This window comes from Vibrio sp. TRT 17S01, from assembly GCF_050113695.1.
Taxonomy (GTDB): Bacteria; Pseudomonadota; Gammaproteobacteria; order Enterobacterales; family Vibrionaceae; genus Vibrio.
The window spans coordinates 1-57,671 of record NZ_JBNJOG010000007.1 but is presented as its reverse complement, the minus strand read 5'-3'; the positions used below and the strand labels follow the sequence as shown (position 1 = coordinate 57,671).

Sequence of the window (57,671 nt, the reverse complement as noted above, 5' to 3'; positions counted from 1 at the left end):
TGGCTTGCAGGAAAACTCAAAGGAAAAGCCAAAGAAGCCGAACTGGATCGCATTGCTTCTGGTGAAGCACAAATGGTGGTCGGTACGCACGCGCTTTTCCAAGAACATGTGGAGTTCCACCATCTGGCCTTAGTGATCATCGATGAGCAGCACCGCTTTGGGGTACACCAGCGCTTAGAATTGCGTGAAAAAGGAGCAAAGCAAGGCGCTTACCCTCATCAATTGATCATGACAGCAACCCCAATTCCTCGAACCTTGGCCATGACCGCTTACGCCGACTTGGAAACCTCTGTCATTGATGAACTTCCACCGGGAAGAACACCAATTCAAACCGTGGCTATCCCCGATACCAAACGGGATGATATCGTTGAACGTATACGTCACGCATGTCTCAACGAAGGCAAACAAGCATATTGGGTCTGTACACTGATCGATGAATCTGAAGTATTAGAAGCTCAGGCGGCAGCCGATACCGCCGAAGAGCTCCAAAGAAAGCTTCCAGATGTCAAAATTGGTTTGGTGCACGGCCGGATGAAACCCACAGAAAAGCAAGCGGTGATGCAAGCATTCAAAGACAATGAGCTACATCTCTTAGTAGCGACAACCGTGATTGAAGTGGGGGTTGATGTCCCTAATTCCAGCCTGATGATCATCGAAAATCCTGAGCGTCTTGGCCTCGCACAGTTGCATCAACTGCGTGGGCGTGTTGGGCGTGGCAGCGTCGCTAGCCACTGTGTCTTGCTTTATCATGCTCCGCTATCGAAAACCGCTCAAAAACGCCTGAGCGTGCTACGAGAGAGCAATGATGGCTTTGTAATTGCGCAAAAAGATTTAGAGATCCGAGGCCCCGGAGAATTATTGGGTACCAAGCAAACGGGGATGGCTGATTTTAAAATCGCAGATTTGGTTCGAGATCAGCGCTTGATTCCCGAAGTTCAGCGCATTGCGCGCCATATTCATGATCATTACCCAACCAACGCAACGATGATCATTGACCGTTGGTTAGGCAACCGAGATGTGTATTCGAAAGCTTAAGAGCCTCATTCGCTCCTATTAATCTTTCACTTGTAAGATCGTATCCCAAGGTAAACGCTCATCCCCTAAGACAATAAAGTTGGGGTTTTCCAGCGTTTCTCGCTCATTGTACGACAGCGGTGCTAACTGAGTACTCAAAATACGTCCACCCGCTTCTTCCACAATACATTGTGTCGCGGCAGTATCCCATTCCCCTGTAGGACCAAGCCGCACATAACAATCCACCGCGCCTTCTGCCACCAAACAAGCTTTTAATGCCGCCGAACCCAATGGCACTAAATCATAGTTCCACGCACTGCTCATACGACTGGTGACACTATTGATGTCTTGGCGACGACTGATCGCAATTGTAATCGGGTTCCCTTCCCCACCATGTTTATGCGTCTCAATGGCAAGGCTTTCACTCATATCTGGAATTTTCCACGCCCCTTTACCGTGATAAGCGTAATACGTGACACCAGATACCGGAGCATACACCACGCCCATCACAGGACGGTTATGTTCAATTAGCGCAATGATGGTGGCAAAATCGCCACTGCGAGCGATAAATTCCTGAGTGCCATCCAATGGGTCCACTAACCAGTAACGCTCCCATTCGCCTCGTTGCGCTAAGCTGATCTCAGCGGCTTCTTCGGATAATACCGGGATATCTGGTGTCAGCTCTGTCAGTCGATCAACAATTAATTTGTGTGCTGCAATATCCGCACTTGTCACAGGAGTTTCATCACTCTTGGTATAAGCTTCGTATTGCTTGTTCTCATAAATATCGAGAATTAATTGTCCCGCAGAACGAGCAACTTCAATCACTGCGGGTAATAGAGGCGATAAATCTTGGGTCGTTGACATGGTTACATCCTTAGCCCGGAATTATTATTTTAAAGTACGCAGAGCCAATAATAACGCAGTGATACTGCGTGCTTCGCAAAAATCGAGGTGGGTGAGTAATTCTTCTGCTTGAGCCAGAGGCCAGCGGATCACTTCGAGTGGTTCGGGCTCATCACCCTCTAACTGTTCTGAGTATAGTTCTTCAGCAATGAACAAGGTCATTTTACTGGAAAAATAAGACGGCGCTAAAATCACTTGTTTGAGTGGGGTAAGCTTACGACTGCCAAAGCCAATCTCTTCTTTCAACTCTCGATCGGCAGCTTGTTCTGCACTTTCCCCTTCATCAATTAAGCCTTTAGGAAAACCCAGCTCATAGCGCTCCGTTCCAGCGGCATATTCACGAACCAGTAATAAATCACCTTGTGCTGTGACTGGCACCATCATGACAGCATTGCGACCACTGGGTTTCATTCGTTCGTAAGTTCGCTCAACACCATTACTAAATTGCAAATCCAGCGCTTCAATAGCAAACAGTTTTGATTGAGCGACAGTTTGTTTCGCCAGAATTGCTGGTAACGCTTTTTTGCTCACGCGCTCACTCCTAAGCTTGAGGGGGAAGATTCCTAATATATGAGAAAGATGAGGACGTTGAAAAGAAAAGAATGCAGTCTGGAAGCGGAATTTTTTCCATTGTGGTTATCGAGAAAACAAAAAGGTTGGCGCTTGGCCAACCTTTTCATCACAATTAGTAGTAAGAGTGCTCACCGCGATCATGCTCAGTTGCATCACGTACTGCGGTCAATTCACCTTCAAACTGTTGCAGTAACTCTTTCTCAATCCCTTCTTTTAGCGTCACATCCACCATCGAGCAGCCATTACAGCCACCACCAAATGCCACAATCGCAACACCGTCTTCGGTAATTTCCATCAGATTAACGTGACCACCATGACCTGCAAGCTGTGGGTTAACTTGAGTCTGAATCGCATACTCAACACGCTCGACTAATGGGGCATCATCCGCCACTTTACGCATCTTCGCATTTGGGGCTTTCAATGTAAGCTGAGAACCCATTTTATCTGTCACGTAGTCAATTTCTGCATCTTCTAAAAATGGAAGACTAAGCTCATCAACGTAAGCAGAAAAACCACTAAATGCCAGCTCTGTATCCGTGGCTTCAACGGCTTCTGGTGGACAATAAGAAACGCCACATTCTGCGTTTTGAGTTCCCGGATTCACAACGAATACACGGATGTTAGTCCCTTCTGGCTGTTGTGACAGCAGGTTAGCAAAGTGCTCTTGGGCAGATTCTGAAATAGTAATTATATTTGACACGACCAATACCTGAGTGAATTTGTAGGCTATTTGTTCATCATTCTACTCTTGTGAAATCTGAGATCTAGCCTTTTTGACATTAAACGAGATCCGATGGAGCAAGAGTGCGGCAGATACAGTAAATATCAACTCTTTCAACGCCCGCTTCAAGCAGTAATCGAGATAATTGATACACCGTACTGCCTGTGGTGACCACATCATCAACAATCGCAATATGTTTGGCTAACGGAGGACCATTTAACACAAAGGCATGACGCAGATTTCGCACGCGATCGGCTTTGTCCATCCCTTGCTGTGGCTTGGTTGCCTCAATGCGACGAAACAGCACTCGGTAGTTCAATGTTAACTCTGTCGCCAGAGATTTTGCTAACAAATCGCTCTGGTTGTAACCACGCCACCACTGTCGCTTCCAATGCAGTGGTACGCTGGTAATTAATGGCGCAGGTTGCTCAATTCGGCCAGCTAACCACTGTGCGAGTGGCTTTGCTTGGTGAAAATGCTTTTGATACTTCAGTCGATGAATGTAGCCAGAAAGCGGTGGACGATAATCAGATACGCAATAAAGCCTCTGCCAAGGGGGAGGCTCCGCCAGACATGTCCCGCATGCCTCAACCGATTCTGGCATCGGTAAGCCACATCGGTCGCAACGCGGAATTGGCGCAATATATTGCGAGCAATGTAAGCAAAAGGCTTGCTGACTGTCTTCCGCGGGGAGGTGGCATAAATCACAGCTTCTCACCCAGTGTGAAACGATGTTTTTCCGTAACCAATCCGTTAACATGGGGCTCTTCATAAATGGGCGATGTTTTATTGTGATGCCCCCAAGATGAGCAAAGGATGATTAAAGTGACAGAAAGCGTGAAGAGTGCCGCATCGTTATTTTGGGATGTAATGGGTGATGGTCCCGATTTGGTGTTGATCCACGGTTGGGGGATGAATGGCGCCGTCTGGCATCAAACCGCTGAAGCATTAAGTGCTCATTTCCGTGTTCATGTGGTTGACTTGCCCGGTTATGGTCACAGCAATCACACTCATGCTGACAATTTGCATGAGATGGCAGAGCAGGTGCTAGCAGAGGCTCCGAAGCACGCGATTTGGCTTGGCTGGTCTTTAGGGGGCTTACTTGCCACCCATATTGCCTTGCACCATCCAGAGCGAATTAACAAACTGATCACCGTCGCCAGTTCACCTAAATTTGCCGCAGATAGGCCATGGCGAGGTATTCAACCCAATGTCTTGAGTGCCTTTACCGAACAGTTGGTGGATGATTTCCAACTGACTATCGAGCGATTTATGGCGCTACAGGCCATGGGCAGTCCATCAGCCAGAAAAGACGTCAAACAGCTAAAACAAGCGGTGTTATCTCGCCCATCTCCCAACCCTGATTCACTGTTAGCCGGGCTACACATTCTGGCTAATGTCGATTTACGCCACCAGCTTCAACAGATCCGCATTCCCGTGTTGCGTATGTACGGTCGCCTAGACGGCCTCGTTCCACTTAAGGTCGCATCTGATCTGACCGATTATTTGCCTCAAAGTGAACAATACGTATTTAGTGAATCTTCTCATGCTCCCTTCATGACTGAAGCCGAACATTTCTGTCAGCAAATTGTCGCTTTTGCATTAAAAAATTAATGATAAAAACCAGATTTTATTCATACAGTTAAAACTAGACGACGTACGCAAAATAAACTTTATTAATAATAATCGCTAAATTTTTGACCAGTACAGTCGATAGAGATGGTAACCAGTCAGAAGTGTGTAACAGCTTTCAACTGGCATGGGCGATACTGAGGAGGTCTCGACGATGATCGTGTCACCGACGAATGTTAGTGTGCCACTTATCGCCCCATCGGTTAATGTGCAAACGGAGCAGGCCGCACGCGACAATCGCGTTCGCGAACCTGTCACCCCGACAGTCGCATTGGCAAAAACAAACGCTGAACGAAAGGTAAAATCAGACGATAAGCGGCGCAAACAGTCTTCATGGGATCCGTCGGAGCACCCCGGCTACGAGACGGAACATGACCCAGGAGTCCGTCACGCTTATCATGAAGACCCAACCGATGCACTGGAACGGCTCTTCAGTCTGCTGGCACTGGACAGTTACAGTAAACATCAGGGGAAAGGCTACGCGATGCGCTTTCGGTTACCCAGGCGCATAATCGATGCAGCGATAACTGAGGGAAAAATGGCGCGCAGGCGAACGGTGATCAAATATCATTATGGCCATGCGGTTGCCCCAAACGTTCCATCAGAGGTAATTGCGGTATTGTAGTCTCCGCAGTTTGCGGAGTATGCCGAAAATAAAAATACCCACTTAACTAAGTGGGTATTTTTTTACTCTTGCAAGAGGTCCATTAACGTTTTGCTTTGGCAAATGCCGCTGCAAATGCACCACCCATGGCGCTGCTCTGTTGCGGCTCTTCGCGACGACGCTGACCACCACTATGGTTACGTGACGGACTACGCGGTGCAGAGCTGCGTTGTGCTCGGTTATCTTGGCCCGGCTCATCGGTTAAACGCATCGACAAACCAATCCGTTTGCGCTGCACATCCACTTCCATCACTTTCACTTTCACCACATCACCAGCTTTCACGACCTCACGTGGATCGGAAACAAAGCGATCTGACAGTGCAGAAATGTGCACCAAGCCATCTTGGTGAACGCCAATATCAACAAACGCACCAAAGTTAGCAACGTTAGACACAACGCCTTCGAGTACCATACCGGGCTCAAGATCAGAGACCTCATTCACACCATCAGCAAAGGTAGCGGTCTTAAATTCAGGGCGAGGGTCACGTCCCGGCTTATCCAGCTCTTTGATGATGTCAGTGACCGTTGGAACACCAAACGTCTCATCGGTGTAATCAACCGCATGTAAGCGACGTAGGAAATCACTGTCACCAATTAGCGATTTAATGTCCTTGCTGTTCTTTTCAGAAATCGCTTTGACGACTGGGTACGCTTCTGGGTGTACAGACGAAGCATCCAGAGGATTTTTGCCATCCATGATACGTAAGAAGCCCGCACACTGCTCAAACGCTTTCGGACCAAGGCGAGCGACTTTTTTCAATGTCGTACGCGCTTCAAATCGGCCGTGTTCATCACGGTAGTCGACAATGTTTTGAGCAAGGGTACTCGACAGCCCTGCAACACGTGTCAGCAACGCAGGCGAAGCGGTATTCACATCCACACCCACGGCGTTTACACAGTCTTCCACAACCGCATCAAGACGTTTAGCCAACATTGATTGGCTAACATCATGCTGATATTGGCCTACACCGATGGATTTCGGATCGATTTTCACTAGCTCAGCCAGTGGATCTTGCAAACGGCGAGCAATAGACACCGCGCCACGCAGTGACACGTCCATATTCGGGAACTCTTTCGCTGCAAGCTCAGAGGCAGAATACACTGATGCCCCCGCTTCACTGACCATAATTTTTTGCACCTTCAGGTTTCCGCGTTTGATCAGATCAGCAACAAAACTGTCGGTTTCGCGTGAAGCCGTACCATTACCAATCGCGATCAGATCCACATTGAACTTACGCACCAGTTGGTCCACCACTTGCGCGGCTTTGTCATATTGGTTTTGTGGTGGGTGTGGGTAGATGGTTTCGGTCACTAACACTTTACCGGTAGAGTCCACTACCGCTATTTTTGAGCCTGTACGTAAACCAGGATCAAGACCTAATGTAGCACGAGGGCCTGCGGGCGCGGCCATCAATAAGTCTTTCAGGTTGGTGGCAAAAACTTCTATCGCCTCAATTTCAGCGCGCTCTTTCACCGCCCCCATGAGTTCGGTTTCCATGTGCATCGAAACTTTGATGCGCCATGCCCAACTGATCACCTGCTTACGCCAAGCATCCGCAGGGGCACTGCTAAGCGTCACACCATAATGATCCGCAATAATGGTTTCGCAGTACGACTGACGAACACTCTCTTCTTGCGCAGGATCAGCATTCATCGCCAACGTCAGAAAACCTTCGTTACGACCACGTAGCATTGCAAGTGCGCGGTGCGACGGGACTTTGCTTAACGCTTCATTATGTTCAAAGTAATCTTTAAATTTTTCGCCTTCACGCTCTTTGCCATCCACGACACGCGAAACCAATTCAGCATTACGATTCAAATGATGACGAATTTTCTCAAGCAAGTTAGCGTCTTCAGCAATACGCTCCATGATAATGGCACGAGCCCCATCCAGTGCTGCCTTGCTATCTGCGATACCTTTATCACCATCAACGTATTTTTCCGCTTCGCTTTCTGGCTCAGTTTGTGGTTCATTCCACAATTTGTCAGCCAAAGGCTCCAAACCCGCTTCAATCGCTATTTGGCCTTTGGTACGTCGCTTTGGTTTGTAAGGTAGGTATAAATCTTCTAAGCGGGTTTTGCTGTCAGCAGAGTGAATCTCTGCCTCAAGTTCTGGGCTCAGTTTGCCCTGATCTTGGATGGATTTAAGAATCGTTTGACGACGTTCATCCAACTCACGTAGATAGGACAAGCGACTATCGAGGTTACGCAGTTGGGTATCATCCAGACCACCCGTGACTTCTTTACGGTAACGGGCAATAAATGGCACCGTATTACCATCATCAATCAGGGTCACAGCAGCGTTAACTTGCTCAGGGCGTACATTCAGCTCTTGCGCAATCAAATTACAGATAGCTTGGCTCATCCGTGGGATCTCTTTGTTGTTTGATTTTTTACATGTCTATATACCCAAAGTGACCTCGAAATGAGCTCCCGCTGGGCGAGGTTATTTGGGTATATGGGGACAAATCGGTAGGATTTCTAGTCAGCGTGATAGCGAATGCTATTTACAAACCACTCTTTTTCACCTTCTGGGGTGCGGACGACAAATTCTTCATCGACTTCTTTTTTCAGCAATGCTCGGGCCATTGGCGAATCAATTGAGATATATCCTTTCGCATCGCCATAAATTTCATCGGGGCCCACAATACGAAACTGTTTAGTTTCACCGGCTTCATTCTCAATTTCCACCCATGCACCAAAAAAGACTTTGCCTTCTTGCTGCGATGAATAATCGACTACTTTAACTTGCTCCAAACGCTTACGCAGATAACGAACCCGACGGTCAATTTCACGCAGACGTTTTTTGTTATATTGGTATTAGTTCTACTATAATACCCGTACTATTTCTAAATACGTCCCCTTTAATCTCTGAGATTGAGCGCTCTCAACTTCACACTAGCTAAGATAAGAACTATCAACTATATACTAATAGTATGTTAAGGATCTCTTAGTCTTTATTGGTGGATAAATGGGTTTTGTGATTAAAAGGAAGGTTTGTTTTAAAACTGGTCAGGTAGGCTCTTCTTTTTACTTCCCTGCAATCTTCACTGAGAATGGTTTGTTACTTTCTCATTTAAGGTACTTATATAGCAATCGAAGTAAGTCTCAATCTTGGCTGGAGCGTAATACCTTTTCCATAGAGCTTCTTTTAAAGTTCATAGAGCGCCAAGTATCAAACTTTTCATCGGCTACAGATTTACTCAGAGCTTTTACTGAAGCATTACAGTTCGGAACAATTCAAGATGGGCAAGACAGCTCTGACTTGTTCTGGTCTCCCCGCAGAAATGAAGATGTAAATGTTCTTCTTCGACACATTACAGATTATTGCGATTACCTCGACACTATTCATGGCACTGACTTGCCCAAGCTAAACCCTTTGAGGAAAGCCACTCATGCAGAAGAACGCTTGCAATGGTGTGCCTACTATAGGAGGCAAAGTCGCAGCTTTCTGAATCATTTAGCTAAACCATCTCGACAGCAACTCTCAGTTATCAGAAAGATTCGAGGGCCTGAGAGGCACCTAGTCGATATCGAAGCGGTATATCGCTTTCCAGAAGACCGAATTGAAGACTTGCTGCTACATGGGTTTGTTTTTCCTTCAGGAGAGCCAGATTATGCTAGCCAGTTAATCGTAATGTTGATGCATTTTAGTGGGTTACGATTATCAGAGTGCTTCCATATATATACCGATGATATATCGATAGATCCACAATTAGGTTCAGCTCTTATATCGGTTTTCCACCCTAGTGATGGAAAGTCTCCAGATGCACGTTTCAGTAATCGAAGAGAATATTTAACTCATAAATACCGACTGAACCCGCGGAATGAGTATTCAAGAAGTCATAGACTTTACGCAGGTTGGAAAGAACCTTTGCTTACAAATCGTAACCTGTCTTTTGATGTGATGTTTTACCCCGCAAGTAAAGCTGTTGAGTTTACTCTGTTACTACATAAATATCTTTCAGTTAGACCCACTTCAGAATTTCCTTTCTTATTTGTTAACTCAGAGGGCAACCCAGAGAGTAAAAAGAACTTTCTTCAAAAATATAATAGATCCATTCAACGAATTGGACTAGAGCCCCACAAATCGCTAGGGACAACCCCACACGCTCATCGCCATTCCTACGGCTATAGATTAAGCCAAGGAGGTTTTTCTCGGCTAGAAATTCAAAAAGCGATGCATCATAAAAGCCCTGATAGCTGCTTAGTTTATTTAAATCCTAGCGATAAAGAAGTGCGTTTAATCATGAGAGGGGTCTATGAAGAATAAAACTAAAAAATACTCAACATATTTTAAAGCAAGTGAGGCTGCTCAACTACTGGGCATTAAAACCTCAAAAGAGTATGTATTACTTTACAAAAAAGACCCTAGATTGCCATCAACACCGAGTAGATATTATTCAACTAACTGGAAGGGATGGGAGTTATTTTTAGGTAATTATGAGTTAGAAAAATATAAGACAATAGAAGAAGCCTCAAAAGCGGCTTTAGACTTACACCTTTATACTGAGATGGAATATAAATATTTCTATGTAGAGGACCATCAACTACCCAAAAACCCAGATATTTATTACAAATCTAACTGGGTAAGTTGGGATGTTTTTTTGAAAATTAACAAATATACACGATATGGACGCTTATCCAGCGCTAAAATGGCATGTTCAGTTTTATCAATTAGAAATTATGTAGATTACAAGAAAAATAGGGATAAAGACCGTTATCTTCCTGTTTATCCCAACTATGTATATGACGAGGAGTGGAACGGTTGGTTTGAATTTTTCAGATCAAAAAGAGATCTTGATGTATATCATAATATAGACAGTGCAGCTAGGGCTAGTATTGCACTGGGTATTGATAGCAGCGCTAGTTATTTGGCGTTGTCAGCTAAGGACCCTATGCTACCTAGAGACCCATCGATGACGTATTCTCATGAGTGGCAAAGTTGGTATCACTTTTTAAATAAAACAATCCCTTATTATAAAACACTAGAGGAACTCAAATTAGTAGTAAAAAAGCTTAATATTAAAAGCAAGGAAGAATACGCAGAATTCAGAAAGCATAACGTAAACATGCCTAATAGCCCAGAAAAGGTATATATAAATGAATGGCTTGGTTGGGATGATTTACTTGGATGCGGAGAGATCAAAATCTATGAGAGCATACAAGATGCAAGTAAAGCATCAGTGTTATTAGGAATTAAAACAATTAGAGACTATTCACGACTTTATCGTGAAGACCCCAAGTTACCAGATAAACCTGAACAAGAATATGCAGAGAATTGGAAAAATTGGTATCAATTCCTAAATCAAGTCAAACACGAATCATATCAAACCTTAGATGAAGTAAAATGCGCAGTTCAGCGTTTAGGTATAACAACAATTGAAGAATATAGAGTTCGTTTTAGAGAAGACCCTTTGCTGCCAAAGGAAATTGAAATAATTTATCCAAAAATCAAGATTTATTGGCCGAATATCCAAGGTAAATCAGATTTCTACAAATATGATGAACTATCAGAACTGGTAAGAAAGGAGGGGGTGTCCACATTAAGGCAATATTCCAAATTTCGAATAGAATCTAAAGACCCGCGAATTCCAGTCAAGCCAGAAGAGTATTATAAAGGAAAAGGCTGGACAAATGTCTATGATTTCTGGGGCACTAAACGACCATATCAAGTCAAGTATTTTACAAAGGAATGGAGTCTTTGGTCAGAAAAGATAGAAGAGTTTCTAAAATCTGCTCGTGGAGGGGATACAAAAGCTAAAGACTTATGTGAGTTCGTACGTGAATATATTGAGCCAAATGGCTTTGATGTATGCCCATTGGAGTTTCTCACGCGCGGCTCAACAAACATTCAACCAATGCTGAATCTGTTTGAACAAGTTCCTGTAACACGTAAAAAGAAGTGGCTCTTTTCAATCAACGAATTTCTAGATTGGACAATCTCGAATTATCTAATTTTGGAAGACGCTGACACTGGTGAAATCACTCATATCAAAGGTGCTAAGAACCCTTTCAGCCACATTAACTTTAACGGTCAAGTCGAAACACGGGTGGTAAATGAAACGAATAAACTGGCATTGCCATATCAATATGTGAAGGCCGGGCGAGAATGGATTTTCCCTTCAAATTCTATAGATAATAATCTCAACTATAGAGACTTGGCTCACCTGCATTGCTTTTCATCAGATTGGCTTTTAGTTGACGATACTTCGATAATTGATACTAGTGATCCAGACTGTGTATTCAAGAATGAAAATGGAAAAATTTATCTTTGGTTTCCTGCATACTGGACCTATACGTACTCACTGATGCAACTTCCTGCGAGAGGTATGCAAATTGTCTACTGTGACTCTGGTGAAGCCGACAAAGAACTTGCCGACTTTCAGAGCGGTAAAGTCGTTTGGAAGAAAAATCGGGCTAAGTTGGCTGGCCTAACCAATCGGCAGAGTATGGTGAGTAAGTCAGGGCAAGGAGAATTCGGAGTACATTACACATCGAACAAAACAAAATTTGATGGTTCAGGCTATACGATTCCTTTCATGCCAATCGACCTGGCTTATTGGTTAGTAAAGCTAAGAAAATGGCAACAAAAGTATAACCCTATAGAGCTACCTACGAGATGGCTAGATTGTGCTCGTACTAATTTAAATGAGGCTCAGCGCAAGCAAAAAGGGAGTAATTGTTTTTTATTTAGAGACTATCTAGAAAAAGAGCCTGGTACATTTGGCGGCAGGCTAACGACGCGGCTTGCAACAGCATTATTTTTCTCTGCGAAAAGTGATATTACAACGGCTACCTACCGAGGATTGAAATACAATCAATCGATTAAAGAGTTGGAAAATAGCCAAACCATAGCGCTTTCACACTTCAAATCCCCTTACACTCCGCACTCGATGCGCGTCAGTTTGATCAACGCATACGCGTATGAGTTCGGCATCCCTTTAGAAGTCATAATGAAACTAGTAGGCCACTCCAGCATCATTATGACAATCTATTATACCAAGAGCGGTAAAGCAGGAGCCAACTTGCGAGAGAAAATGGAGGTGGGAGAAAAGGAAGCGATGAGCAAAGCAACTCAGACGCTCAAATCCTTTGTGGAGCAGCAGCGAATTGAAGAGGTGAAATCACAATTGGTAGGTTCGTCTATGGATCTACTGAATTCACTAGACAATGCTCGACCTGCTTCCAGCTATCTTTGGAAAGACTTTGGTATCTGCCCTGTGGGAGGTGCTTTTTGTTCAGAAGGGGGCTGCCCAGTAGCCACAAAAGCTAACATATATCACCCAGTACCAGCGGGTTATTTGGGTGAGCAGAACTGCTTTCAGTGTCGATTTTTTATTACCGGCCCAGCTTTTTTGGTTGGTCTTGCCGCTATGTTCAATGAGATAAGCCTAGCCGTAAACACTCAGTCTATACGTTACACTTCGCTTGGGCGAAAGCTTGATGATATTGCCGAGAAGATAGATGTCATTGATCACCAACTTTACAAAATAAAAGTGGATAGCTCAGAGAAGTCGGCTTTGGAGTCTGATAGACGTGAGTTAGTTGGGGAGCGTATGCACTTGAACTCGGAAATTGAAACACGAGCGAAGAAGCTAGATTTGTACCTCTCAGACATGAACGCGATTCACCGACATATTCATAATTGTCAAACTCTTATGCGTAACCCTAAAGAAAACACGGAGAATCACTATCAACTTATTGTTCCGCCTGAGTTCACATTAGGTGTTGAGCTTGATGAAGTAAGCAATTTCCGTCAACTATCAGAAGTTTGTTCGAACGCTGAGCTGTACCATAGCTGTAGCGATGATTTAGCAGTAACCAGACGCTCTCAAATGATCGACAAAATGATGGTCAAAAACGGTATCCAGCCGCAATTCTTCTTGCTGTCAGAAGAAGAACAACTTGTTGCAGGGAACCAGTTAATAGAGTTGATGCTGACAAGGTTGAAAGGCTGGGAGGACATCGACCGTCTTATGGATGGGAGTTTGACTTTAAAGGACTTATCGATAGATAACCAGTTTGACGAAAAGACGATTCGTGAATTGTTTGAGAAGTCGAAACCACTAAAAAGGATCGGTTAGCATGACAGATATTACTCCTGAGCAAGTACTTAGTCAGCTAAAAAAGAAAGCGTCATCTCGGGTACAGAACTCATTAGAGGCCGTATTTACCATATGTAAGGAACAACAAGAGCGCGGATTGAACGACTTCAGTTATTCAACGATAGCTCGCCTTGGAAAAGGGCGAGGTGTTCCAGCTGCACAAAGCATCCGAAACAAAACTGGTGAACTGTACCGAACCTTAATTGCTAGCTTCAACTCTTCAACAAAAGACCAACCAAGGCCGGCACAAAACACCTCAAAAGGTAAGATGCACGCTTGGATAAATGATCTCGAAGATCCAGTAGTTAAGCTTCAAGCCAACATTCTCTATGCTCAAAAAAAGGAAGCGGAACGACTACTAAATGAAGTAGTGCCTATAAACCAGATCATTGAAGTGTTCGATAACGTCGATGTCTCAGCAGCGTCGATTAAGCTCACTGAGCTCGAGCGCAGCGCATTGGAGTACCTAATTTCTAGTGAGTTTTTACGTAGACATCAATTGGAGCTTGGGAAAAATGGCAGTATAGTCTCGAGTGATACTCAAAAGTCTTTTTTTCCTGTTGCGACTTTGGACGCAATTAAAAAGGCGCTACAGAACTTATAGATAGCTTGGATTGTAGAAGTGAAAACAAAACTAATCACTAGAGAAGGTTATAACAAACTCAAAGCAGAACACGACCATCTGTGGAATGAGAAGCGTCCAGAAATTACCAAAATCGTCACATGGGCAGCCAGCCTTGGTGATCGCTCTGAAAACGCTGACTACACCTTCAATAAGCGCTTACTTCGTCAAATAGACCGTCGTGTGCGTTTCCTTCGCAAGTTTCTACCTGAAGTGACCATCGTAGATTACTCTCCTCAACAAGAAGGAAAGGTCTTCTTCGGTGCTTGGGTTGAGATTGAGAATGAGGCCGGTGATGTGAAGACATTCAGAATTGTCGGTCCTGAAGAAATTTATGGAGACGCAAAAGACTACATCTCGATTGACTCACCAATGGCGAGAGCATTGTTGAAGAAGGAAGTGGATGACGAAGTGACGGTTCGCACACCTGAAGGTGACAAAGAATGGTTCGTTAACTCAATTAGTTACAACAAACCCTAACTATCCTCGTAACTGCTCAACTTATTGATAAGCTCTTGCCTCTCTTCTTCGCTCAATCTTGCAATCAAGCAAGCTAACTTGGCAGAGCTTTCTTCCTCACAAAAGAAATAGTTCAAAGGAACACCCAGCTCGTCAGCAATGAGCTTTAGAGTCTGTATATCAGGAGTGTGTTTGCCTTTCTCATACTGATTCATTCTGGCACTTGCCGAGCCTTCATCCATACCTATTCGCACTCCCAAGGCTTTCTGGGAGAGTTTGGCTTTTTTGCGCGCTTCTTTAAGTCGTGCTGGGATTGGGCTAGTAAATGACATTTTCGGTTCATGTGTGAAAACCTATAGTAACTAAGATTTTCTTAGTTTTATCGATTTCTGTATACTAAGCAATCCTTAGTTTTTGGTTCTACATGAGTTGTAAATGAAACGTTCGACGAAAATCAGTGCGATTATGCACAAGTTATTGATTGAAAAAGGTATAGATGGTTTTTCGGTTATTGAACTACGCGACGCCTCTCTTTCTATTAGTGATCTAAAGAAAGAGCCTGATGAGGCAAGAAAAAGACTCTACAGACAGATTCTTCGTTTTGTGAGAAACGGTTGGCTTAAAAGTGAGGGAGAGGGACGAGATAAAAGATACTTTCAAACGGATTTGTTTCGCTCTCTCAATGTGAAGCCTAAAGTAGAACGAAAGAATATATCCTCTCCTGTGAAACCCTATCCAGATTACTCGGTATTGCGCCATGAGCGAAACCAGTACAAAGCTGAGTTAGAGATTGTTTTGGGTGAGATCGACGAATACCAATCGCTCAATCGTCGTTTCCCCGAACTGGAACAGAGGCTCAGCCCTATGTTGCAACAAGCGAGAAATCGCTCAGCACATCTATTTGGCAAAGTGAACGTACTAACCAACGTAATTAACACCATATCTTCGGATGTCGCCGAATGTTGAGAAAATGGCAGCAAGAATGCTCTGAAAGAGCGGTACACAACTACAAAAACAGGCAGCACCACTTTTTTTGCCAAGCTACTCCAGGGGCAGGGAAAACTATATTAGCGGCAACTATTGCTTCCAGATTGTTGAAGGATGGCATGGTTGATCTTGTTTTGTGTTTTTCACCATCTTTAACAGTATCAGATGGGATAAAAAGAACCTTTTCAGAAATTCTCAATTGTGCTTTTAACGGCGGTCTGGGTTCGATTGGGCAGTCGCTTACCTACCAATCTATCCAATTTCTCAGCGAAGAGTTTTGGCAGACACTACGTAACTATCGAGTATTTGTTGTGTTTGATGAGATACATCATTGCTCTGGTTCTGAGTATGAAAAAGCGAATGTTTGGGGGCAACAGATCCTTACCAAGATTCAAGGACTGGCTACTTACACCTTAGCACTTTCAGGTACGCCTTGGCGTTCAGATGCATTACCTATAGTAATGGCGCAATATAGCGACCCTGATGGTCAACTATTAATCGATTATCAATACACTCTCAGGCGAGCCATTGCTGACTATGTTTGTAGAGCACCAAGAATAGTACTCGTAGACAATGAACACTTGTCGATAACTAACGATGTAAAAACAGAATCATTTTCGTCGATTCTTGAGATGCTAAAGCAAACTAAAACTCCTTATCAAAGCGTAATAAACAACCAAAAGGCCATGGAGTACCTGCTTGGACTTGGCTGTAGAAAGCTTGCTGAGATACGTACTCAAAATCAGAACGCAGGAGGGCTCGTAGTTGCTTCTTCTGTTCAACATGCTCAAGAAATTAAAAAGATACTTTTACAAAAGTATCAACAAACCGTTTCCATTGTAACCTATCGTCATGAGGAGCCTTTGGCGGAGATTGAACGCTACCGAAGAGATGACACTCAGTGGATTGTCAGTGTTGGAATGGTTAGTGAAGGTACTGATATTCCTCGCCTTCAAGTTTGTTGTCATATGAGCTCAGTAAAAACAGAGCTTTATTTTAGGCAAGTACTAGGACGAATTCTAAGGGTGAATCACGACTCGAACCAACAGGCTTGGCTATTCACTTTCGCAGAAAAGAGCTTGATAGATTTTGCCGAGCGGATAGAACAAGATATTCCAGAGTCTTGTATGTTCACTAAGCTAGATACTCCTGAAACACTTGCAGCAAGTGCACCAGTACGAAAGGAAGTTGCTAAAAGTTTCAGTATTGATCTCGTAAGCAGCAATGCTAATTTGAGTTGGAATGGTAGCGCCAATAGTAGCATGATAAGTGACGTTCCTAACTTTTCTGATGAAGTTCACTTTGGCGGTTTCAAGGAGCGTATTATTTCAGCATTCCAAACAGCTTAATGATGGATAGCTTCTGAGGTAATAGTTACTGATATTTCTCTCTTGATGTCATCACTTTGATTTAGCTCCATCTCAATTTGTTCAACTAAGGATGGTTTTCCCTCTAGTTGAACAGAATCCCCTTCTTCCTCACAAAGCTACTATCTTTTAGTCCTGGTGTTTTGCTAGTTTTTCTCTAGAATAATACTATACATATGCAATTAAAATTTAAGAGTATTTTCTAGATGTCATGTAAGCCAGACTTACCACAAAAAGCAACATATATTGACCTTTTCTCTGGGTGTGGAGGGCTTTCGTTAGGTCTTGGTAATGCAGGTTGGCACGGTCTCTTCGCTGTAGAAAAAGATCCCATGGCATTTTCTACTTTTAAGCACAATCTTATCGATGGAAAATATGCGCACTTTGATTGGCCAGAATGGTTACCTAAAGAGGCAACAACTATTCAAAACCTTCTAGAGAAGTATCCTGAACAATTAACCGCTTTGAAAGGAAAGGTTGATTTGATTGCGGGAGGTCCGCCGTGTCAGGGGTTCTCACTTGCTGGGCGTAGGAATGCTAAAGACCCACGAAATAAGCTCTCCGACGAGTACATCAAGATGGTAGAGATAGTTTCACCTAAGTATTTGCTACTCGAAAATGTGAGGGGCTTTAATGCTTCTTTCAAAGCTCCTGATGGAAAAAAAGCAAAGAAACCACATTCCATGATAGTCAAAGCTAAGCTTGAAAAACTTGGATATAAGGTATTCACAGACTTTCTATGTAGCGCTGACTTTGGAGTACCTCAAAAGCGAACTCGTTTCATCATGATTGGTGTTAAGAAAAATCTTATAGATCATGACTTTGAGAATCCTTTTGAAATACTAATCCATAACAGAAGTGAGTTTTTGAAAAGTAAGAAGCTCCCTTTACAACCTGTAAAAGTGAGTGATGCGATTGGAGACTTGCTTGTACAAACTAATGGTCTTATTCATCACTCTGGAAGCGATAAAAGTGGGTTCAAACAAGTCGATTATAAGCTACCGTCTAAACCATCAAAGTATCTTCGAGCAATAAGAAAGGGAGCGAGTAAGTCCACTCCTAACAGTTTACGGTTGGCTCGGCATAGGCTAAGTACAATAGAGAAGTTTACTAAGATACAAGAAATTTGTAAGCCAGGTGTTAGTTTGAATGATCAAATGCGCATGGAAATTGGAACCAAGAAACAAGCCATAACAGTTTTAAATGCAGACGAACCATCGAAGACTTTAACAACACTACCAGATGATTTGCTCCACTATAGTGAACCGCGAATTTTAACTGTGAGGGAAATGGCTCGCATTCAATCATTCCCAGATAGCTTTGATATTTTGGGTAAGTATACAACTGGCGGCGAAAGAAGAACGCAAGAATGCCCTAGATATACTCAAGTCGGAAACGCAGTACCTCCATTTTTAGGTGAGGCATTAGGTTTACTTATAAAAGGTTTAAAACATGAGCAATAGTACAGAAGTAAACTTTGTTGCAAATGCGGGTGTTAAAGATATTGTGGGCCGAGGGCTTATCTACAATGATAACGTTGCGATAATTGAGCTTGTTAAAAACTCGAAGGATGCAGATTCTCCTAGGGTTGTAATCGAATTAACTGATGTAAATATTGATACCTCAAAGGATACCCTTGATAGCCTTTTGTATAAACCTGAAATCTGCATTAAAGACTTTGGTATAGGTATGACCAAAGATGATATTAAGAACAAGTGGTTGAATATTGCATATTCCGAGAAAAGGGATGCAAAAGATAAGCAGTATGCTGGCAATAAAGGCGTTGGCCGTTTTAGTTGTGACAGGCTTGGCGAGCAGTTAACGCTTTACACTAGGTCTGCTGGCGGTGAGTATTTAAAGTTGGTCATTGATTGGACTCTTTACGAAAATAAAGAGGTCGATGATGAGATATCCACTATCCCTCTATTGGTTGACACCCTTTCTGAGGGGGAATTTTTAACAGAGATTAATGAAGAAAGTTTCCATTCTGGAACGGTATTGAAGATAGAGAAACTCCGTTCTGTGTGGGATGCTAAAAAGCTAGGTAAGTTGCTATCTGAGCTCGAAAAATTTTCCCCTTCATTGGATGAGGGGTTTGAAGTGTATATGCAAGGAAATATGCATTTTGATACCTCAAAAATAAAGTCAGAAGAAGCGAAAAGAAAACTAGAAGAATTAAATAGAAAACTTAAATCCAAAGTTGATAATGGAATTCTTGATAAGCTAAAGATTAAAACTAGCTACATCAGTTCAGTGATTGATGACAAAGGAGAGTATATAAATACCACTCTGTATTTTCAGGGGGAGGAAATATACCAGTATAAGGCCGAAAATCCTTACAAGCTTCTTTCAAGTGTATCTATTGAAGTGCATTATTTGGATAGTATATCTAAGGGGTATTTTACTAGGAGGGTTGGCATCAACCCCAACGCATACGGCTCGGTATTCCTCTTTTATAACGGTTTTAGAATATCGCCTTATGGAAATGAGAAAAATGACTGGCTTAACCTTGACCAAAGAAAAACTCAGGGTACGTCTAGGTATTTGGGTACTCGTGATGTTTTTGGACAAGTAACTGTCAAGGATACGAAAAACTCCTTTGGAGTAATAACTAGTCGTGAAGGTCTTGCCCACAATAAGGCTTATTTTGAGCTTGCCGCATCTGATGAAGAAGATAAAGTTGTTGTGAGGACCAAAACTAAAGATCAACCAGAACTCAAAGAGTACGGCTTCGTTACTTTGATTTTAAGACAACTGGAAGCCTTTGTAGTGGAAGGGCTTGAGTGGAATCGACTGGTTGACACATTAAAAGAAAGAAATGTTGTGTCGGCCCCTGACGCAGAAAAAGACCCTGAAAGATTTATATTTAAGGAGTTATCGAGAGAGAAGATAGAGGGCTCTTTAGATAAATTGGTTAAAGGTAGTCTGAATGTAATTGATTATAAAATAAACAGCACCTTAATCTTACAGATAGAAGAAATAAATCAAAAAAAGCGTGAAGACTATTTGCGGGAGTTCGTATCATCTCTAGGTGATACTGACTTTGCAAGCTTGTCACAAAATGATAAACAGCAAACAAAGAAAATAATACAAGAATTAACCACTCAAAAGAACATTGCGATTGAGCAAAAGGTTGAGGCTGAGAAGGTCGCCAGTATTGCAACCAAGAAAAAGATAATTGCTACAGAAAAGCTAAAGACCGAAGAGCGAAGGAGTAGTTTCCTTGAGCGACTTGTTGACCCCGAAAAGACATTAGATGCATTGATAACTCATGTTATTCAGCAAATATCAGGTGGAATAGAGAAGGATGCTCGTTCTGTTTTAAGTGCTTTTTATGAAGCACCGGATTCTGTATCTAAAGAAGAACTTGTGGAGGTCTTGGAGCACGCTGTTCTCGATATCTCCACAATCAAAGAAACAGCCAATATGGCAACTAAAGCAAATTTCAATATTAAGGTATCTTCCGTCAAACAGGACCTATACCTATTTTTTGAAGATTACATCAAAAAGGTTGTATCAAAAAATGGCAAGTGGGGAGTAAAAATAAACGCTGTTAACACAAAGAGGCTCAGTCGAGAAATCAATTTTAAACCAGCAGAAGCTTGTGTTTTGTTTGTCAATATTTTAGAGAACTCAAGAAGAGCGGGCGCTAAAAATCTATCTGTAATCTTTAGAGAGACGGGGATTGACTTTGTAGATGATGGATCTGGTTTTGATTTTGAAAGGCTGGATAGCAGTGCTTACTTTAAGAAGGGTATTTCTACTACCGTAGGAGGGTCCGGTCTTGGTTTGTCTCATTGCAGAGATATTGCTAAGTCTTTGGGGGCAACGCTTACTATAGGAAATAGTGAAGAAGCCGGTGCTGTCGTCGCGTTGGAGTTTTCAGATGAAGCTTGAATTTAAACTGATTTGGATTGATGACCAGCTTCGTTCAGTCAGAGGGGATGTTAGAACAATTAGCTCATTCTTTAAAAACAAAGAAATTGAGCTGTCAATACTATCTATTGAGTCCAAAGCTGGTGAGAATGTCATCGAGAATGATAGCTTCATTAAAGCTCTAGCATCCGGAGAATTAGATTTTATTTTGATTGATTTCAATATGCCAGAGTTGAATGGCTCTGATGTGATTGAACACATTCGTAAAACACTTGAGGATTACCACACACCAATATTATTTTACACTGGTGATAACCCTTTAGGCTTGGCAGAAGCGATTAATAGAAAAAACGGTGAAGGGTCAGAGTTTATCGATGGGATATTTTATTGTCATCGAGACAATATTAGTGACAAGTTTCTGAAGATAGTTAAATCTCAATTAAAGAATGATGAGAGGATTAATTCTGTTAGAGGGATGCTGATGGAAAAAGTCGGACATATCGACAACGGAATTATTCAGGCCATCAAACTTCATAAAGATAGCGTCAAAAGTGAATCAAAGAGTGGGGTTTGCAGTAAAATAAAAAGCCGCCTTCAGCGTAAGAGAAGGGAGCTAAATGACGCACTAGAAAATGTCGAAAGTTGGGAGTACGACGAAGTTATAACATTTTTGGAAGACAACCCAAGGCTAACCGATTGTCATACGAGAGCCGAGTCTCTTAGGGAGATGCTCCGTAAAACTGAAAATCATACGAACAAAGGGGACTTGCTATCTAAGTTCTACAATTGCAGTGGTGATGATAAGTGCCTGAATAAAATAAGAAATACATATGCTCATGAAGCGAGTGATTTGATTTCACCTTCTCATACGGAACCTAACATCAAAGCAATTTGAAAAAAAACACGAGAGCATATCTTAAATATTGACGCTATTTTGGACACAGAATGAAAACAGTAATCGTCGATTTGGATGGAACATTAGCTCTCAATGGGCACAGGGCCCATTTCATTGATAAGTCCCAGAATAAAAAGGTCGACTGGGTTTCTTATTTTAATGCTTGCGATAAAGACTTACCTAACCAGCCAGTAATTGAGTCAGTTAACGCTCTTAAAAAGCAGGGCTATAGAATTCATATTTTTTCTGCTAGAGGCGACATAGTTAGAACCAAAACAGTTGAGTGGCTGTCTCTGCACAATGTCCAGTACGACGCTCTAACAATGAGAGAAATGGATACATACACAGCTGACGAAGTACTAAAACGCTTCTGGTTACTAGACCTATACCCAAATTATAAAAATGATATCCTTTGCGTGTTTGATGACCGTGACAAGGTTGTACAAATGTGGAGAGAGCTTGGTTTGGCCTGTTTTCAAGTAGCTGATGGCAATTTTTAAACACTGTTAGTAGTACACAAAAAAGTCAGCTTTACCTAATTATTGATAGTCATGTTCTAGAAGAGTTCTTGTGATTAAAGTTAGCTTCTATGAAGTATACAACTCCTTATCACCAGCGCTATTAGAGTCGATTGCTTTGGCCCTCTGAAAGTTGGTACTACCTTCGAAGTTAAATAGTACAACAAATAGTATGTGCACTATTTAACTCTCTAGTTTTCACGTAGGTCATGAAAGCTTTAGTATTAATTTGATGGTTCTAAGCAGAAATCGGCATTCTCGCTGCGATCACCCAAACTTGCTGCCCAAGTTACTTTCTTCGTCACTTCTGGGCGCTCTTCACGCCACAAAAAGTCCAACTCTTTCTTCAGCCTATCGTAGCCTTCGCGTGTAATCAGGTTTGTTTTCATATTCCTAGCAATATTCGTTTGCAACCACTGTATACATTAGCTAAAAAGGTAATAAACGTTAACAATTCTTTGCGCCACATTAGTCAGAACAGTGTTACATTTTGATTACCCAAATCGGGACAGCGTATTTATTAAGTGGAATCATTACATGCAAGAAAACTTTAAAATTCTGGTCGTAGATGATGATGCGCGCTTGCGTGCATTACTGGAGCGTTACCTGTCTGAGCAAGGATTCCAGGTACGCAGTGTGGCAAACAGTGAACAGATGGATCGTTTGTTAACACGTGAAACCTTCCACCTGATGGTGCTTGATCTCATGCTACCTGGAGAGGATGGCTTGTCCATTTGTCGTCGCCTGCGTAACGCGAACAACATGCTACCTATCTTGATGCTGACAGCAAAAGGCGATGAGGTCGATCGTATTGTTGGTTTGGAAGTTGGTGCTGATGACTATTTACCGAAGCCATTCAACCCACGTGAACTGTTGGCTCGAATTAAAGCCGTACTGCGCCGCCAAACGATTGAACTTCCGGGAGCGCCAAGTTCTGAAGAGTCCATTGTCGAGTTTGGTGAGTTCCGCCTAAACTTAGGCACCCGTGAAATGTTCCACGGCGAGGAAGCAATGCCTCTAACCTCTGGTGAGTTTGCGGTATTAAAAGCGCTAGTCACTAACGCTCGTGAGCCAATGTCACGTGATAAATTAATGAATATGGCACGTGGCCGTGAATACTCCGCAATGGAACGTTCAATCGACGTCCAGATTTCCCGTCTGCGTCGTATGCTCGAAGTTGACCCAAGCAAACCTCGCTACATCCAAACTGTTTGGGGCCTCGGCTACGTCTTTGTACCGGACGGTAAAGAAGCTTAACTCCTTCACACATGGTGCTGGTATTTCCTTCCGTTACCAGCACCTTTCTAGCCATAGGTTCTACATATGCGCATTCGCAGCTCCTTCACCCAATCGATCCTGTTGTTTATCACTCTCCTCATTGCCAGTCAGGTTTACTCTTATTACGCGGTGTTTAATTACGCCTTATTACCCAGCTTGCAGCAGTTCAATAAAATTCTTAGCCACGAAATCAAGCTCATGCTACTCGACACCGAGAACGGAACGAATGAGCTCGCAATGGATGCACCTTTACGCCGTCAGGTCCTCGAACAACTTGGCGTCACCATGCATGCAGAGAATAGTTTGATTGCCCGTGAATACGAGCATGCCGTCAGTATTGATCTTATGAGTGAAGAAATGAGTCATGAACTGGGTTCACCGACCGAAGTACGAATGATGCTAGGGGAAGAGAGTTACATTCTCTGGATGAAAACCGATGCCTTGCCTGACTCACTCCTTAGGATCCCTTTATCTGAGCTACAAGAAGAAGATTTTGCCCCACTTTTTCGCAATAGCTTGATCATGGCTGTCTTAATTATCGCGGGGGGCTGGCTCTTTATTCGCTTACAAAACCGACCATTAACGTCATTAGAAAGCGCTGCGAAATGCGTCGGCCGTGGTGAAATCCCCCCGCCGTTACCGGAAAAGGGAGCCAGTGAAATTCGCTCGGTTACCCGCGCATTTAATCGCATGTCGAAAGGGATTCAAGAGCTGGAAGAAGATCGCGCATTATTAATGGCCGGGATCAGCCACGATTTACGTACGCCACTCACTCGCATCCGACTCGCGACAGAAATGATGTCACCCGAAGACAGCTATTTAGCAGAAGGGATTATCAGCGACACCGAAGAGTGTAATGAAATCATTAGCCAGTTTATGGATTACCTAAAACCCATTAATACCCAATCTTTTGTTGAGGTGGATTTGAATGACATCGCCAACGATGTCGCCTCTTCTGAAGGTGGCTATGAATTTCAAATTGAAACGGCATTGCAAACCGACCTCAAGTTAGCACTCGGCAGCCCCATCGCAATGAAACGTGCAGTCAGTAACTTGGTGGTCAATGCGATACGCTATGGTAATGGTTGGGTCAAAGTCAGTACGGGAAATACCGCTGACAACAAATTATGTTGGGTATGTGTTGAAGATAATGGTCCCGGTATTGAAGAAAGCCAAGTTGCGAAATTGTTTGAACCTTTTACCCGTGGCGATACCGCCAGAGGTAGTGAAGGTACTGGGCTTGGGTTAGCCATTGTGAAGCGGATCATCAGCCAGCATCATGGCTCCGTTGCAGTAACCAATCGCAGTGAGGGTGGCCTGAAAGTCCAAATCAGTTTCCCAACCGCCTAACCACAAAAAAGCCAGTCATTGTGTAACTGGCTTTTTTATTGATATGGGCAGCAAGATTATAAGCGCCCTTGGTAGGACAATGGATATCGCCCATTATCTTCTGGTGCTGGTAACCATTTCAGTTGTTGTTGTAGTGCTGATGGGAACGCTTGTTGCGGCTTAAACCAAGCTTGGGTGTCATAGCTGCTATCCGCTTTAAGGACCAATGAAAATTCACTTTCAACTTGTTCGCTTTGCTGGTTACCTTTCAAAGTTAACGTACTGTCCTGACAACTAATATCTGCCACAACAGGTCCGACATTCAGTTCCGCCAATGGGGTACCAATGGTATCGGTATTCCAGACCAGAGCACCTTCTCCAGACTGGCAGTAGGGCTCTGCATAGTCAAAGTGTTTAATGCTTAGCTCAATCTGACCAGTTAAATCCAAGGGTACTGGCAGATTTGGGGCAAACTCTAATGCGGTATCAACGGGCATTGAAGCAACAAAATTCTCTGCATACGCACCGCTGACACCATAGCCCACGATACCTCGACCTTTCACGTTTAAATCACTGCCTCGGCCAAATCGTACTTGTGCTTGCAGATTCCCCGTCAACAGTTTGCTTGGCTGAATACTCCAACTGACCTCACCAAGTTGATATTGTGCCCACTGCGCACTCACTAGACGCCCCTTCCAAATAGTGCCTGTGGCGCCATTCAGACTCAGTTGAGGCGGTAAAGGAAATTGGCTAAGCACAAACTGTGCTGGAATATGAACCACAAGGCTGACAAGGAATGCCATGACAACCAACAGAGTTATCAGTATTTTTTTCTTCACGCCACCCTCTCTTACTTACTCAACTGCAAGCGCTTAACTTCGACCACACCCGCGCGTTCAGCTTTATCGACATCAAGGAAAGCAACATCCACACCCTGCTCTTCTTTCAGGTAAGCAACCCAGTCAATCAATGTAGTAAAAGGCAGCGGTTGTACCCAAACTTGGATCATCTCACCACGAGGTTGTACTCGGATCAGTTCAATATTAAAGCGGCTCACTGAGGAGGAGATGATTTGGTTCAGCGGCTGGCTAGAGACCACTTGTCCACCTTGCGCACGCAATCGAGAGATTTCATCCGCTTTGTTTTGTACCCAACTCAGCAGTTGCTTCTCACTGGTAATACGGTTTTGCACCTGCTCAGCTCGCGAGCTTATTGGCTGCAATATCCCCCAATAAATGATCCCAACAACCAACAAGAGTGAACAGACAATTACCATGCGCTGTTCTCTCACACTGATGCTACTCCACCAGCTTTGGAATGAGGCTATGTATTTTTGCATTGAACTCACCTCACTTATTCTTCAGCACAAAGGTGCCATTAACGGCGTTACCAGAACGATTAAGCTGGCCTTGCTCTACCGCAAAATGCTGCGCAAGCTGCTCACGTGCTTTTTCAAAGCTCTGGAAATCTTGGCTCTGTGCTTCTAGACGCACCTCACCACGGTTTTGATCGTATTTAAAGCTGTTCAGCTTCAGCCCTTTTATTCCAGACAGTGCTTGGGGCAGTTTTACCATCCAATTCAAGACCCCTTCGCCTGAACCACCACCAGACAGTTTCGACGCTTCGTCAGTGAGCTGACGTTTTAAATAGCTCACAGTCGGGATCTTGTTTTTCCCAGGAAGTACAGTTCTAAAAATACGTTCACTTTCCGCACGATAAGCATTGGCTTGAGTTTCATACTGCTGGATTTTTAACAGGTTATAGCCTCCAGCAATCACCACAAATACAGCTGCAGCAACCACTGCTTTCTGCCAAACTTTCCAATGGCGTAGCAAAGACGATTTGGGTTTAAAGCGACCACTGAGTAAGTTCACCTTACTTTTGACGGCTTGCTCTGCCAGCAGTTGCATTACCAGCTTAGGCTCACTGGTTTGCCATGTTTGCTCTTCAGCTAAATTCAGTTCAGGTAATGGCGAGTATGAGGTTAAGGTTAAAAACTCTTCATCTTGTTTCACCCACTCTGACTGAGCCACCATTTCCAGCCACTCAGAATGAACACTCAATGCCGAAAAAGCGTCTTTTTTCATTAACCATTGACCATCTAGTTCAACAGCCGCTATGCCATCCAGTTCTGGTAACGCCAAAGCATCGGGCAGGACACGCTTCACATCCACATTTAAATCTTTTAGTGCGGTGAGGGTTTCACTTAACCATTGGGTTTCCACCGCGCAAATTTTGGCTTTATCGCCACGCTTTTCGAGCACGCTAAAATGCAGATCATCAACGTCTTGCGCGATGTCATCTTCCAAAAGGTAAGGCAACATGCTCTCAAACTGGCGTGACGCTCCAGCTGGAACATCCACTTCCGCTAATAACACGTCAGCGGCCGAAATTAATAACACCGCCTGACGACCAGCGGCATACGTTGTTAGCTCAGCTAAATCGTCTTGATTGTTCAATTCACCACTGGCGATAACGTCCTGCTGAGCTTCAGACCAAACTAACCACTGTACCGAGTGGCTACTATTTCTGCTCAGACGAACGATCAGAAACTCGCTCACTGATTCCTCCAAAGCGACGGCGTACTACCGTTGCAGTTTCTCTATTTTCACTAAACAACAGGCTACGAACTCGAACACGAGATTCGTTAACCAATAGTTGTACATCCAATTCAAAATACACACTATCTACAGAAAGATACTGTTTAACCTTTTCTTTTTGTTCATCATTGATGCCTGACAATGCTGACTCCTGAAGAAAATCATCCACACTCGGCCAACCGTCAAATGGGCGACTCTCAAGCATAGACTTGGCATCATCCGTACTCAGTGCCGGATGAAATAGCGCCGCTAAAAGTGCAGCATGCTTACTGTCTATCGTATTCACATTTAGCGCCATTTCACTGGTAGGCAAGGCACACACATACGGCGCCACTTTCGCCATCACATCACCCGTAACCTGATGAACAGCTCGAAGCTCACTACCATCAGCCAGCAACGCGTTTGCCGTCATATAAGCGGGTGAAAAACCTTCGTATGTGCTGTCTTCCACCCCGGATACGGAGTTCACGGTATTGTCCTTGTCGACAAACTCCCACGTTGATTGAGCAATGCTTTCAGCTTGGTAGTTTTCCACTTCCAGCTCTTCCAGCAGGTTTTGTAGCATTTCCACCAGAAAAGGCATTTGGCTCTCTCCTGGTTGTGCAGTAACCCCAGCCAATGCATTGAGATTAAAACACGCTTGGCGATCATAGATGCGTCCAGACAAGGTGCCGTAATCCAATGGGTAAACCTGTTCTTCCAGTGCCCATGGCTGAGAAAGGTTCGTGGTATCACTGTCTTTATAGCTTTGTTCAATGGCTTTTTTCGCCAAGTTTTCAGCGCCAACGCTATACCAATAGGCTTGCTGATAATTGAGCTGGTTTGACGCGCGCTTGAACTGGCTAAATAAACGGTCAGCCATACCTGCCGCAATCGTTGCCATAATGGCAAGCAATAACAACACGACGATCAGCGCGACACCTTTTTGAGAGCTTCTCTTCACTGTTTCAGCTCCCCTTCTGCCGCCTCAGTCAATTGAGCACCAGTAGTTAAATAAATACGCTCAATTTCCCCATAATCTTTTAGGGTCAAAGTAACAGAAACCGCCTGTGGTAACGTATCTTTGGTCTCCCATTGATTCTGCCACTTCTTACCATCGTAAAAGCGCATTTCTAAGGTTTCGACCTCTTTTAGAAGCGGCGTATAAACCCCTTCTTGCCCTGCTGGCGTATCGGGATAACGCCACCACACACGCTCTAACGTTTCTTCTTTAATGCGATAGCCTACTTTAGTGACCTCGCCACGCGGAAACTGCTGTTGCGGGTTACGCCATCCTGTGCGGGCAAACATGATCCCTTTTCCATCGGAGTCCAACAGATAATCTTTCCAATGAACCAATAAGGCATCGGGCTCTTCCCCATTAGTGCGGGTTTTTCTTAATGCCATTTGGCGAAAATCGTTATCCATGAACACCAATGTGCGTTGAATCGCCTTTAGTCGTTCACTTTTTTCCAGAGAGAGCTCGTTGCTGCGTTGAACTTGATTGACGACCTGATAGGCACCGAGGCTCAAACTGGCAAAAATCGCAATCGCCACCAGCACTTCAATCAATGTAAAACCATGTTGACGACGGTTACTTCTGCACATAACTTCTCACCGTGACCACTGGTGTGCCTTTTTCTTCCACAGCAACACTGACATCAAATGCTTGTAGCAGATCGCCAGAGGTTGATACTGGTGTTACACTCCAATACCAAGTGCGCCCCGCTAATTCGTCTTTGCCTGTTTGCTTTTTGACCTTATTACCATCGAGCATCACCTTAGCCATGTGGTTGTCCACCACCATGGCCGCAAAAGTTTTCTCTTCCAGATAACTCAAGGTATTAATGTGTTGACTCACAGAGCGGATCGTCGCAATGGCTGCTGTGGCAAAAATCGCCAATGCAACGAGTACTTCTAGTAAGGTCATTCCTCGCTCACGACGCATCATCTTCTCCTGGCGCTAAAGAGATAATTTCACCATTCTCTTTTGCACGTATACGCCAACCATCTTGTTCACTGTTTTCCTGTGAAGGGTATAAAGAAATAGTAAAAGGCGTCACTTCACCGCTGGAAACAATAAAAATTTGTGGAGGACGCTGCTTTTTCTCTTTGTCTTGCTCTACGTCGGCAAACATATCTTCATCGAATAGGCTACCCGGTTTAAACAAGCGATCATCGCTTTGCCAAACGCCGCCACCCAATGAAAGTTCAATGGCAACACCGTCCGGCAGTTGCGTTTCTGAAGGAATCTTATCTATTGCTAGAGGCTGCCAGCCATCTTCTTTTAGCTCTAATAGCACGTAGCGTGACTGTTTTTCATCCACACGCAAGCCGTAATCTTTGCCACTCAGTAGCGCTTCTTCATTTAGAAGTTGCACTCTCAGCGATAAAGACTTAGCTAGTTGTTTTAAGGTGTCATCGGTACTGCTTGGGAGGGTGGCAATCACTGCAACCGCAGCCATCGACAACAACACAAGAACCAGTAATATTTCGATGAGAGTGAAACCGCGTTTGCTATTCATGCTAATTAAGGCGGCTTAACGCCGCCTAAAACTCATTATTGAAAATCTTGAAGGTTCCAGTTACCAACGTCGGCATTTGCCCCTTCACCGCCTTCTTGGCCGTCTGCGCCAAGAGTGAAAATATCGATAGCGCCATTATCACCAGGGCTTAGGTATTGGTATTCGTTACCCCATGGATCTGATGGTAGACGCTTGATGTAGCCACCATTACGGTAATTACGCGGCTCAGGGTTTGATGGTTTAGTTACCAACGCATCCAGTCCTTGATCGGTTGTTGGATAGACGCTGTTATCTAGCTTGAACATGTCCAATGCATTTTCTAGCGCAACAATATCGGTGATCGCTTTCTGTTGGTCCGCTTTCTCTTTGTTACCCAGCAGGTTTGGTACGACGAAGCTCGCCAGAATCCCCAGAATAACCACAACAACCATCACTTCTAACAGGGTAAAACCTGACTGTTTCTTCATTTTGTTTTTCATTATTTTCTCCAAGTATTTGTGTCCTGCTTAGGTCACCCACTCATTAAGTTATTCATTTCTAAAATCGGCATTAGCGTCGCCATGACAATGAACAATACCAATCCAGCCATCAACGCTATCAAAGCTGGAGTAAAAATACCCAATGCGATATTCACTGTTGACTCAAAATTTGCATCTTGGTTATCTGCGGCGCGCGTTAGCATGCTTTCTAATTCACCACTTTGCTCACCACTGGCGATCATATGTAGCATCATTGGTGGGAATAATTTGGTTTGATCGAGCGCTTTACGCAGGCTTGCCCCTTCACGAACATTATCCGTTGCACTCAAAACCTGTTGTTTAACGTAATGGTTAGACATAACGTCAACCGCGACTTTCATTCCTTCCAAAATAGGGATCGCACTGGAGGTACAAATCGAGAGCGTACGAGCAAATCGAGAGGTATTCAGGCCACGAGAAATTTTGCCAATCATCGGCATTCGAATGACCTTACGATCCCAGCTCAGACGTATATTGGGTTTACTCAATGCAAACTTGATCAGATAAGACAAAACCAATACAGCAGCAAGAATATACAGTCCCCAGTTTTGCACAAATTCACTGGAGGCAAGTAAGAACTGAGTCGACTGAGGAAGCTCCTGACCCATTTGCACAAATTGGCCAACGATCTTGGGTACGACAGCCGCCAGCAGAAATGCAACGATACCAACAGCAAACACCACCAAGACGATCGGATAAATCATGGCTTGCATCAGCTTTGAACGCATTTTCTGCCGGTTCTCTGCGTAGTCAGCTAAGCGTTCCAATACTGCGTCGAGATGGCCTGACTTTTCACCCGCAGCCACCATGGCGCGAAACAGCTCATCAAAAATATGAGGAAAGTCAGCCAAACTGTCTGCCAGCGTGTAACCTTCCGTGACTTTTGAGCGCACCGCGAGCAACATCGTACGAATACGTGGCTTTTCCGATTGTTCCGATACCGCTTTTAGACACTCTTCCAACGGCATCCCTGATTGAACTAGGGTTGAGATCTGACGCGTGATCAGCGCGAGATCTGGGGTACTGATACCCCGCTTAAAACCACTTTTTGCCGTTCCTTGTTGCTTGCTGGCTTTGGCGCGAGTTTCAATCACATCAACAGGGATCAAACCTTGCTCTTTTAAACGAGCACGGACTTGTCTGGCGTTATCACCCTCGATAACACCTTTGACATTTTTCCCTTTAGCATTGAGCGCTTTATATTCAAATGCTGCCATTATGCTTCCTTGGTTACCCTCATGACTTCTTCTAATGAAGTCACACCATTAAGCACCTTTTCTAAGCCATCACTACGAATGCTTGGCGTATGCTCACGAATGGCTTTTTCGATTGCCTGTTCACCAGCTTCACTGTGAATAAGCTCTTGCACGCTTTCGTCAACAATTAACAGCTCGTGGATCCCTGTTCGGCCGCGGTAGCCTTTGAAGTTACATTTCTCACATCCGCAGGCTCGGTAAAGGGTTAGCTCATCTTTTTTCTTCAGACCAAACAGTTTTTTCTGCTCTTTGTCGGCTTCAAAAGGCTCTTTGCAGTCTTTACATAATGTGCGAACAAGACGCTGAGCCAAAACGCCCAGTAACGAAGAAGAAATTAGGAAAGGTTCAATGCCCATATCACGTAAACGAGTAATAGCACCTACTGCGGTGTTGGTGTGTAGCGTCGACATCACCAAGTGACCGGTTAATGAGGCCTGCACGCCAATTTGCGCGGTTTCTAAATCTCGAATTTCCCCGACCATCACAACATCTGGGTCTTGACGCAAAATCGCACGTAAACCGCGCGCAAAAGTCATATCGACTTTTGGGTTCACCTGAGTTTGACCAATGCCATCGATATCAAATTCGATTGGATCTTCGACGGTAAGAATATTGCGTTCATTACTATTTAATTCTTGAAGTCCAGCATAAAGCGTGGTCGATTTACCAGAGCCTGTAGGACCGGTGACCAAGATAATGCCGTGCGGACGGTCAATCATCTTGCGGAAACTATCATGGTTGCGAGCTGTCATGCCAAGGCTATGCAGATCGAGGCGAGTAGCGTTTTTATCCAGCAGACGCATTACCACACGTTCACCATGAGAAGATGGCATGGTCGATACACGAACATCCACCGCTCGACCACCGATACGCAATGAAATGCGGCCATCTTGTGGCACTCGTTTCTCTGCAATATCCAGTTTCGCCATGACTTTTACCCGCGATACCAACAACGGTGCAAGCTTTCGACTTGGAGAGAGGACATCGCGCAGTACCCCATCAACCCGAAAACGGATGGAAAGGCTCTTTTCAAAGGTTTCGATATGGATATCCGATGCACCTTCTTTTATCGCTTCACCAAGCATGGCATTGATCAACTTGATGATTGGCGCATCATCTTCAGACTCAAGCAAATCTTCATCTTGTGGCAAATCTTCCGCCAAAGAGAAGAAATCATCGCTATCCGCACCGAGATCTTCCATTAACTGGCGAGCTTCAGAAGAGTCACGCTGATACGCTACGGTCAAGCGGCTTTCAAACTGCTCTTGTGACACTTCAGTCAGTGTAAAATTGGCAGACGTCACCCGCTTTACTTCCATTAAGGCCGGCATGGATAAGGGGGCAACGTAAAACAGAGTCAGTCCACCCTGATCCATTTCAAGCACCAGTTTAAAGCGATTGGCGAAACTAAACGGCAGGCGACTGAACGCCACTACAGACTCCACATCACTCATTACTTGCTTTCCATCTGCTCAATAAATGCTTGGATTTCTACTGGATGACGTCGATCTTCACCAAATTTAGGCAATACAGGAATATGAGCATCATCCATCAGCTTCAGACCTTCTTCAGCTTTATACAATTGTTCTGCTCGAATAAAGTTGTATTTACGCTGAGTGATACCATCTGCCGTCACACCATCGCGAATAATCGTTGGCTTGATAAAGACCATCAGGTTTTTCTTGCTGGTCTGTGTGCTGGTTGATTTAAATAGATGACCTAAAACAGGAATATCACCTAACAAAGGCACTTTTGATTCACTTTCTTTTGTTTGCTCATCAATAAGGCCACCTAGGACAATCATCTGACCATCTTCAACCATCACAGACGTATTGAGCTGACGTTTTGCAAAGCGAACATCAACTGCACCATTTGGACTCAATACGTTTGAAACTTCCTGTTCGATATCCAATCGTACAGAGTCCCCTTCATTAATTTGCGGGGTAACCTTCAGCTTGATCCCGACCTCTTTACGATCAACGGTCCGGAATGGATTGTCATTATTAGAGCCGGCTGTAGACCCCGTGATCACTGGCACTTCTTCACCGACAATAAAAGAGGCTTCTCCGTTATCCATCACTGTAATACTCGGAGACGACAGAATGTTGGAGTTAGAATCGGTTGATACAGCACTGATAAGCGCGGTCCAATCTCCCATCACAATACTAAGTGCAGCGCCATTCACACCACCTAGTGCCGCTGCCAACGTAGAGAAATCACCTTTGGTAGTGGTTTCTTCGTAATATTTGATTTCACCGGTATCACTATCACGGATCGGCTGTTTTTCTACCGTATCTTTTGCTTCTTCCAAACCAACCATAACTTGGCCGATAGGAGCACCAGCGTTGCCATATTGGATAACCGCACCACTTTCAAGCGATCCCCATTGAACCCCAAGGTTAATGCCATCACCTTCCGCCATTTCAACGATCAACGCTTCAATCAATACCTGAGCACGGCGAATATCAAGCTGGGCAATCACGTCCTGCAATGCATTCATGATGTCGGGCGGCGCAGTCAGTACCAAAGCATTGGTTTCTGGGTGAGCCGAAATCATCACTTCACCGCGATTCGCAGCTCCTCCACCTTTTTTACCACCACCATTTTTCTCAGCCTGCAGGTTATCTGACACACCTTTAAGCACTTCAACCAGATCTTCAGCTTTAGCATTCTTCAGGTAAACCACTTGGTTATTACCTTTAGTCGCCATTTCGATATCTAGTTGCTGAATCAATTTACGTAGGCGCTGGCGCACCTGCGGATCACCAGAAATAAGAATGGAGTTGGTACGATCGTCTGCGACCAATTTAGGTTGCAAAAATGCGGGGGTATTTTTTTGTTCTGTGGTTTTATTCAATGCTTCAACAATACGTACCATTTCAGCAGCAGAAGCGTTATCCAATTCCACCACTTCAATTTCTTTATCGCCGGCTTGGTCGACACGTTTGATAATATCGGCTAGGCGATTAACAACCGCCGCACGACCCGTGATCAGAATGATGTTAGCAGGGTCGTAGTGCACCACGTTACCAGCGCCAGCATTATCATTTAACTGACGAAGCAAAGGAGACAACTCACGCACTGAAACATTGCGAACAGCCACAACTCGAGTCACAACACTGTCGCCTTTGGCACTGGCATCACCCACAACAGGGATCGCAGACGTTTTTGCGTCTTTCGATTTGATAACTTTCAAAATCCCGTTATCCATTTCAACGACAGCAAAACCATAAACTTCCAATACGTTCAAGAAGAAGCTGTAGTACTGATCTTCCGTTAACATATCGTAACTGCGCACATCAATTTTACCGCGAACAGAAGGGTCCACGATAATCGTCTTCTCTAAGTTGCGTCCAACAATGTTGATGAATTCCTGAATGTCTGTACCTTTAAAACTGGCACTATAATCATTCGCCATCACCATTGGTGACGCGAGTAAACTTCCAGCCAACAACCATGTACTCTTGTTCAGCCAACCCTTCACGGCATACTCCTTAAATGACCCCGCCCTCAGGCGGCGTGAGTCTTAAAATTCAATATAAATCTCATATGGCTGACCATCACGTTCAACGGTCAGGTTGAGTTCACTTAACTCTGATATTGTTCTGAAAATCTGGTTCATCGCACTTGGGTCAGACAAATCCTGACCATTAATATGCGTAGCGACATCACCACTTTTTAACCCTAGTGATTCGAATAAAGCAGGCTCTGACCCCGGACTTAAGCGGTATCCAGTGATCTGATTGTCGCGTTTAACTTGAGACATACGAACATAACGAAATATTTCTTGTGGATTTTCACTCAAGCGTTCGCGAACTTGCTCAACCTTATCCCTAGATAAATTTGTCGGATTCCCTGTTGCACTCTGAGATTGTGACTTAGGTTTGGTTTGCGCAGATTGTTTCTTATATTCAATCCCTTGCAACATCACTGTTTCATCACGCCCTTGATTGTCGATAATCACACGATCGGCCAACACGGCTTTGAGTTTCGCCCGAGTACCTTCAATGACTTCATTAATGCCATAAGTAGCTTGTGCGCCACGGTTTGCGATCACAGCAAGCCCTTTATCAGGAATCGACGTAGTAACCACGCCCACCAAAATAACGTTGAGGCGACTTTTAGGCGCATCTTTAACAACGGGTTTAGGTTTTTCGGCCACGGCATCTTTTTGATACTGACCAAAGAGGTGGCTTTGCTGAAGACTGGAAAGATTAAGAAGCGGCTTAGAGGATGATGTACTGTTGACAGATGATGATGGAGACCAAGTTGCAATTTGTTGTTCTTGGGCCACCATCCAAACGGCTTTACCTGCAATCCAGGCACTCATCACGGCAAACAACACCATCAACACCGTACTGGCGGTGTTTTGGTATTGGAATAGTTTAGAGAAACTGCCCCATCCCTTTGCTAGATCCAAGTTCATACGACTCACGGGAGATCCTTTCTTTCTTCAGTTATTTTTGTGGTTTTTATCAATACACCCGTCGGTATAAAGTGCGTTTCGTTAAGGTCGAATTCTCTCAAAAAACCTATGTGTTTCATAGAATAAGTCGGGTTATAACAGTTATAAATAATTATTATTCGAACTAGACCAACATTTAAGGTTTTAAGCGAACAATAAAACATCAACTACCGTTTTTTATAACTTTTTAGAACAAACTTGAAAAATACGACCTTCATCACCATTGTAAGTTCAATATGTGGCAAAAAACGTCAAGTATATTAGGAGAAAAATACCAGTATGGGTTCCAATTCTGACGCCGTTCGCCTCGATAAATGGCTGTGGGCAGCTCGTTTCTACAAAACTCGTTCGCTCGCTCGCAATATGATTGATGGCGGAAAAGTGCACTACAATGGGCAACGTTCAAAACCCAGCAAAATCGTCGAACTCGGTGCCATAATTACATTAAGGCAAGGTCACGAAGAAAAAACCGTATTAATCGAGAAAATTTCTGACCAAAGACGTGGTGCTCCTGAAGCACAAACTTTATACTCCGAGACCGCTGAAAGTGTCGCCAAACGTGAACAGAATTCGTTGCAACGAAAACTGCACGCACATAACCCGAGCCCAGATCGTCGCCCGGATAAAAAACAGCGTCGCGACATTATTAAATTTAAACATCAGTAAGCGTATTGGCTTATACGAGACATTTGCTTACGAGGAAAAGAGTAACATGGCAAACAATGTGTTAAATCGCTACCTATTTGAAGACCTGTCTGTTCGTGGCGAGCTGGTACAACTGGATGAAGCGTACCAACAGATCATTTCCAGCAAGGAATACCCAGCAGCACTACAAAAGCTATTGGGTGAGCTACTCGTTTCAACCACTTTATTAACAGCAACCTTAAAATTTGAAGGCTCTATCACTATGCAACTGCAAGGTGATGGCCCTGTATCCCTTGCTGTCATCAATGGTGATCACGACCAAAAAATCCGTGGAGTGGCTCGTTGGGAAGGCGACATTGCAGATGACGCCAGCTTACATGACATGATGGGGAAAGGTCATTTGGTCATCACCATCCAACCACAAAAAGGCGAACGCTACCAAGGCGTCGTGGGTTTAGACGGTGACACATTGGCTGAGGTACTAGAAAGCTATTTTGCTAACTCTGAGCAGTTGAAAACTCGCCTATGGATTCGTACTGGTGAAGTCGAAGGTAAACCTCATGCGGCAGGCATGCTTATCCAAGTGATGCCCGACGGCACTGGTACCCCAGATGATTTCGAACACCTTGAGCAACTAACAGACACGGTAAAAAATGAAGAGTTATTCGCCTTAGAAGCAAACGAACTACTTTACCGCTTATATAACCAAGAAAAAGTTCGACTGTTTGACCCACAACCTGTCGAATTTTTCTGTGGTTGCTCACGCGAGCGCAGTGGTGCAGCCATTGTAACCGTCGACCGTGCTGAAATTTATGACATTTTAAGCACCGAAGGATCCGTTTCTTTACATTGTGATTACTGCGGCACGAATTATTCGTTCGACGAATCAGAAGTGAGCGAGCTGTACAATCAAGCCGGTTCTGGTAACAGTACGCTGCATTAATTCGTCTAGCTTATCAAGCGTATCAATAGTAATAAAAAGCCAACTTTGTGTTGGCTTTTTTTGTGATCAAAGCCTGATGAAATAAGGCATCAAACCAGCCGTACGCTATACTTAATTTTTTAAAATTAATAATTCAATTGATCTAGCGCAAAGCTTTGCGCACACGATAAAATAACTAAACCAATATGTGACGGGTTACCTAAAACCACACGAATATCATGGATAATTTTTGAGCTATATCCCTGTTTTCTCTCAGACCCGTTGCTAGCATGGTGAGCAGATAAAAATTACAAATTATTACAAAATCCCTACAAAAATCCTTATAAGGAGCACCTATGACCGTTATGGAACATACAAAGGCTGCAACAATTGATCTTACCAAACACGGGCTTCATAACGTAAAAGAGGTTGTACGCAACCCAAGTTACGAAATGCTGTTCGAAGAAGAGACTCGCGCTGATCTGGAAGGCTATGAAAAAGGCGTAGTAACCGAGCTGGGCGCTGTCGCTGTTGATACTGGTATTTTTACCGGACGCTCACCAAAAGATAAGTACATTGTTAAAGATGCCACGACTCAAGAGCATATGTGGTGGACATCAGATGCAGTGAAAAATGATAACAAACCCATCAATCAAGAAGTTTGGAGTGATCTGAAACAGTTAGTCACAGGCCAACTTTCAGGAAAACGCTTGTTTGTGATTGATGGTTATTGTGGTGCCAACCCAGACACTCGCCTGAGTATTAGAGTGATCACAGAAGTGGCTTGGCAAGCACATTTCGTGAAAAACATGTTCATTCGCCCAACCGAAGAAGAGCTGGCAACCTTCGAACCTGACTTTGTGGTAATGAACGGTGCAAAATGTACTAACCAGAAATGGGAAGAACATGGCCTAAACTCTGAAAACTTCACGGTATTTAACCTTACAGAGCGCATGCAATTGATCGGCGGTACTTGGTACGGCGGAGAAATGAAAAAAGGCATGTTCGCAATGATGAACTACTTCCTACCGCTCAAAGAAATCGCGTCCATGCACTGTAGTGCCAACATGGGCAAAGAAGGTGATGTGGCGATCTTCTTTGGCCTTTCTGGCACAGGTAAAACCACCCTATCTACCGATCCTAAACGTGCACTGATTGGTGATGATGAGCACGGTTGGGATGATGATGGTGTATTCAACTTCGAAGGCGGCTGTTACGCGAAGACCATCAAGCTATCGAAAGAAGCAGAGCCTGACATCTACAACGCTATTCGTCGTGACGCGCTACTAGAAAACGTCACGGTTCGTAACGATGGTTCTATCGACTTTGATGACGGCTCTAAGACAGAAAACACTCGCGTGTCTTACCCGCTCCATCATATCGACAACATCGTGAAACCAGTATCCAAGGGTGGTCACGCAAACAAAGTGATCTTCCTATCAGCCGATGCATTTGGCGTTTTACCTCCTGTGTCTAAACTGACACCTGAACAAACCAAATACCATTTCTTATCCGGCTTCACCGCAAAATTAGCAGGTACTGAACGTGGTATTACCGAGCCGACACCAACCTTCTCTGCATGTTTTGGGGCAGCGTTCCTAACGCTTCACCCAACCAAATATGCGGAAGTTCTCGTCAAACGTATGGAAGCTGCGGGTGCAGAAGCTTACTTGGTGAATACAGGTTGGAATGGCAGTGGCAAACGTATTTCAATTCAAGATACGCGAGCGATTATTGATGCGATTCTAGATGGTTCCATCGAGCAAGCTGAAACCAAACACATTCCAATTTTTAATTTGGAAGTGCCGACTGCATTACATGATGTCGACCCAAGCATTCTTGACCCTCGCGACACTTATGTTGATCCACTTCAATGGGAGAGTAAGGCGAAAGACTTGGCGCAACGCTTCATCAATAACTTTGATAAGTACACCGACAATGCAGAAGGGAAGTCGTTAATCGCAGCGGGTCCACAGCTCGATTAAGTGACTTCACTAGTAAATAATACCTTTAGCCCCTCATTTGAGGGGCTTTTTATTGCGAGTGCACGCAAAATGTTTCACTCTATCCAACATTATTGCTGTCATTTACCCATCTTCTGACGACTGCGTTTATCATGAGAAAACTGCTGCAACTGCTTATTCTTCTTTTCGCCCTGCTATGCATTACCATACTCGTCTTGTTTGGTGTCATGCATAGCCCTTATGCGACTCAAGCAGTCAATCAAGCGCTATCATTCAGTGGCTACTCAAATGTCTCTGCTGCGAAAGCAACCTATCAATTCCCACAGCAGGTCACCTTAGATAACGTCACGATTAAACAGAGCTCAGCGTCCATAACGCTACCCCGAGTGACGATTTGGGTCAGCCAGCGGCCGCTGCAACAAAACAAACTGAGTTTAGACTCTGTACTTATTGAAGGGGCAACACTTAGCGAACAACAGCTCCGCTTAAAAGCACCAAACTCCATCTTGATCCACCAGCTCGCTTTTGAGCGCCTGAATGTTGAGACAAAGTCATGGTCAGTGACGAATGCCAAACTCCAGATCAATAAACCGGTCTGGTTAACTCGCTCGCAGTTGTTACCGTATGGTGACATTCAGTTCTCAGCTACCCAATTGTACTTATATGGCGAAGCTCTGAACCAGATTCTGATCGATGCCGATTATCAGGCAAGTGACAGTACGGTTTATGGTGCCTCTTTTCTTTGGCAAGGAGCGAAAGTATCGGGACAGGGCGAACAGCTCGGCACTGACTGGTCATTGATTAACGTCACGATAAACCAACTCGACCTAACTCAGCCGATTGAACAGCTATCGATATGGCGCAAATTGCGTCAGTATGCACCTACTGTGACGCACGTGAATAGCTTAGATGTCTTACGAGGCAATCTGTCTACCCAAGCCTTACGAGCTGAAAACATGGACCTTTCGCTTGAGAATATCGATTTAACAAAACCATTGTGGCAGCAAAACCAAGGCTACTTATCTTTTAACGCTGATGCGCTCAGCTATCATGAGATGCAACTGATCGAAGCCAGTGGCAAGTTAGCCCTAACACCGAATCAGATCGAGATTGAAGAGTTTAACAGTGATTTTAATCAGGGCAGTATTCAGTTAGCTGGCAAGCTAAAGCCCAATGCAGTGCTGCTCGATCAATTTGTCGCGACAGGTATTAAATGGTTGGACAACACCGAAAAGGATTTGCATCAACTAGGTCGTGCCATTCAACCTCTTGAGCAACTCTCAATCACAAAACTAGACATCAACAACAGTCAGTGGATCAACCTCGAACAGCAACCTCATTGGCAACTCTCCGGCGTCAATGCCGAAGGTACAGATTTAACCATGATACAAAATGGGCGCCTTGGCTTATGGCATGGTCAGTTTGAACTAACGGCAAACAGTGCCAGCATTGATAATTTGATCAGTTCACAAGCCGTCATCACGATGAACGCCGATGATGGGAAATGGGCCCTCGAACGTTTCTTTGTTCCTTTGCAAGAAGGGTATATCGATGCAACGGGGCAATGGGATCGCAGCAAGACGAGCGCACCGTGGCAGCTCACCTTACACGCTGATGGCCTACCATTATTGCCAAAATTGATAAAAGATACCGACCTGCAACTCAATGGCATGAGCGAATTAGAGCTCGATGTGAAAGGGCTAGCAGGTGATTATTCCATGTTCGCTCACTCAGTCTCCGGATCTGCCCGCTTAAGCCTTCGCGATAGCCAGTGGCAATATCAAACCTACCCTGCAGAAAAATTTGCTGTCGATGCCGTCGCATTGATGCTAGACAGAGGACGTTTTGAGCTCAAACAACCCAATTATCGCGACGAATCGGTAAGGTTTAATGTTGACGGCGATTTTGCCCAACCAGAGCAGATACAGGCAGAAATAAAAGCGAGAGGGCGCTGTCAAAAGCTCACCACAAATCTTTTAACCGGTGAAACTGATTATGTGCCACTTTGCCAATCAAAACGTCCACCAACCCACATTGTTACTCCTGAAGCCACGAAACACTCCGACGCGGCTCAAATGAAAGAAGCGCCCATAATTAAGGCGCTTCCCATAAAACCATCACCAAAAGCAGCCACTCATCCGCCAGCTGCCTCTAAAGATGAAGTTCACTCAGAGGCTGACTCTCCCAGCACTTCCTGATAGTTGGGTAACAACATATACGTACCGATGAATTCAACCGCTGCGACATCACCACTATAGATAGTGACGTGAATGGCAATTCGAGCTTTGCGCCCCGATGCCAAGCGATCTAAGTCACCACTGATGCCATCTAAAGAGGTTGAAGCGACGGGGTTTTGAGTCACTGGATGTCGATAACGGATCTGGCTGTCTGCCAGTACAATATCGCCATTCAATCCGCGCTCTTTCATCAGTAGCCACGTCATACCCCACCCTGTTAGTGTCGCTAACGTAAAGGCTGAACCAGCAAACATAGTGTTGTGTGGATTCAGGTTAGGATTAAGCTGAGCACCACATTCAAACTGGTAACCTGTGTATTGGTTAATTTTAATCCCCATCTTGTCACTGATTGGGATTTGATGCTCCCACCGCTCCTGAAGCTCAGCACACCACTCAGGGTTGCGCAATACATTCGCCATCGGATCTAATGGTTTAACCATCTGCTGATGACGAACCGGTCCCCGCTCATCCGTTAGCTCACCACGGCGATCAAACCCATTTTTTTCGTAAAAAGAGATCGCATCTTCCCGTGCATTACACACCAAGCGCTTTGCCCCTTCCTGCCGCGCTAAAGATTCAAGTGCCACCAGCACTAATGATCCCATTCCTTTACTACGGCGTGTCCCTTTAACAGCCATATAACGGATTTGCCCTTCACAATCAGGAGTAATGTATAGGCGACCGATGGCTATCGGCCGTCCACGACCATCCACAATCATGCGGTGGTGGCTCATCGGATCATATTCATCGCGCTCAGAACCAATAGGCATGCGCCACGGCTCACGAAGCATTTGCCATCGAAAGTGGTAATACTTGTTGAGCTGGTTATCCGTTTTAGGCGTTATCAGTTTAAACATGACTCTCTTCCCTGTCCGTCAGCACCATTGAGTGCTAACGACTCTCCTTAAATGTTTCTCTCTTGATAAGCTTAGAGGAATTCTTACATCTGCAACCAGAAAGTCACAGGGCCATCATTCACCAACGACACTTTCATATCCGCAGCAAACTGACCTCGCTGGGTCGGTAACACCTGTTCACATTGATCTGAAAAGTAGTTGTAAAGACGTTCTGCATCCGCTGGGTGCGCACCACGAGAGAATCCAGCACGCGTACCTTTCTTTGTGTCTGCGGGCAATGTGAACTGAGAAACAACCAACACTTTCCCATCAACTTGCTGAACATTCAGGTTCATCTTGCCTTCATCATCTTCAAAGACTCGATAAGTCGTCACGCGCTCCATTAAACGTTTCGCTTTGGCTTCATCATCGTCTTTTTCAACGCCGAGTAAAACAAGTAGACCTTTGTCTATCTCGCCAACCACTTCACCATCGACACGAACCGCTGCCTCACTTACTCGTTGGATCAAAGCTATCACTACTACTTTCCTCTTTGACTTCAATACTTTCTGGCACCGAGTGTATCACTTCAGGCTTAGGACTCCAGTGTTCACGTTCGCCAAGTGCTGCCGTGACTTCCGCACCAACCAAAACGATCAGCCAGCACAGATATACCCAAACAAACAAGATAGGGATCGCCGCCAACGCACCATAGATTAACTGGTATGAAGGGAACTGAGTAATGTAAGCCGCAAACCCTTTTTTACTTAGCTCAAATAGCAGTGCCGCAATCAATGCACCAATCGCTGCATGCGAAACCTGAACCTTTTTGTTTGGTACTAATAAGTACAACCCCATAAATGCAAACAACGATAGAATTAAAGGTAGCCAGCGCAACAGTAAATTGTACGCTCCAGATATCGCCTCACTATTTAGTACCTGCAGAGAAGTTACGTATGACGTTGCTGCAATACTGGTGCCCACTAAAATGGGACCAAGCGTCAATACCATCCAGTACATTGAAAAAGAAAACACGGCTCGACGTTTGTGCTGAACTCGCCAGATGTAATTTAAGTTCTTATCAATATTGGAAATCAGCATCAGCGCCGCAACAAATAAGAAACCACCACCAACTGCCGTCATTTTGCCTGTATTGGCAACAAACTCAGCCAATGCAGTTTTCACAGCATCTCCCGCTGCAGGCACAAAGTGCGTAATGACAAAATCTTGGATCACATCACCCGCATTAGCAAAGATTGAAAACGATGAAAGTACCGACAGTAATACCGTCAACATCGGTACGATGGAAAGCAGCGTAATATAGGCTAAATAACCCGCATTAACGTTTACGCGGTCATGATTCATTCTGGTCAATAAATAACGAAAGAATTGCATGGTTTGTCTCGTTATCGCTGCATTTTTCAACTTGTATCTCCCCATTATCTAAGCCATTCTAACCGCACTATATTAATGCAAAGGAAATCAACATGCCTTACTTACTGGCCATTGCCTTATCTATTTTTACTTTAACAGGCTGTCAGTCGGCCTACTATTCCGCTATGGAACAAGTTGGTTACCACAAACGTGACATTATGGTTGATCGTGTAGAGGATGCCAAAGAGTCACAACAAGACGCACAAGAACAATTCTCAAGTGCTTTGGAAGCGCTATCTGCAGTGACTAACTTCCAAGGTGGTGAACTGGAATCGGTTTACAACAAGATCGATGGCCAATACAAAGACAGTGAAAAAGCGGCACAAGATGTTCGCGATCGCATTGCTGCAATTGAAGATGTCTCTGAAGCGCTGTTTGAAGAATGGCAGGACGAGCTCGAAATGTACTCAAACGCAAAACTTCGTCGTTCAAGCGAGCAAAAATTGCGTGAAACCAAAGTGTCATACAACAATATGCTGGCTGCCATGAAACGTGCAGAAAAGAAAATGACACCCGTTCTGGATACACTGCGTGACAATACCTTGTTCTTAAAGCATAACCTTAACGCTAGCGCGATTGGTTCACTAAAAGGCGAGTTTTCGCTATTAGAACGTGATATTCAACACGCGATCACTCAGATGAACGCTGCGATTGCAGAATCCGATAAGTTTCTTAACAAGCTTAATCAAAAATAATTCGGTTTAGTCACAATAAAAAGCGCCTGTTAATCAGGCGCTTTTTTGATCTAACTGTGACAGTACAAACGCCACTCGCTTCGCTACAGCCATAAAAGGCACCTCACACACCTCATAACCCTGCTGTTGGTAAGTCTGTATTAAGGCATGGTGGATCGCCATCGCTTGGTCAAAAGGGTACGGACGAACCTCATCTTGTACATATATGCTTCGCTCTGGAGCACAGAAGAACACCACGGGATGGTACCCTTTACTGGCTTCTAAGTAAGCGGGGTCGATTGTATGTTGAGCCAAAGACAAATAACCACAGATATCCGGTACGGCCCGATCTAAAAAAGCGAGCGTATGCTGACTGGCTAGCTGCTTTTGCTGCTCCATCGCAACGAGACAAAGATGGGCAAAACCCGGCAGATCATGCCAAGGCAAAATCCCATCTTCTATGCTTGATTGCTGCTCAATCAGCATTCTTGGCACTTCAGAAAATGTCGGATAACCGCGTTTAGCAAGGGCTTCAAGCAACGTGGTTTTCCCCGCACCCGGTCCACCAGAAACAATCACAGGCTGCATCACTTTTCTCCAGATAAACAAAAGGCGAGAGGGGTGACCTCTCGCCTTTTTAATTCACTCAGTTGAGTTATTTGCTACCACGTGAAGCACGTTTACGATCGTTCTCTGTTAGGAACTTCTTACGAATACGGATGCTTTCAGGTGTTACTTCTACTAGCTCGTCGTCATCAATGAATTCTAGCGCTTGCTCTAGTGTCATGATGATTGGCGGAGTAAGAACCTGCGCATCATCCGTACCAGAAGCACGAACGTTAGTTAGCTGCTTACCTTTAAGCGGGTTAACCGTTAGGTCGTTATCACGACTGTGAATACCGATCACCATACCTTCATAAACTTCAACACCGTGACCGATGAATAGACGACCACGCTCCTGCAAGTTAAACAATGCGTTTGTCAGAGCTTTACCAGCACCGTTAGAGATCAGAACGCCGTTATTACGTTGACCAATTTCACCGCCTTTGTGTGGGCCGTAGTGGTCAAATGTATGGTAAAGAAGACCAGAACCAGAAGTCAGCGTCATAAATTCAGTTTGGAAACCGATCAAACCACGAGAAGGCATGTCGAAGTCCATACGCACACGACCTTTACCGTCTGGTGCCATGTCTTTCAGCTCACCTTTACGCAGACCGATGTTCTCCATGATGCCGCCTTGGTGCTCTTCCATCACGTCGATAGTTACTGTCTCAAACGGTTCCATTAGCTGACCATCTTCTTCTTTGATGATTACTTCTGGACGAGATACAGCAAGCTCGAAGCCTTCACGACGCATGTTTTCGATCAGGATAGATAGGTGAAGTTCACCACGGCCTGATACGCGGAATTTATCTGGATCGTCCGTTTGCTCTACGCGTAGGGCAACGTTGTGTACCAGCTCTTTCTCTAGACGCTCAAGGATGTTACGTGAAGTCACGAACTTACCTTCTTTACCCGCGAATGGAGAGGTATTTACTTGGAAGGTCATGGTTACCGTAGGTTCATCTACTGATAGTGCAGGTAGCGCTTCTACAGCGTTTTGTGCACAGATAGTATCAGAGATTTTTAGCTCACCAAGACCCGTGATCGCGATGATATCGCCAGCTGTCGCTTGTTCCACATCGTGACGCTCAAGGCCAAGGTAGCCCATCACTGTGCCGACTTTACCGTTACGTGTTTTACCGTCTGCACCGATGATGGTGACTTGTTGGTTTGGTTTAACGCTACCACGAGTCACACGAGCGACACCGATAACACCAACGTAAGAGCTGTAGTCTAGCTGAGAGACTTGCATTTGTAGTGGACCATCGAGGTCAACTTCAGGAGCTGCAACTTGGTCAACGATTGTCTGGAACAATGGTTCCATGTTCTCGCCAGTTTCACCTTCTTCTAAAGAAGCCCAACCGTTTAGTGCAGAAGCGTAAACCACTTTAAAGTCTAGCTGTTCATCAGTTGCACCTAGGTTATCAAATAGATCGAACACTTGGTCCATAACCCAGTCAGGACGAGCACCTGGACGGTCAATCTTGTTGATAACAACAATTGGCTTTAGGCCGTGAGCAAAAGCTTTTTGCGTTACGAAACGCGTTTGTGGCATTGGGCCGTCAACCGCGTCAACGATAAGCAGAACAGAGTCTACCATCGACATGATACGTTCAACTTCACCACCGAAGTCCGCGTGTCCCGGAGTATCTACGATGTTGATGCGGTAATCGTTCCAGTTAATTGCTGTGTTCTTAGCAAGAATGGTAATACCACGCTCTTTTTCAATGTCGTTCGAGTCCATGACTCGCTCTTCCGCTTCACCGCGAGACTCAAGCGTACCTGATTGCTGAAGCAGCTTGTCAACCAATGTTGTTTTACCGTGGTCAACGTGCGCGATAATCGCGATATTTCTTAATTTATCAATCTGTGGAGTAGCCATGGATTTGATTCACTCGATAGGAGAAGTGCCGCCTGTCTGCATTAGTGCTTAAGGCCACACTTACTTTGATTAAAAAAACGGCCAATAATGTACCAGATTTTAGCGAAAAACCTAGAAATATGTGATCTATCCCTGAGCTTTTCTGTGCTTTTTTCGTATTTCCGTAAACATATTTTACGACAAACTCGGATCAACTTGTCAGAAATCGCGATTGACAACACAACGCATCCAAGGCTGAATGGTATACGCTTTCTGTTTCATTATGGTGCACTTAAAGCCATTTGCACCATAATAGTGCATAGCTAGATCATTTTGGTGCAAGTTAGTATCGTTTTTATTGACAAAAACAAACAACAAGATGATTTATAAGGATTTTATTTTTTGGCATGGTTTTGGCTTAAGTAAATTTAGCATCGATTAACACCAATGAAATCAACTTAATCAATGCTAGATTCCATCAAATCAAGCAAAACCGCTTTAATAACACTGGAGGTTATCCAAGATGTCAGTAGAAAACGTTCTATCGCTGATCCAAGAAAACGAAGTTAAGTTTGTTGACCTACGTTTTACAGATACAAAAGGTAAAGAGCAGCACGTATCTATCCCTGCTCACCAAGTGGACGCAGACTTCTTTGAAGAAGGTAAGATGTTCGATGGTTCTTCAGTTGCTGGCTGGAAGGGTATCAACGAATCTGACATGGTAATGATGCCTGACGCAGCATCTGCCGTTCTTGACCCATTCACAGAAGACGCAACATTAAACATCCGTTGTGACATTCTTGAGCCTGCAACAATGCAAGGCTACGACCGTGACCCTCGCTCAATCGCTAAACGTGCTGAAGACTACCTACGTGCAACAGGTATCGCTGATACTGTTCTTGTTGGCCCTGAGCCAGAATTCTTCCTATTCGACGATGTTAAGTTCGCAACTGATATGTCTGGTTCATTCTTCAAGATTGACGACATCGAAGCAGCTTGGAATACGGGTTCAGACATCGAAGGTGGTAACAAAGGTCACCGTCCAGGCGTTAAAGGCGGTTACTTCCCAGTAGCACCAGTGGACTCTTCTCAAGATATCCGCAGCGCAATGTGTCTAATCCTTGAAGAGATGGGCCAAGTTGTAGAAGCACACCACCACGAAGTTGCAACTGCTGGTCAGAACGAAATCGCAACTCGCTTTAACACGCTAACAGCAAAAGCGGACGAAATTCAGGTTTACAAATACGTTGTTCATAACGTTGCTCACGCATTCGGTAAGACAGCGACATTCATGCCTAAACCACTAGTTGGTGATAACGGTAGCGGTATGCACGTTCACCAATCTCTAGCGAAAGACGGTGTTAACCTGTTCGCGGGTGACAAGTACGGCGGCCTATCTGAAATGGCACTTTACTACATCGGTGGTGTTATCAAGCACGCTAAAGCAATCAACGCATTTGCTAACGCATCAACTAACTCGTACAAGCGTCTTGTTCCGGGCTTCGAAGCGCCAGTTATGCTTGCTTACTCGGCTCGTAACCGTTCTGCTTCTATCCGTATCCCAGTGGTACCAAGCCCTAAAGCACGTCGTATCGAGCTACGTTTCGGTGACCCATCAGCGAACCCATACCTATGTTTCGCAGCAATGCTAATGGCTGGTCTTGACGGTATTAAGAACAAGATCCACCCTGGCGAGGCGATGGATAAAGACCTGTACGACCTACCTGCAGAAGAAGCAGCAGAAATCCCAACAGTAGCTTACTCACTAAAAGAAGCACTAGAATGCCTAGACGCTGACCGTGAGTTCCTAACAGCTGGTGGCGTATTCTCTGATGACTTCATTGACTCTTACATCGACCTTAAGTCTCAAGATGTAGAGAAAGTAAACATGACAACTCACCCACTAGAGTTCGAACTTTACTACTCTGTATAAGAACCGATGTTGTACAACGTTTAACACGTTACATAAATATAAGGCTCGCCTCGCAGGCGGGCCTTTTTCATATATCGTCCTCTCGTCTCTGCGATTAACATAAGCTAGGCATTGTTTCTAAGAGGACTGCAGCAATGAAATTCCCCCCTTATCTATTAAGCTTAACGCTGATATATACCGTAGCTATTCAAGCTCAAACGGTTTATACATGGGTGGATGATAACGGGACGATCCATTTTAGTGATTCTCCTCAAGCGCAGAAAGCCAAAGCCCTCAACTTACCAAAATACGATAGCCCAGCACCGGCACCACAATTTGAACGCTCTAAGCCGGTTGAAAAGCCGAGTGCAGAAGAACGCCAAACCAATCACGAGAAGCAAAAACAATCACCCCAACCCATCTCTGTATCTATTGCCTCCCCCGAGCACGATAGCGCGATTCGCAGCAACGCTGGCCGCCTAATGATTAATGGTGAAATCAATCGTAAGCTTGCTATCGGTGAACAACTTCAACTGATCATGGACGGCCGTAAATATGGTGCACCAATCAACCAACCGACATGGGAGCTCAAAAATGTCGATCGAGGCACCCATATCTTTGCTATTCAGGTAATTAGAGACGGCAAGCTTATTGCATCTTCCTCTCCAATAACGGTGCACCTGCAGCGAGCTAGCGTGAAATAGCGATACCTATCTGAAAAAGCGCTAACTTACATCAAGAATTGCTTTTGCTTGCTCAGTCTATGCGCCATACTTAAATTGTACTTGCACCATTTTAGTGCACTGCAATTCATTTAAGTAGCGAGTGGGATGCCTGATGGTGAGCAACGATCTAAACAGCATAATATTGGACAATCAGGTCACTGCGATCCTGATCATGAATGAACCTCTTCAGGTTAAATACGCCAACCCTTCCGCAGAGCAGCTGTTTTCTCAAAGTGCCAAACGCATAGTAGATCAACCTCTGTCAAACCTCATTCAGCACGCTTCAATGGATTTAGCATTGCTATCACAGCCGCTACAAAGTGGCCAAAGTATCACGGACAGTGATGTCACTTTTGTGGTTGATGGCAAGCCACTGATGCTTGAAGTTACAGTTAGCCCAATTTCATGGAACAAAGAGCTGATGTTGTTGGTTGAGATGAGAAAAATTGGCCAGCAAAGACGACTGTCCCAAGAGCTGAATCAACATGCTCAGCAACAAGCGGCAAAATTACTGGTTAGAGGGCTAGCCCACGAAATCAAAAATCCGTTAGGGGGCCTGCGTGGCGCAGCGCAATTACTTGAACGTATGCTACCTGACCCTTCCCTTACCGAATACACCCAGATCATTATTGAACAAGCGGATCGCTTGCGTTCACTCGTAGATCGGCTTCTTGGACCCCAGCGTCCAGGTAAGAAGCAACCAGAAAACCTGCACCTTATACTTGAAAAAGTCCGTCAATTGGTTGAATTGGAAGTTGGTCATCGCGTTTTGATTGAACGAGATTACGACCCTAGCCTGCCTGAGCTATTGATAGATGTGGATCAAATTGAACAAGCCCTTTTGAATATCGTCAGCAATGCCGGACAGATATTACAACAGCAAGAACAAGGACAAATAACGGTGCGCACCAGAACAGTGCATCAGGCCATCATTCATGGTCAACGCTGCAAACTTGCAGCACGCATAGAGATCACGGATAACGGGCCCGGTATCCCCACAGAACTTCAGGACACTCTATTTTACCCCATGGTCAGTGGCCGTGAAGGTGGAACCGGACTTGGGTTATCCATTGCACAAAACTTGATTGACCAGCATCGGGGGAAAATCGATGTGGAAAGCTGGCCGGGGAAAACCACATTTACAATCTATCTCCCGATTAAATAAAAACAAATAACGTTGGAAGGAAAATAAGGTCATGAGCAAAGGATACGTTTGGGTCGTTGATGATGACAGTTCAATTCGCTGGGTAATGGAGAAAACCTTATCTTCAGCTGATATTAAGTGTGATACGTTCTCAGACGCAGAAAGCGTACTGTTGGCTCTTGAGCGCGAAACACCCGATGTCTTGGTATCAGATATTCGGATGCCTGGTATCAATGGGATTGAATTATTGAGTCAGGTGCACGCTCGCTCTCCCGAACTTCCCGTCATCATCATGACAGCCCATTCAGATTTGGATGCTGCCGTGAATGCTTATCAGCAAGGAGCATTTGAATACCTACCTAAGCCCTTTGATGTCGATGAGACGCTTACTCTAGTAGAACGAGCCATTGCTCATAATCAAGAACAAAAACGCAGCCATAATGAGCTCGAAGACGATGGCTATTCCGCACCGGAAATCATCGGTGAAGCACCAGCAATGCAAGAAGTTTTCCGTGCTATTGGCCGCCTTTCACGCTCATCAATTTCCGTATTAATCAATGGTGAGTCTGGCACAGGTAAAGAATTGGTAGCACAAGCCCTCCATCGTCATAGTCCTCGAGCCCAGAAGCCATTTATTGCTCTTAATATGGCTGCAATTCCCAAAGATCTCATTGAATCTGAGCTATTTGGTCATGAGAAAGGGGCATTTACTGGGGCGAACAGTATTCGCCAAGGACGCTTTGAACAAGCCAATGGTGGCACGCTGTTTCTCGATGAAATTGGTGACATGCCACTAGATATTCAAACTCGACTGCTAAGAGTTCTCGCTGACGGGCAATTTTATCGTGTGGGTGGTCATTCCCCTATTCAGGTCGATGTGCGAATTGTCGCAGCCACACACCAAAACCTCGAAAAGCTGGTCCATAAGGGAGACTTTCGAGAAGATCTTTTTCATCGCCTCAATGTGATACGCATTCATATTCCAGCATTACGCGAAAGACGACAAGACATCGAAAAGCTTACATTGCACTTCTTAGCTTTAGCGGCAGAAGAGCTTGGTGTGGATATCAAAACACTCCACCCTTCAACCATCGAATCATTGACGCAGCTTGAATGGCCCGGGAATGTACGTCAGCTAGAGAACACCTGTCGATGGCTAACCGTCATGGCAAGCGGCAGTGAAGTTCTTCCTGCAGACTTACCTCCAGAGCTCCTACAGGAAAAGCCATCGCTGAACGCAAGCAATGATGATGGCTGGCAACAACAATTAGCAAGCTGGGCACGTCAGTCACTATCAAAAGGAGATTCTGAGTTGCTCTCTTATGCACTTCCTGAATTTGAACGTATACTTTTGGAAGCGGCACTAGAACATACTAAAGGTCACAAGCAAGATGCCGCTAAAGTACTAGGATGGGGTCGAAATACACTCACAAGAAAACTCAAAGAGCTCTACTAACCCCCTATTCATACACGGATGTAAACCGCCGTGCATTAGTTACATAAATGGAATTCACGCTGGTCAGCCATTTTGACCAGCCATAATGGTGGGTATTTTTAAGAAACAGCATGTCAGCATCCAATAAAATCACGCTGAGAACAGCCGTTATTTTACCGTTTGTGTTCATTTTCATGATCACAATAGGGATTATTGTTGCTGTACAAAAGAGCAGCTATGAGGAGATGGTACAAGATATCAGTACCAAACAACTCAGTGCCCTTACCCACAATGTTGAACTGGAATTGCATACCTTCCTCGACAAACCTTTCAACGCAAGCCTTGCTTTAAGCCATAGTATTGGTTTCAACCGCCTCTATCAGCGTGGAGATACTTCTGACATCCAATCGTATTTTTTAACTAGCTTTGATGATCTCTATCGCACGATCCCACAGCTTGATGTTGTCGGTTTCGGCGGAGAAGGGACGGAATACATTGGCTTTAGAAAAGAAGCGAACAAAGGCTATACCTTGATGATACAAGATGACCGAACCCAAAATAAGTTGGTCATCTATCGAGGAAGAGAAGTCAGTCAGGATATCCGTTCGGTGGTGGAAGGCTACGACCCACGAATCCGTCCATGGTACGCCCCTGTAGCGCAAAGCCTGAAACCGATGTGGTCTTCCATCTACACCAACGTTGATGAACGTCAGGAAATCACACTCTCAGCGCTAACTCCCGTTTTCTACTCTGATAAGTTTCAAGGGGTTGTCGTCACAGACGTCAAAATTGATACCTTCAATGCCTTCCTTCGAAAGCAGCAGCAACAAACTCATGCTGTGATTTATCTCTTCGATAAAAACAAACGTCTCGTTGCGCATTCAACCGATGGAAGCGTTGTCTCCTGGGGAACACCACATAGTCAAAAAGGAGAGCGACTGCTCGCCAATGAAAGTACCCACCCTATAATTCAGCAAAGTGCAAACTATATAGAGCAAAATCAGCTAGATTTAGCCGCCCCCCTTCATCGGTTCAATCTAAAACACGATGGAGAACGTTTCTTTCATCACATCACACCATACCAAGATGAATATGGCCTAACTTGGTATATTGGTGTGGCAATTTCCGAGGCAGATTTATTAGGAGCCCTTCCCGAAAGCCAGCGAAATAGTTGGATCGTAGGTTCTTTTGCCGGCTTTATCGGAATTTTAATCGGATTACTGGCCTTTAACCGTATTGTTGCACCGATCACCTCGACAGCCACAGCTGCCAAACACTTAGCCAATGGGGACTGGGACAGCCATATGCCCAAGCCAGGGCATATCTATGAAACTTCGATGCTCGTGTCTGCTTTTAATGAAATGGCCAACAATCTGAAAGCATCATTCAAAGCTTTACGTTCTCAGCTTTTGTACGATTCCCTTACTTCACTATATAGTCGTGAAGGGATGATCGATACCTGTGATCGTCTCGATTCTCTCAACGGATGCCTCATGTTAGTCGGAATCAACAAATTCCGTGATATCAACGACAGCCTCGGTCACTATCGCGGGGATCAGCTTCTAATCATCATCTCCGAACGCCTTAAACAGCTCTTCAATGACCAATGTTACATCGCACGGATTGGCGGTGATGAGTTTGCCATTTACCTTGCTAAGTGCCCCCCTCATGAAGAAGTAACAGGCACAGCAAGGCGTATTAAACAGATGTTTGCTTCGCCATTTAATATGGAGAAAGAAAATATTGTTGTGAGCGTATCGATTGGTATTGTCTATGAAGATAGCGCTCCAAATATGACGTTATGGCTGCGCAATGGCAGTATTGCACTGAGTAATGCCAAGCGAGATATAGCCGGAATCAGTTTTTACAAACCAGAAATGGCAGATGTTTCACGCCAACGCACTCGTATGCAGGCAAAAATTAAAGACGCATTAGAACTCAAAGAGTTCGTTCCGTTTTATCAACCCATAATCAACCTGCATACTGGTGAAGTTATTGGTTCTGAAGCGTTAGCACGCTGGATATCGCCCCATGCGGGGCTGGTGTCCCCATTAGAATTCATTCCTATCGCGGAAGAGAGTGGATTGGTTGGTGCTATTGGTGAGCAGATCCTATATCAAGCATGTTTTGATACCGTACGCGGGATCCGAGAAGGCAAATGGTCGGAAGATTTCCACCTTCACGTCAATCTTTCAGTAAACCAGCTGTCGCAACCTGACTTCATCCCTATGTTACAAAAAACCTTAGCTGAAACAGGGTTACACTCTAAAAACCTAACGCTTGAAATTACCGAATCTCGCATCGTCGACAACGATCAAATCACCATTCGTAATATGCAATTAATTCGAGATTTAGGCGTCCATATTGCTATTGACGATTTTGGTACGGGTTACAGCTCACTCGCTTACCTTCATAAACTTCCTTTTGACTGTTTAAAAATCGATCGGACATTTGTCACTAAACTTGAGCAGGCAACACTCGATACATCCATCGTTGCCGCGATCATTAATATCACTAAAAGTTTAAAAGTTGATCTGGTTGCCGAAGGTATAGAAACCATAGAACAAGCGCAAATGCTTAAACAACTCAATTGTCCTCAAGGACAAGGGTTTCTTTATAGTCGTCCAGTACCTTTTGATGAATGGCCAACAGATTTGGTAAACATGAATTCAAAATCATCATAGATTGCTGTTTTTCTGTGCTCATCCTACTGACACTCTTGTCTATGATTCTTATACTTAGCGAAAGTCACATAATGGAATTACTATAATGATAACCAAAAACTTGCCACTAACGGATCTTCACCGTCACCTTGATGGAAACATTCGAACTCAAACTATTTTAGAACTCGGCCAAAAGTTTGGTGTCTCGTTGCCTGCTTACGATGTTGAATCCTTAACCCCTTACGTTCAAATCGTAGAGGCTGAGCCATCACTGGTCGCATTTCTATCTAAATTAGACTGGGGAGTTGCGGTTCTTGGAGATTTAGATGCATGTCGCCGCGTAGCTTATGAAAACGTGGAAGACGCACTTAACGCGCAAATCGATTATGCTGAACTCCGATTTTCACCTTATTACATGGCAATGAAACATAACCTCCCTGTCGAAGGTGTTGTAGAAGCCGTGGTTGATGGCGTACAAGCAGGTATGCGTGATTTTGGTATCAAAGCGAATCTTATCGGTATTATGAGCCGTACGTTTGGTACAGATGCTTGTCAGCAAGAGCTCGATGCAATTCTGACTCAAAAAGATAAGATTGTAGCTGTTGACTTAGCGGGTGACGAACTCGGTCAACCAGGCGAACGCTTTGTGACTCACTTCAAGCAAGTCAAGGATGCTGGCCTAAGTGTTACCGTCCATGCAGGTGAAGCCGCTGGTGCTGAAAGTATGTGGCAAGCCATTCAAGAGCTTGGTGCAACACGCATTGGCCATGGCGTCAAAGCAATCCACGATCCAAAGCTAATGGATTATCTGGCAGAAAACCGTATTGGTATTGAATCTTGCTTAACTTCTAACTTCCAAACAAGCACTGTAGAGTCTTTAGAAAATCATCCATTAAAACAGTTCCTAGAGCACGGTGTTTTAGCTTGTTTAAATACGGATGACCCTGCAGTAGAAGGAATCGAGTTGCCTTTCGAATATGAAGTTGCAGCCCCACAAGCTGGGCTGTCTCAAGCTCAAATACGTCAAGCACAAATAAATGGTTTAGAACTGGCCTTTGTTTCTGAAGCCGAAAAACAAGCTCTAAGAGAAAAAGTGACGAATCGAAAATAACGCAATACTAGTAACCATGATTAGCCGACACACCGTTGTCGGCTTTTTTATTACCACCATCAAACAAACAGAGTAGTACTTCATCAACTAAGCTGTAAGAGATCTCATTTTCTTAGGAGAGTTGAGAATGCCTGCTAAAGCGGTTTTTTGGGGTATGTTACTTATATCTTCTCTTGTTCCTTTTTACACATACAGCTGTACGCTAACAATGGGTTACCGCACTAGCGATCGTGCTCCCCTTATCGCAGCAGCACCCAACAACAACGGACTCTACAAGCATTTCTATCAATTAGTTGCTGAAAAGCTAGGGTGTGAATTAAACATAATAAGAGGCCCTAAGAAACGTATTCTAAAGCAGCTACAAGATGGCGATGTAGACTTCTACCCCGGATTCAACTTCAATGAAGCCAGAGCCAATTATACGTTTTATATTGAAAATGGCTTTCCTGGTGGAGAGATCGGTATATCTCGCCAAGACTTCCCTCAGATCACCTCACTCAAACAACTAGAGGGGTATACTATCTTACAAGCTTTAGGCTCTCCTGATTTCGTAAGAAACTTGGAAAACGTCAAGATATACACGGTTCCTGATATGTCCATTGCCAAAGCAATTGGTTTTCTAAGAAAAAAACGAGGCGATTTTTATATCTATAATCGTACATCATTGCTTTATTACTTAAAAACACATCACATCGAAGACATTCAAGTGCATCCTAATTGTTGCGGTGGTGTTGAGCCTATCTATCTTGGTTTTTCTCGCCAATCAATTCACTTTAAAGAACAGCCTAATTTAGACTTTGACCAGAACGGTAACTTCAGTCCAAATAACTTCCCAACTAAACTCGAAGAAACTTCTTTAGCATATAAAATGATGCAAGTTTTACTGCAGATGAAAGAAAGTGGGGAAACCGAAGCTATCTACCAGCAATACTACTGATAAACATGCTGGGATGGGAATAATCACGAATAGGTAGGGATTAACGGCTAACAGACTCACGATCTTCGGCTGCTGCCTTAAACTCTTTTTACCTACCAACATTTTAGCCTTACTTTAATGAGCCCTTCCTATGGTTCTTCCTTTTTCTGTGTAACAAATAGCAAAAAACCCGCTAGATAACTAGCGGGCTTCTTTAATAGTGGCGGAGAGATAGGGATTTGAACCCTAGATACGCTATTAACGTATGCCGGTTTTCAAGACCGGTGCTTTCAACCA

Annotated in this window: 50 protein-coding genes and 2 pseudogenes (1 of these 52 running past the window's edge); 27 read left to right on the top strand and 25 right to left on the bottom strand. The window is 44.3% G+C overall.

Going from position 1 to position 57,671, the window contains the following annotated elements; translation table 11 throughout:
• Nucleotides 1-1,035, top strand: partial view of an ATP-dependent DNA helicase RecG gene (gene recG / locus ACQEXS_RS12525; RefSeq protein WP_427014045.1) — the 3' portion only. The gene continues 1,044 nt to the left of window position 1, outside the view; only the last 1,035 of its 2,079 coding nucleotides appear in the window; its start codon lies beyond the left edge, outside the window; it ends in the stop codon at nt 1,033-1,035.
• An 18-nt stretch (nt 1,036-1,053) separates the two neighbouring features.
• On the opposite strand, the gene cysQ is transcribed toward recG, so the two are convergent.
• The 4 genes from cysQ to ACQEXS_RS12505 all read right to left on the bottom strand — a co-directional run bounded on the left by cysQ (nt 1,054) and on the right by ACQEXS_RS12505 (nt 3,974).
• Nucleotides 1,054-1,881: a 3'(2'),5'-bisphosphate nucleotidase CysQ gene (gene cysQ / locus ACQEXS_RS12520; protein ID WP_427011109.1), complete on the bottom strand. Its 828-nt coding sequence runs from the start codon at nt 1,879-1,881 to the stop codon at nt 1,054-1,056.
• A 24-nt stretch (nt 1,882-1,905) separates the two neighbouring features.
• Nucleotides 1,906-2,451, bottom strand: a complete 546-nt coding sequence (gene nudE, locus ACQEXS_RS12515) for an ADP compounds hydrolase NudE (RefSeq protein WP_367987803.1) — start codon at nt 2,449-2,451, stop codon at nt 1,906-1,908.
• A 154-nt stretch (nt 2,452-2,605) separates the two neighbouring features.
• Nucleotides 2,606-3,193 carry a Fe-S biogenesis protein NfuA gene (nfuA, locus tag ACQEXS_RS12510; RefSeq protein ID WP_367987802.1) on the bottom strand — a complete coding sequence of 196 codons (588 nt, stop codon included), beginning with the start codon at nt 3,191-3,193 and terminating at the stop codon, nt 2,606-2,608.
• A 79-nt stretch (nt 3,194-3,272) separates the two neighbouring features.
• The gene (locus ACQEXS_RS12505; RefSeq protein ID WP_427014044.1) at nt 3,273-3,974 is read right to left on the bottom strand and encodes a phosphoribosyltransferase family protein; all 702 of its coding nucleotides are present in this window, start codon (nt 3,972-3,974) and stop codon (nt 3,273-3,275) included.
• A gap of 56 nt (nt 3,975-4,030) precedes the next feature.
• On the opposite strand from ACQEXS_RS12505, the gene bioH reads away from it, so the two are divergent.
• On the top strand, nt 4,031-4,828 hold the full coding sequence (bioH, locus tag ACQEXS_RS12500) for a pimeloyl-ACP methyl ester esterase BioH (RefSeq protein WP_427014043.1): 798 nt from the start codon (nt 4,031-4,033) through the stop codon (nt 4,826-4,828).
• Between the two features lie 172 nt (nt 4,829-5,000).
• Nucleotides 5,001-5,471: an ATP-dependent Lon protease gene (locus tag ACQEXS_RS12495; protein ID WP_367987799.1), complete on the top strand. Its 471-nt coding sequence runs from the start codon at nt 5,001-5,003 to the stop codon at nt 5,469-5,471.
• A gap of 82 nt (nt 5,472-5,553) precedes the next feature.
• Here ACQEXS_RS12495 and ACQEXS_RS12490 read toward each other — a convergent pair whose 3' ends face one another.
• Both ACQEXS_RS12490 and greB (ACQEXS_RS12485) read right to left on the bottom strand, forming a co-directional pair.
• Entirely contained in the window at nt 5,554-7,875 is a 2,322-nt protein-coding gene (locus ACQEXS_RS12490; RefSeq protein WP_427014042.1) for a Tex family protein, read from the bottom strand.
• Between the two features lie 116 nt (nt 7,876-7,991).
• Nucleotides 7,992-8,330: pseudogene (gene greB / locus ACQEXS_RS12485) on the bottom strand (transcription elongation factor GreB); the annotation flags it as partial.
• A gap of 151 nt (nt 8,331-8,481) precedes the next feature.
• Here greB (ACQEXS_RS12485) and gmtY point away from each other — a divergent pair.
• From gmtY to greB (ACQEXS_RS12465), 4 genes are read left to right on the top strand one after another with little or no spacing between them, the layout of a single operon-like run.
• Nucleotides 8,482-9,783 (top strand): gamma-mobile-trio recombinase GmtY, encoded by a 1,302-nt coding sequence (gene gmtY, locus ACQEXS_RS12480; RefSeq protein ID WP_427014041.1) that lies wholly within the window; start codon nt 8,482-8,484, stop codon nt 9,781-9,783.
• Entirely contained in the window at nt 9,773-13,597 is a 3,825-nt protein-coding gene (gene gmtZ / locus ACQEXS_RS12475) for a gamma-mobile-trio integrase GmtZ (RefSeq protein ID WP_427014040.1), read from the top strand. The genes gmtY and gmtZ overlap by 11 nt, the downstream gene beginning before the upstream one ends.
• Before the next feature lies 1 nt (nt 13,598).
• Complete coding sequence (gene gmtX, locus ACQEXS_RS12470) at nt 13,599-14,222, top strand: gamma-mobile-trio protein GmtX (protein WP_427014039.1); 624 nt, start codon at nt 13,599-13,601, stop codon at nt 14,220-14,222.
• A gap of 18 nt (nt 14,223-14,240) precedes the next feature.
• On the top strand, nt 14,241-14,720 hold the full coding sequence (gene greB / locus ACQEXS_RS12465; RefSeq protein ID WP_010650138.1) for a transcription elongation factor GreB: 480 nt from the start codon (nt 14,241-14,243) through the stop codon (nt 14,718-14,720).
• Here the strand turns inward: greB (ACQEXS_RS12465) and ACQEXS_RS12460 are convergent.
• Nucleotides 14,717-15,031, bottom strand: coding sequence for a helix-turn-helix domain-containing protein (locus ACQEXS_RS12460; RefSeq protein WP_427014038.1), 315 nt, complete (start codon nt 15,029-15,031; stop codon nt 14,717-14,719). The genes greB (ACQEXS_RS12465) and ACQEXS_RS12460 overlap by 4 nt on opposite strands.
• 103 nt (nt 15,032-15,134) lie before the next feature.
• Between ACQEXS_RS12460 and ACQEXS_RS12455 the strand changes: the two genes are divergently transcribed.
• The 6 genes from ACQEXS_RS12455 to ACQEXS_RS12430 all read left to right on the top strand — a co-directional run bounded on the left by ACQEXS_RS12455 (nt 15,135) and on the right by ACQEXS_RS12430 (nt 22,324).
• Nucleotides 15,135-15,665: a hypothetical protein gene (locus tag ACQEXS_RS12455; RefSeq protein WP_427014037.1), complete on the top strand. Its 531-nt coding sequence runs from the start codon at nt 15,135-15,137 to the stop codon at nt 15,663-15,665.
• A complete protein-coding gene (locus tag ACQEXS_RS12450; protein ID WP_427014036.1) occupies nt 15,659-17,035 on the top strand; it encodes a DEAD/DEAH box helicase in 1,377 nt (458 codons plus the stop codon). Before ACQEXS_RS12455 ends, ACQEXS_RS12450 begins: the two co-directional genes overlap by 7 nt.
• A 224-nt stretch (nt 17,036-17,259) precedes the next feature.
• Nucleotides 17,260-18,516, top strand: coding sequence for a DNA cytosine methyltransferase (locus ACQEXS_RS12445; RefSeq protein ID WP_427014035.1), 1,257 nt, complete (start codon nt 17,260-17,262; stop codon nt 18,514-18,516).
• On the top strand, nt 18,506-20,950 hold the full coding sequence (locus ACQEXS_RS12440; RefSeq protein ID WP_427014034.1) for an ATP-binding protein: 2,445 nt from the start codon (nt 18,506-18,508) through the stop codon (nt 20,948-20,950). Before ACQEXS_RS12445 ends, ACQEXS_RS12440 begins: the two co-directional genes overlap by 11 nt.
• A complete protein-coding gene (locus ACQEXS_RS12435; protein WP_427014033.1) occupies nt 20,940-21,824 on the top strand; it encodes a hypothetical protein in 885 nt (294 codons plus the stop codon). Before ACQEXS_RS12440 ends, ACQEXS_RS12435 begins: the two co-directional genes overlap by 11 nt.
• A gap of 50 nt (nt 21,825-21,874) precedes the next feature.
• Nucleotides 21,875-22,324 carry a hypothetical protein gene (locus ACQEXS_RS12430; RefSeq protein ID WP_427014032.1) on the top strand — a complete coding sequence of 150 codons (450 nt, stop codon included), beginning with the start codon at nt 21,875-21,877 and terminating at the stop codon, nt 22,322-22,324.
• Nucleotides 22,325-22,587: 263 nt separating this feature from the next.
• Here ACQEXS_RS12430 and ACQEXS_RS12425 read toward each other — a convergent pair.
• Nucleotides 22,588-22,731, bottom strand: a pseudogene (locus tag ACQEXS_RS12425) (transcription elongation factor GreB); the annotation flags it as partial.
• Nucleotides 22,732-22,879: 148 nt separating this feature from the next.
• Between ACQEXS_RS12425 and ompR the strand changes: the two are divergent.
• Nucleotides 22,880-23,599: a two-component system response regulator OmpR gene (gene ompR / locus ACQEXS_RS12420; protein ID WP_367987783.1), complete on the top strand. Its 720-nt coding sequence runs from the start codon at nt 22,880-22,882 to the stop codon at nt 23,597-23,599.
• Nucleotides 23,600-23,665: 66 nt separating this feature from the next.
• Nucleotides 23,666-24,970, top strand: coding sequence for a two-component system sensor histidine kinase EnvZ (gene envZ, locus ACQEXS_RS12415; protein WP_427014031.1), 1,305 nt, complete (start codon nt 23,666-23,668; stop codon nt 24,968-24,970).
• A 56-nt stretch (nt 24,971-25,026) separates the two neighbouring features.
• Here the strand turns inward: envZ and ACQEXS_RS12410 are convergent, their stop codons facing one another.
• The 12 genes from ACQEXS_RS12410 to gspC are packed head-to-tail and all read right to left on the bottom strand — an operon-like array spanning nt 25,027 to nt 36,253.
• A complete protein-coding gene (locus ACQEXS_RS12410) occupies nt 25,027-25,788 on the bottom strand; it encodes a type II secretion system protein N (protein ID WP_427014030.1) in 762 nt (253 codons plus the stop codon).
• 11 nt (nt 25,789-25,799) lie between these two features.
• The gene (locus ACQEXS_RS12405; RefSeq protein ID WP_427014029.1) at nt 25,800-26,288 is read right to left on the bottom strand and encodes a type II secretion system protein M; all 489 of its coding nucleotides are present in this window, start codon (nt 26,286-26,288) and stop codon (nt 25,800-25,802) included.
• Nucleotides 26,289-26,298: 10 nt separating this feature from the next.
• Nucleotides 26,299-27,510, bottom strand: coding sequence for a type II secretion system protein GspL (gene gspL, locus ACQEXS_RS12400; protein WP_427014028.1), 1,212 nt, complete (start codon nt 27,508-27,510; stop codon nt 26,299-26,301).
• A complete protein-coding gene (gene gspK, locus ACQEXS_RS12395; RefSeq protein ID WP_427014027.1) occupies nt 27,473-28,492 on the bottom strand; it encodes a type II secretion system minor pseudopilin GspK in 1,020 nt (339 codons plus the stop codon). Before gspK ends, gspL begins: the two co-directional genes overlap by 38 nt.
• On the bottom strand, nt 28,489-29,136 hold the full coding sequence (gspJ, locus tag ACQEXS_RS12390) for a type II secretion system minor pseudopilin GspJ (RefSeq protein ID WP_427014026.1): 648 nt from the start codon (nt 29,134-29,136) through the stop codon (nt 28,489-28,491). Before gspJ ends, gspK begins: the two co-directional genes overlap by 4 nt.
• The gene (gene gspI, locus ACQEXS_RS12385; protein ID WP_367987777.1) at nt 29,123-29,479 is read right to left on the bottom strand and encodes a type II secretion system minor pseudopilin GspI; all 357 of its coding nucleotides are present in this window, start codon (nt 29,477-29,479) and stop codon (nt 29,123-29,125) included. Before gspI ends, gspJ begins: the two co-directional genes overlap by 14 nt.
• Nucleotides 29,466-30,053 carry a type II secretion system minor pseudopilin GspH gene (gene gspH / locus ACQEXS_RS12380; protein ID WP_367987776.1) on the bottom strand — a complete coding sequence of 196 codons (588 nt, stop codon included), beginning with the start codon at nt 30,051-30,053 and terminating at the stop codon, nt 29,466-29,468. Before gspH ends, gspI begins: the two co-directional genes overlap by 14 nt.
• 35 nt (nt 30,054-30,088) lie before the next feature.
• The gene (gene gspG / locus ACQEXS_RS12375) at nt 30,089-30,532 is read right to left on the bottom strand and encodes a type II secretion system major pseudopilin GspG (protein ID WP_427012026.1); all 444 of its coding nucleotides are present in this window, start codon (nt 30,530-30,532) and stop codon (nt 30,089-30,091) included.
• A 32-nt stretch (nt 30,533-30,564) separates the two neighbouring features.
• Nucleotides 30,565-31,788 carry a type II secretion system inner membrane protein GspF gene (gene gspF, locus ACQEXS_RS12370; RefSeq protein ID WP_427012027.1) on the bottom strand — a complete coding sequence of 408 codons (1,224 nt, stop codon included), beginning with the start codon at nt 31,786-31,788 and terminating at the stop codon, nt 30,565-30,567.
• The gene (gspE, locus tag ACQEXS_RS12365; RefSeq protein WP_427012028.1) at nt 31,788-33,281 is read right to left on the bottom strand and encodes a type II secretion system ATPase GspE; all 1,494 of its coding nucleotides are present in this window, start codon (nt 33,279-33,281) and stop codon (nt 31,788-31,790) included. Before gspE ends, gspF begins: the two co-directional genes overlap by 1 nt.
• The gene (gene gspD / locus ACQEXS_RS12360; RefSeq protein WP_427012029.1) at nt 33,281-35,311 is read right to left on the bottom strand and encodes a type II secretion system secretin GspD; all 2,031 of its coding nucleotides are present in this window, start codon (nt 35,309-35,311) and stop codon (nt 33,281-33,283) included. The genes gspE and gspD overlap by 1 nt, the downstream gene beginning before the upstream one ends.
• Before the next feature lie 42 nt (nt 35,312-35,353).
• Nucleotides 35,354-36,253, bottom strand: coding sequence for a type II secretion system protein GspC (gspC, locus tag ACQEXS_RS12355; RefSeq protein WP_427012040.1), 900 nt, complete (start codon nt 36,251-36,253; stop codon nt 35,354-35,356).
• A 318-nt stretch (nt 36,254-36,571) separates the two neighbouring features.
• On the opposite strand from gspC, the gene hslR reads away from it, so the two are divergent.
• The 4 genes from hslR to ACQEXS_RS12335 all read left to right on the top strand — a co-directional run bounded on the left by hslR (nt 36,572) and on the right by ACQEXS_RS12335 (nt 42,021).
• Nucleotides 36,572-36,958, top strand: a complete 387-nt coding sequence (gene hslR / locus ACQEXS_RS12350) for a ribosome-associated heat shock protein Hsp15 (RefSeq protein WP_427012030.1) — start codon at nt 36,572-36,574, stop codon at nt 36,956-36,958.
• 46 nt (nt 36,959-37,004) lie between these two features.
• The gene (hslO, locus tag ACQEXS_RS12345; RefSeq protein ID WP_427014025.1) at nt 37,005-37,880 is read left to right on the top strand and encodes an Hsp33 family molecular chaperone HslO; all 876 of its coding nucleotides are present in this window, start codon (nt 37,005-37,007) and stop codon (nt 37,878-37,880) included.
• Between the two features lie 335 nt (nt 37,881-38,215).
• Complete coding sequence (gene pckA / locus ACQEXS_RS12340) at nt 38,216-39,844, top strand: phosphoenolpyruvate carboxykinase (ATP) (RefSeq protein WP_427014024.1); 1,629 nt, start codon at nt 38,216-38,218, stop codon at nt 39,842-39,844.
• A 131-nt stretch (nt 39,845-39,975) separates the two neighbouring features.
• A complete protein-coding gene (locus ACQEXS_RS12335) occupies nt 39,976-42,021 on the top strand; it encodes an AsmA family protein (protein ID WP_427014023.1) in 2,046 nt (681 codons plus the stop codon).
• Here ACQEXS_RS12335 and ACQEXS_RS12330 read toward each other — a convergent pair.
• From ACQEXS_RS12330 to ACQEXS_RS12320, 3 genes are all read right to left on the bottom strand, one after another.
• On the bottom strand, nt 41,988-42,917 hold the full coding sequence (locus tag ACQEXS_RS12330; protein WP_427014022.1) for a YiiD C-terminal domain-containing protein: 930 nt from the start codon (nt 42,915-42,917) through the stop codon (nt 41,988-41,990). The two genes, ACQEXS_RS12335 and ACQEXS_RS12330, sit on opposite strands and share 34 nt — an antisense overlap.
• 83 nt (nt 42,918-43,000) lie before the next feature.
• Entirely contained in the window at nt 43,001-43,435 is a 435-nt protein-coding gene (gene dtd, locus ACQEXS_RS12325; RefSeq protein WP_427014021.1) for a D-aminoacyl-tRNA deacylase, read from the bottom strand.
• Complete coding sequence (locus ACQEXS_RS12320) at nt 43,407-44,336, bottom strand: virulence factor BrkB family protein (RefSeq protein ID WP_367987760.1); 930 nt, start codon at nt 44,334-44,336, stop codon at nt 43,407-43,409. The genes dtd and ACQEXS_RS12320 overlap by 29 nt, the downstream gene beginning before the upstream one ends.
• Before the next feature lie 47 nt (nt 44,337-44,383).
• Between ACQEXS_RS12320 and ACQEXS_RS12315 the strand changes: the two genes are divergently transcribed.
• The gene (locus tag ACQEXS_RS12315) at nt 44,384-45,025 is read left to right on the top strand and encodes a DUF2959 domain-containing protein (protein WP_427012033.1); all 642 of its coding nucleotides are present in this window, start codon (nt 44,384-44,386) and stop codon (nt 45,023-45,025) included.
• Between the two features lie 33 nt (nt 45,026-45,058).
• On the opposite strand, the gene ACQEXS_RS12310 is transcribed toward ACQEXS_RS12315, so the two are convergent.
• On the bottom strand, nt 45,059-45,592 hold the full coding sequence (locus ACQEXS_RS12310; RefSeq protein ID WP_427014020.1) for an AAA family ATPase: 534 nt from the start codon (nt 45,590-45,592) through the stop codon (nt 45,059-45,061).
• A gap of 67 nt (nt 45,593-45,659) precedes the next feature.
• A complete protein-coding gene (typA, locus tag ACQEXS_RS12305) occupies nt 45,660-47,489 on the bottom strand; it encodes a translational GTPase TypA (RefSeq protein ID WP_367987757.1) in 1,830 nt (609 codons plus the stop codon).
• A gap of 502 nt (nt 47,490-47,991) precedes the next feature.
• Here typA and glnA point away from each other — a divergent pair.
• From glnA to ACQEXS_RS12270, 7 genes are all read left to right on the top strand, one after another.
• Nucleotides 47,992-49,401 carry a glutamate--ammonia ligase gene (gene glnA, locus ACQEXS_RS12300; RefSeq protein ID WP_367987756.1) on the top strand — a complete coding sequence of 470 codons (1,410 nt, stop codon included), beginning with the start codon at nt 47,992-47,994 and terminating at the stop codon, nt 49,399-49,401.
• 134 nt (nt 49,402-49,535) lie between these two features.
• Nucleotides 49,536-50,084: a DUF4124 domain-containing protein gene (locus ACQEXS_RS12295; protein ID WP_427014019.1), complete on the top strand. Its 549-nt coding sequence runs from the start codon at nt 49,536-49,538 to the stop codon at nt 50,082-50,084.
• Nucleotides 50,085-50,217: 133 nt separating this feature from the next.
• Entirely contained in the window at nt 50,218-51,270 is a 1,053-nt protein-coding gene (gene glnL / locus ACQEXS_RS12290) for a nitrogen regulation protein NR(II) (protein WP_427014018.1), read from the top strand.
• Between the two features lie 31 nt (nt 51,271-51,301).
• Entirely contained in the window at nt 51,302-52,705 is a 1,404-nt protein-coding gene (gene glnG, locus ACQEXS_RS12285) for a nitrogen regulation protein NR(I) (protein ID WP_427014017.1), read from the top strand.
• A gap of 110 nt (nt 52,706-52,815) precedes the next feature.
• Nucleotides 52,816-55,368, top strand: coding sequence for an EAL domain-containing protein (locus ACQEXS_RS12280; RefSeq protein ID WP_427014016.1), 2,553 nt, complete (start codon nt 52,816-52,818; stop codon nt 55,366-55,368).
• A gap of 85 nt (nt 55,369-55,453) precedes the next feature.
• Nucleotides 55,454-56,458 (top strand): adenosine deaminase, encoded by a 1,005-nt coding sequence (gene add / locus ACQEXS_RS12275; protein WP_427014015.1) that lies wholly within the window; start codon nt 55,454-55,456, stop codon nt 56,456-56,458.
• A 127-nt stretch (nt 56,459-56,585) separates the two neighbouring features.
• Nucleotides 56,586-57,395, top strand: a complete 810-nt coding sequence (locus ACQEXS_RS12270; RefSeq protein WP_427014014.1) for a substrate-binding periplasmic protein — start codon at nt 56,586-56,588, stop codon at nt 57,393-57,395.
• Nucleotides 57,396-57,671: the final 276 nt, after the last annotated feature.

Coding starts and splice junctions, on each gene's coding strand:
- pckA (WP_427014024.1), top strand. CDS start 38,216: ATGACCGTTATGGAACATACAAAGGCTGCAACAATTGATCTTACCAAA.
- gspC (WP_427012040.1), bottom strand. CDS start 36,253: ATGAACTTGGATCTAGCAAAGGGATGGGGCAGTTTCTCTAAACTATTC.
- gspF (WP_427012027.1), bottom strand. CDS start 31,788: ATGGCAGCATTTGAATATAAAGCGCTCAATGCTAAAGGGAAAAATGTC.
- hslR (WP_427012030.1), top strand. CDS start 36,572: ATGGGTTCCAATTCTGACGCCGTTCGCCTCGATAAATGGCTGTGGGCA.
- ACQEXS_RS12330 (WP_427014022.1), bottom strand. CDS start 42,917: ATGTTTAAACTGATAACGCCTAAAACGGATAACCAGCTCAACAAGTAT.
- gmtX (WP_427014039.1), top strand. CDS start 13,599: ATGACAGATATTACTCCTGAGCAAGTACTTAGTCAGCTAAAAAAGAAA.
- envZ (WP_427014031.1), top strand. CDS start 23,666: ATGCGCATTCGCAGCTCCTTCACCCAATCGATCCTGTTGTTTATCACT.
- glnL (WP_427014018.1), top strand. CDS start 50,218: ATGGTGAGCAACGATCTAAACAGCATAATATTGGACAATCAGGTCACT.
- ACQEXS_RS12450 (WP_427014036.1), top strand. CDS start 15,659: ATGTTGAGAAAATGGCAGCAAGAATGCTCTGAAAGAGCGGTACACAAC.
- ACQEXS_RS12445 (WP_427014035.1), top strand. CDS start 17,260: ATGTCATGTAAGCCAGACTTACCACAAAAAGCAACATATATTGACCTT.
- gspE (WP_427012028.1), bottom strand. CDS start 33,281: ATGAGTGATGTGGAGTCTGTAGTGGCGTTCAGTCGCCTGCCGTTTAGT.
- cysQ (WP_427011109.1), bottom strand. CDS start 1,881: ATGTCAACGACCCAAGATTTATCGCCTCTATTACCCGCAGTGATTGAA.
- gspJ (WP_427014026.1), bottom strand. CDS start 29,136: ATGTGCAGAAGTAACCGTCGTCAACATGGTTTTACATTGATTGAAGTG.
- ACQEXS_RS12505 (WP_427014044.1), bottom strand. CDS start 3,974: ATGTTAACGGATTGGTTACGGAAAAACATCGTTTCACACTGGGTGAGA.
- glnA (WP_367987756.1), top strand. CDS start 47,992: ATGTCAGTAGAAAACGTTCTATCGCTGATCCAAGAAAACGAAGTTAAG.
- glnG (WP_427014017.1), top strand. CDS start 51,302: ATGAGCAAAGGATACGTTTGGGTCGTTGATGATGACAGTTCAATTCGC.
- ACQEXS_RS12430 (WP_427014032.1), top strand. CDS start 21,875: ATGAAAACAGTAATCGTCGATTTGGATGGAACATTAGCTCTCAATGGG.
- ACQEXS_RS12440 (WP_427014034.1), top strand. CDS start 18,506: ATGAGCAATAGTACAGAAGTAAACTTTGTTGCAAATGCGGGTGTTAAA.
- add (WP_427014015.1), top strand. CDS start 55,454: ATGATAACCAAAAACTTGCCACTAACGGATCTTCACCGTCACCTTGAT.
- gspI (WP_367987777.1), bottom strand. CDS start 29,479: ATGATGCGTCGTGAGCGAGGAATGACCTTACTAGAAGTACTCGTTGCA.
- ompR (WP_367987783.1), top strand. CDS start 22,880: ATGCAAGAAAACTTTAAAATTCTGGTCGTAGATGATGATGCGCGCTTG.
- bioH (WP_427014043.1), top strand. CDS start 4,031: ATGATTAAAGTGACAGAAAGCGTGAAGAGTGCCGCATCGTTATTTTGG.
- ACQEXS_RS12490 (WP_427014042.1), bottom strand. CDS start 7,875: ATGAGCCAAGCTATCTGTAATTTGATTGCGCAAGAGCTGAATGTACGC.
- typA (WP_367987757.1), bottom strand. CDS start 47,489: ATGGCTACTCCACAGATTGATAAATTAAGAAATATCGCGATTATCGCG.
- ACQEXS_RS12280 (WP_427014016.1), top strand. CDS start 52,816: ATGTCAGCATCCAATAAAATCACGCTGAGAACAGCCGTTATTTTACCG.
- gmtZ (WP_427014040.1), top strand. CDS start 9,773: ATGAAGAATAAAACTAAAAAATACTCAACATATTTTAAAGCAAGTGAG.
- gspH (WP_367987776.1), bottom strand. CDS start 30,053: ATGAATAGCAAACGCGGTTTCACTCTCATCGAAATATTACTGGTTCTT.
- gspG (WP_427012026.1), bottom strand. CDS start 30,532: ATGAAAAACAAAATGAAGAAACAGTCAGGTTTTACCCTGTTAGAAGTG.
- ACQEXS_RS12310 (WP_427014020.1), bottom strand. CDS start 45,592: ATGCAGCCTGTGATTGTTTCTGGTGGACCGGGTGCGGGGAAAACCACG.
- ACQEXS_RS12320 (WP_367987760.1), bottom strand. CDS start 44,336: ATGGGGAGATACAAGTTGAAAAATGCAGCGATAACGAGACAAACCATG.
- ACQEXS_RS12460 (WP_427014038.1), bottom strand. CDS start 15,031: ATGTCATTTACTAGCCCAATCCCAGCACGACTTAAAGAAGCGCGCAAA.
- gmtY (WP_427014041.1), top strand. CDS start 8,482: ATGGGTTTTGTGATTAAAAGGAAGGTTTGTTTTAAAACTGGTCAGGTA.
- ACQEXS_RS12270 (WP_427014014.1), top strand. CDS start 56,586: ATGCCTGCTAAAGCGGTTTTTTGGGGTATGTTACTTATATCTTCTCTT.
- ACQEXS_RS12405 (WP_427014029.1), bottom strand. CDS start 26,288: ATGCAAAAATACATAGCCTCATTCCAAAGCTGGTGGAGTAGCATCAGT.
- ACQEXS_RS12495 (WP_367987799.1), top strand. CDS start 5,001: ATGATCGTGTCACCGACGAATGTTAGTGTGCCACTTATCGCCCCATCG.
- ACQEXS_RS12435 (WP_427014033.1), top strand. CDS start 20,940: ATGAAGCTTGAATTTAAACTGATTTGGATTGATGACCAGCTTCGTTCA.
- ACQEXS_RS12295 (WP_427014019.1), top strand. CDS start 49,536: ATGAAATTCCCCCCTTATCTATTAAGCTTAACGCTGATATATACCGTA.
- ACQEXS_RS12315 (WP_427012033.1), top strand. CDS start 44,384: ATGCCTTACTTACTGGCCATTGCCTTATCTATTTTTACTTTAACAGGC.
- ACQEXS_RS12335 (WP_427014023.1), top strand. CDS start 39,976: ATGAGAAAACTGCTGCAACTGCTTATTCTTCTTTTCGCCCTGCTATGC.
- ACQEXS_RS12455 (WP_427014037.1), top strand. CDS start 15,135: ATGAAACGTTCGACGAAAATCAGTGCGATTATGCACAAGTTATTGATT.
- hslO (WP_427014025.1), top strand. CDS start 37,005: ATGGCAAACAATGTGTTAAATCGCTACCTATTTGAAGACCTGTCTGTT.